Raw genomic sequence first — 57,311 nt, 5'->3', positions numbered from 1 at the left:
CCCCGCATGGTGGTGGTGTTGTTGACGGCGGCGACCTTGACGCCCGGCTGGTCGAGGCTGGCGAAATTCGTCACCGCCGAGCCCGGCCTGACGATGTAGGTGGCGTCCGCGACCTCATAAATCGGGCCGAACATCATCTTGGTTTCGCGCTCTGGATCCTTGGGCAGGAAGGTGACGTCCCAGGTGCCCTTCGATGCCGCATCGGTGATCTGTCCAGAATTCTGGTGCACGACATATTCAACGGGTACGCCGAGCTGCGTGGCCATTGCCTTGCCGAGATCGACCGGCACGCCGGCATAGCCGGTTTCGGCCTTGGTGCACCAGAACGCACCGCCCGCCGGACTGATCGCAATCGCGACGCGGAGCTTGCCGGTCGGCGCGATCTCGTCCTTCAGCGCGTCGGCACTGGCGGGTACGGCCATCATGGCAACCGCGACAACAAGGCCTGCGATAAGGGGCAATTGACTGGGCATCGGCTTCCTCCACGCCGAGGCTGTTGCCCGGCTGTTGCAGCAACAAACCGCATGATGGGGAAACAGGCAACCGCCAGTTTTCGGAAGCCGGCCGACACTACAAATTCATCTGACGCGGATCGTGATCTTCTCCGACACGACCGGCGGCTTAAACGGATAGTGCTTGGCGTCGCCGAGCACGAGCTGCAAGGTATGTTTGCCGGGGGGCAGCTCGATACGCGCCTCGGTCTGGCCGGCACCGAAATGCAGGTGGGACTTGTCCGATGGGATCGGCTCGTTCGGATTGAGCGGCTCGTTGACGTCGATCAGCAGATGGTGATGACCGGCGTTCGCATAGTCGTCGCCGGCATGGGTCACGCCCATGTTGCGCAGGCCGAAGCGGGCCCAGAATGCGCCCTTGATGGTCGCGCCATTCTGCGGCCAGACAAAATACAGGACCGCATCCTTCGGTGCAGGTTTATCCTGCGCGTGCGCAACGTTCGTAAGCGACGACAGGACCGCAGAAATCAGAAGTGTACGCGCAACTCTCATTGCCCCCCTCCCCGATCCAAATACTTTAAGGCGACAGCGCGACCCGGAAGCCATGGGTCGGATATCGAACGTTGGTGTCGTAGTTATCCCGATTGGCCGGTCGCACATAACGCGTGTCATTCTTCCAGGAGCCGGAGCGGAGCACATGGGATGTGCAGTCTCCGCCAAGCCAGGGAGAACCATCAGCCGGGGCACCCTGATAATTCTTGTGCCAGCAATCCTCGACCCACTGGTCGACCCCGCCGCCCATGTCATGCAGGCCGAACGGATTGGACTTGAAGTTACCGACCTTGGTCGGCTGCTCGGCGGCGGTGCTGTCGCCGCAATCCTTGCAACTGGCCATGCCCGGCTGCATCTGCTCGCCCCACCAATATCTGGTCTGCGTTCCGCCGCGGGCGGCAAACTCCCATTCGGCTTCGCTCGGAAGCCGATAGGCCTTCTTCGTGACGTCCGCGAGCCAGGTGACGTATTGCTTGGCATCGCTCCAGCTCACATTCGTGACCGGCGCCTCGTCCTTTCCGGTCGCCGTGAAGCCGCACACCTTGGCGGCGGCGCACGCGTTCCATTCGCGGACCGTGACCGGATATTTGGCGATGGCGAATGGCTTGACCGTCACCCTTCGGATCGGCCGCTCCGACGCGTCGTCATTGCTGCCCATCGAGAAGCTGCCGCCCTGAAGCGCGACCATCTCGGGCTCCCGCACGGACGGCGTGGGCGGCGTCGGGGGCGCGACCGCCGTCACGGCCGGGCTAGCGGAGGGCTGCGGCGGCTGCGGTTGCGCCGTGGGACTGGCAGCGGGAGCTGCCGCCTGTTTCGTGGCGGGCGCCGGCTCGGCCGCCTTCGGCGATGCCGCGGGCGACGGTGATGCCGCTGGCGCCGGGGTTCGCACCGCCAGCTTTTCGCTCCGCGGTATCAGCAAGGACCAGAGGATGCCGCCGGCGATGATCGCGAGCGTGATGCTGAGCAGAAAGATCAGGACGTTCTCGCGCCGCCGGCGCGTCCGCTGGAAGGCCGCGGCATCCGGCAGCACGCGATAGACCCGCACCGGGTCGGTGATGTTCTTGACTTTGCGGTCGCCGAGCGACTCGTAACCGCACACCAGCTTGTGCTTGATCTGCTCGTAGATGCCGCCGGAAATGAAGACCTGCCCCGGCTCGGCGATCCCTTCAAGGCGCGAGGCAACGTTGACGCCGTCGCCATAGATGTCGTCGGGCTCGATGATGACGTCGCCGAGATTGACGCCGATCCGGTACTCGATCCAGTAGTCCCTCGGTACCGCCGCGTTGCGGCCGACCAGGTTCTGCTGGATCACGATGCTGCACCTGACGGCTTCGACCGGACTGTCGAACATCGCAATGAAGCCGTCGCCGGTCGTCTTCACCAGCTTGCCGTGATGCTCGACGATGGTCGGCTCGATCAGGTCGCGCTCGATCCGCTTGACGCGGTTGTGCGTGCCCTCCTCATCGAGCTGCATCAGACGGCTGTAGCCGGCGATGTCGCCTGCGACGATCGCGGCAAGGCGCCGCGGCGTCGGATCACCCGGCGGCCGCTCGTGCCTGCCCGACTTGAAGTCGCGAATCTCACCCATGGATCGGTTGGGCTCCAAAAACCGCAAATACAGCGTTGAGGCGCAATTAGCCTCAGCCCCCGAAACCTAAAGGTCTACCCATAAAGAGCCTATCACACTCCTTACCCCGAACAAGTTTGCCAGATATTGTGCAACGCATGAAGTGATGCAGTTCACATAACGATCAACCTTGCGTGTCCGCGACGAAATATCCCCGGCCTCAGTTCGCCTGCGGCGCCGGCGTCCTGATCTCATTGGGCAGGATAATAGCCGCTGCGATCGCCAATAGACAGAGCGCGGCGAACGCGCGCAACATGGTGACGAACCCGCCCTGCTCATAAAGCCAGGCGACCAGTCCGACCGAGGCGCCGGCCGCGGTAAAGCCGACGAAATAGCGCACCGCATAGGCGCGCGACCGCCATTCCTCGCTGGTGTATTTGCCGACCATGGCATCGTTGACCGTGACCTGGCCGAACGCGCCCATCACGATGCCGATCGACACCAGGATCAGCGGCAGGTCCGACAGCGTCGCTGCCAGATAGAGGAACGGCGCCAGCATGAAGGACAGCGGCAGCGCCACCGTCTTGAGCGAATGGTGGTCGAGCAATTTGCCGATCGTGTACTGCGTCATCGCGCCGAACACATAGACGCAGGCTGCGATCACGCCGAGCAGCGCCGGGCTCCTGGTCAGGTCGGCGAGCCGTTCGGCGAACAGTTTCGGCAGCGCCACCGTCACCGCGTTGAAGGTGGTGGAGATCGCGATCACCACGATCAGGAGCGACAGGATCACGCGCCACATCTCCTTCTTCGCGACGCGCGCCTGGGCTGCGGCCTGCTTGCTGCCCTTGCGATCCTCATGCACCACGGTCAGCGCGAAGGCGATGCCGAGCAGCACGGTGACGATGCCGGGAATGATGAAGGCAAAGCGCCAACCGAGATACTGGCCGATCACGCCGGTGACCAGCGCCGAGGAGGCGACGCCGAGATTACCCCAGACCCCGTTCAGCCCCATCTCGCGGCCGAGCTTGTCGGCATAGGACACGATCATGGCAGTGCCGACCGGATGGTAGATCGAGGCGAACACGCCGATCGCCAGCAGCGCCGCACCAAGCTGCAGCGGGGTCTGCACGAAGCCGACCGAAATCATGGACAGCCCGATGCCGATGAAGAAGATCACCATCATATGGCGGCGGCTCCAGCGGTCGCCGAGCCAGCCTGTCAGCAGCGAGCCGGCGCCGAAGGCGATGAAGCCCGGGGTGGCGTATGGCAGCAATTCCGAATAGGCCATGCCGAGCGCCGGCCCCATCACGATGACGGCGGCGGCGAAGATCAGCATCGAATAATGGTCAATGAAATGGGCGGCGTTGACGTAGGTGATCACCCGGCTGGGGCTGTTCATGCGTTGATCCTGTTTCGATCCCTTTAGAAGTCCTCTTGAGATGTCCCCTTAGATGTCCCTTTGGGGAATCCTCTTGCTTCCGGAACTAGGTTATAGGGAGTTGTCCTGACGGGATGTCGCCAATGACTGTCGCCGAAACGCCAATTGCCGCGATCTTGCGGGGCCAACGCGCCACCGGCGACGGCGTGCATCTGGTCGCGCGTCACTACCGGCGCGGCGTGCGGCTCGACACCCACATCCACCGCGAGTCGCAACTGGTCTACGCCGCCGAAGGCACGATGCAGGTGACGACGCCGAAGGGCCGCTGGCTGGTGCCGCCGGACCGCGCGGTGTGGGTGCCGGCCTTGATGGAGCATTCGATCGACGTGCTCGCCGACATCCAGATGCGGACGCTGTATTTCGAATTGCCGTGGCTGAAGCGCAACGCGCGCGGCAACAGCCTCGGTGCCGAATTCGTCGTGCGGATATCGCCGCTCTTGCATCAGACCATCCTGGCGCTGTTCGACAGACGGGACGATCACGAGCGGACTGCGCTTCTGCTGCAACTGGTCATGCTGGAACTGGACCAGGCCGAGGATTCCGCGACCTTCATTCCGCTGCCGCAGGAACCGCGCTGCCGGCGCGCCGCCAGCATCGTCCTCGCCAATCCAACCGCCCAATATGAAATCGAGACGCTGGCACGCGAGGTCGGCACGTCGGCGCGAACCTTGTCGCGCCTGTTCTCGTCGGAGACGCAGCTCAGTTTCAAGAGCTGGTGCCAGCGCGCCCGCATCGCAGCCGCAATCGAACGGTTGTCGACAGAATCTAATGTGTCGATCAAGCAGATCGCCTCCGACCTCGGTTATGCCAGCGTTCCGGCGTTCTCCCATGCGTTCCGCCAGGTGACCGGCAAGACGCCGACGGAGTTTGCGGGCAAGGAATGAACGCGAGACTTCATTGGCAAGTCATGACAAAATGGTGTTCTTGAGTATAGTCGGCAGGAACCTAAATCCTATGTAAGGTTCGGTGTAATCGGATTCGATCCCTCCCATGGCCAATGCCTTTTTCTCCGACCTGCTGGCAACGATTTCCGAGCGCGGCCGCACGCTGCTCCGGCGAGGCAATTCGTTGGAAACGAAGCAGGACGCCTCCGAGCTTCTTGAATTGTGCGAGGCGCTGCTCTCGGGCCGTGGCGAAGCCTCCGGCACTGCGATGGCGCGCGAGGTGCTCGACCGCTATCACCATCTCGACGCCGCGGGGCGGCTGGCGTTTTTCCAGACGCTCTCCCGGGATTTCGGGCCTGACCGCGCCAAGCTGATGCAGGCGATCGAGGCCTGGCGCAAGGGTTCCGACGACGGTGAAGCCAGCGATTTGCATTTCGCCTCCGAGCCGCGCCGGCAGGAACTGATCCGCCGGCTCAACCGCGCGCCGGGCGGCACCAGCGAACTGGTGTCGATGCGCGCCGATCTGCTCAACTTGATGAAGGGCAACAAGGACCTGGAGTCGCTCGACCGCGACGTCACCCATCTGCTCTCTTCTTGGTTCAACAGGGGATTTCTCGTGCTGCGCAGGATAGACTGGTCGACACCGGCCAATATTCTGGAGAAGATCATTCGCTACGAGGCGGTGCATGAGATCCGCGACTGGAACGACTTGCGCCGCCGCATCGATCCCATCGATCGCCGTTGCTACGCGTTCTTCCATCCGGCGCTGAACGACGAACCGCTGATCTTCGTCGAGGTCGCGCTGACCGAGACGATCCCCGGCGCGATCGCACCTCTGCTCGCCGAGCAGCGCGAGCCGGTGCCGATCGAGCGCGCCCGCACCGCCGTGTTCTATTCGATCTCGAACACCCAGCGCGGGCTCGGCGGCATCTCCTTCGGCAGTTTCCTGATCAAGCAGGTGGTCGAGGAATTGCGCCGCGAATTGCTGAAGCTCGACACCTTCGTGACGCTGTCGCCGGTGCCGGGCTTCGTGCAATGGCTGAGGCAGGCGAGCGACGCCCCGCTCTCCGACGAGGATCGGCTGCTGCTCGAAGGGCTCGGCAAGCCCGACTGGTTCGACATTGCCGAACTGGCCGCGCAGCTCCGGACCGTGCTGGAGCCGCTCGCCGCCTATTATTTCCTGAAAGCGCGAACGCCGAAGGGACGGCTGATCGATTCGGTGGCGCGCTTCCACCTCGGCAACGGCGCGCGGCTGGAGCGCATCAATTGGCTCGGCGACCTCTCGCCGAAAGGCTTGCGCGAATCCGCCGGCATCATGGTCAATTATCTCTATCGCCTCGACGATATCGAGAAGAACCACGAAGCCTACGCCAACAACGGCGAGGTGATCGCTTCCAGCGCCGTGAAGAAGCTGCTCAAGGGCGAAGGCCGCCGGCTGCTCGAGATGCGGCTGTCGTGACGGGCGAAGCATTAGCGTGAGCGCCATCACTGTGTGGGGTGGGCAATCGGCACGCTCTCTCCACGTCATTGCGAGCGCAGCGAAGCAATCCATGTCTCCACAAGCGGCGCGATGGATTGCTTCGCTGCGCTCGCAATGACGGGCGGAGAATTCTGATTCAATTGTCAAACAGCTCTCTGCTGTCATCGTCCGGCTTGACCGGACGATCCAGTATTCCAGAGACAGCAGAGCTTGAGCCGAGAGGCCGCCGGATACTGGATGCCGCTTTCGCGGGCATGACGATGGAGTGCGAGGAAACAGCAGTTCGCATTCTCGCGGCGCATTGCGCCCGAGCTTTGCATCTCGTTCCACCCTCTCATTGAACAGAGGGCGCAGGGAAAGCCGGGTGCTGGTTGCACCCGTGGGTCCCGTGCAACAAAAAGCACGGGGGTAGGACCACAGGTTCAACCGAAGCATTCCGGCTTTCCCTGCGCGATGGTGTTACGGCTTACTTCGTGCTCTTCCCGGTGACCGGGCTTTCTTGCCACCGTCACCCGCGGCAGCTCTTGCTGCTCGCGAGCTTAGCGCCAGCGTCGGGGCGCCAGAACCACACGACTTCGCCGTCCACGGATAGCTGCGCTCGTCGTTCACAGCACCCGCGTCCACCGCATCTCACCGCAACGTTCGTGACGATCGCGAGCCGCCCCTCATTCGGGTGAGACGCGCGGAGTTAAATCACTGATTTGCCCGACGACGGAAGCGGAATGTTTTTTGCGCGAGGGCTGGACAGAGCAAATCACGTTGATCGGCTTAAGGAAAATCGCGCGAATGATACGACGCCGTCATGCCCGGGCTTGACCCGGGCATCCACGTCCTTCCACGCGCCCGCGACAACGTGGATGGCCGGGTCAAGCCCGGCCATGACGGAGGAAAGGATTGCGCGATGCGTCCCCCCGTCATTCCGGGGCGATGCGAAGCATCGAGCCCGGAATCCATTTCACTGCTTGCGCATGCGGCCCAATGGATTCCGGGTTCGTCCTTCGGACGCCCCGGAATGACGGCGGAGATTCAATGGCGCGAGCGTGGCTTACTCCGCGAGCGCCTTCATCTCCTTGTAGAGATCGCTCTTGCCCTCGAATCCGATGCCGGGAAGATCGGGCATGGTGATGTGGCCATTCTCGACGCGCACGCCGTCGGGGAAGCCGCCATAGGGCTGGAACAGATCGGGGTAGCTCTCATTACCGCCGAGGCCGAGGCCGGCGGCAATGTTCAGCGACATCTGGTGGCCGCCATGCGGGATGCAGCGGCTTGGCGACCAGCCGTGGGTCTTCAGCACTTGCAGCGTGCGCTGATATTCGCAGAGGCCGTAGGACAGCGCGCAGTCGAACTGCAGCCAATCACGGTCCGGCCGCATGCTGCCATAGCGGACGAGATTGCGCGCATCCTGATGGCTGAACAGGTTCTCGCCGGTCGCCATCGGCGCGGGATAGAATTCCGCGAGCGCGGCCTGCAGCGCGAAGTCGAGGGGATCGCCCGCTTCCTCGTACCAGAACAGCGGGTAGTCCCGCAGCATTTTTGCATACGCGATCGCGGTCTCCAGATCGAAACGGCCGTTGGCATCGACCGCGAGCTGCGCGTCCTTGCCGATCTCCTTCAGCACGGCCTCGATCCGCTCGCTGTCTTCGGTTAAAGGCGCGCCGCCGATCTTCATCTTCACGACATTGTAGCCGCGGTCGAGATAGCCACGCATCTCCGCACGCAGCGCGGAGAGATCCTTGCCGGGATAATAGTAGCCGCCGGCGGCATAGACGAAGACGCGCGGATTGGCCTTGAGGCCATCCCGCTCGGCGAGCAGGCGGAACAGCGGCTTGTTCGCGATCTTCGCAACCGCATCCCACACCGCCATGTCGATGGTGCCGACCGCCACCGAGCGCTCGCCGTGGCCGCCGGGCTTCTCGTTCGACATCATGGTCGACCAGACCTTGTCCGGATCGAGATTGTCGCCGCTCGCATCAAGCAGCGTCTTCGGATCGGCCTCGAGCAGCCGCGGCGCAAAGCGCTCGCGGATCAGGCCGCCCTGCCCGTAGCGGCCGTTCGAGTTGAAGCCATAACCAACCACGCGCTTGCCGTCGCGCACGACGTCGGTGACGACGGCAACCAGGCTCGTCGTCATCTTGCTGAAATCGATATAGGCGTTGCGGATCGGCGAGGCGATCGGCTTTGTCACTTCGCGAACGTCGATGATGCGGACGGACATGTGTGTTTGGCCTTTGGGTTTCTCGTCATGCCCGGGCTTGTCCCGGGCATCCACGTTTTTGCTCGCGGCGGAAAAGACGTGGATGGCCGGGACAAGCCCGGCCATGACGGAGTGAACTACTTGCGCTTCAGATGTTACGACTTCGGCTTATCGCGGAAATACGGCTCGACCGGGCCGTGGACCTTGATGGTCAGCGGATTTCCATAGCGGTCCTTGGCGTTGCCGGCGGTGACGCGCACCCAGCCTTCGCTGACGCAATACTCCTCGACATTGGTCTTTTCGACGCCCTTGAAGCGGATGCCGACGTCGCGCGCCAGGATATCCGCGTTGTAGTATGGGCTGTTCGGATCGACCGACAGGCGGTCCGGCAGCTCGTCGTGGGTGGTTTCGTTGTTCTCGCTCATAGCAGGGCCTCGATTGCAGTCTTCAGTCCTTCGGGCCGCGCGGTGGGCGCATGGCGCGCCACCACCCCGCCCGATCGGTCGACCAGGAATTTGGTGAAATTCCATTTGATCGACGGGCCGAGCAGGCCCGATTTCTCGTTCTTCAAGTAGTTGTACAACGGATGCGCATTCGCGCCATTCACCTCGATCTTGGCAAACATCGGGAACGTCACCGCGTAGTTGGTTTCGCAGAACTCCGCGATCTGTCTTTCATCGCCCGGTTCCTGCGCGCCGAACTGGTTACAGGGAAAGCCGAGCACGGAAAAGCCGCGCGGCGAGAGCCCCAGATAGAGCTCCTGCAGGCCCTTGTATTGCGGCGTGAAGCCGCACGCGCTGGCGGTGTTGACGATGAGCAGCACCTGCCCCTCGAACCGCTTCAGGGGCACTTCATCTCCGACCAGCGAGCGGGCCGTGAAATCGTAGACGCTTGGCATTGGCTTTACCTCGCCCCGCTTGCGGGCAGAGGTCGAAATTCAAGCAGCGCTTGAATTTCGGGTGAGGGGGAGCCTCCACGAGTACAACTGTCACCGTGATCGCGGAGAAAGCCCCTCACCCCGACCCTCTCCCCGTAAGAACGGGGAGAGGGAGAAGCGCCGTCGTCACTTCGACCTAAGATCGTCATGTTCGATTCTTCGCTCAGCCTGCAGGATCAATGACCGCGGACGGCGTGCCGCCGGCTTCGATTGCCTCGCCCGCGGCAAGGCAGAGATCTTCGCGATAGCGGCCAGAGACCAGTTGGACGCCGACGGGAATGCAGCCGACCAATCCTGTGCTCACAACCAGCCCCGGCAGGCCCATGAAGGGAATGGCGATCTGCGGCAGTTGCGCGTGCCAGACCCGGGCAAAGGAGGCATCGTCCTTGCAGTCGAGTTGATCGGGGAACGGCAATTCGCCGGAGACTGGCATCAGCAGCACCGCGTATTGCTCGAAGAACGCCAGCCATTCGCGCGTCAATGTCGCCCGGCGCGTCAGCGCCTTCGAAAGATCGAATGGATGCACCTTGGCGCGGTTGCCGCGCAGGCAGGCCAGCGCGCCGGGATCGCCCTCGCGCTCGGCAGCGGCGAGCTGCGCCTCATAGCCATCGCCGAGCCAGAGTTTTGTCTGAAGGTCGGCGGCTTCGCGCAGCGGCGGCGTTGCCGTGATCTCCTCGACGGTCCAGCCGGCACGCTCCAGCCGCTTGCCGGCGTCCGCCACCGCAGCCTTCACCTCGGCGACCGGATTGAGACCGTCGGGATCGAGGCACATCGCGACGCGCTTCGGCACGGAAGGTCCCTCCAGCGGCACCGGCATCCACCAGGGATCTCTGATATCACGGGCCGACATCGCCGCGAGCGCGATGCGCAGATCGCCAACGGTGCGCGCCAGCGGTCCCGAGACCGCGCTGATCTGCGGGCCGATCGGCCGCTCCGGCAGCGCCGCGTTAAAGGCGGGGATGCGACCCATGGTCGGCCGCAGGCCATGCACGCCGCAGGCATAGGCCGGATAGCGGATCGAGCCCGCGATATCGGTGCCATGCGCGATATGCCCGATGCCGGCCGCCACCGCCGACCCCGCGCCGCCGGACGAGCCGCCTGGCGTAAGGTTCGGATCGCGGGGGTTCTTGGTGTCGCCATGGATCAGGTTGGTGGTGAACCAGCGATAGGAGAAGGCCGGGCAGTTGGTGCGGCCGAGCAGGACGGCGCCCGCCTTGCGCAAATTCTCCACCACGGGATTGTCGGCCTTCGCGATCACGTCGCGCTGCAGCGTCAAGCCGTTGGTGGTGGCAAACCCTTCCTGGTCGACATTGACCTTGATCGTGACAGGGACGCCGCCGAGCGCGCCGACCTCCTCGCCGCGGCCGATCGCGGCATCGATGGCGTCCGCCTGCGCCAGCACGTCCGCAGGCCTGTGGTCGACCACGGCATTGAGCCTGGGATTGACCGCGTCCAGCCGCGCCAGGGCGGCAGTCGCCGCCTCCCTCGCCGAAACCTTTTTCGATTTGATCAGGCCGGCCAGATCCGCGGCCGACAGGCGCCAAAGTTCTTCCATTGCCGACTCCGTTGCGACGGGCGTGTTTTAGCGTCACCGTGCTGACGTGGCCAGCGCAAGGATGAGGGGGGTCTCCGCGAAAAACGGTGACGCCGTCATTCCGGGGCGCGCGGAGCGCGAGCCCGGAATCCATCGGGCCGCAGTTGCGAGCGGAGAAATGGATTCCGGGCTCGATGCTATCGCATCGCCCCGGAATGACGATCGCGGACGTAATCTCGGACCCCACTCACCCGAACAGCGCGTTTTAGCGGTAGTGGGCGATGTAGTAGGCCAGTTCGGCGATCTGTTCCTTCGTCACAGGCTGCATCACGTCGGCCATGGTGCCGTCATAGCCGTGGCGGGTGTTGTCCTTGTATTCGCTGAGCGTCTTATTGAGATAGTCCTCGCGCTGGTTGGCGATGCGCGGGACGTTATCATTGCCGGAGAAATCCGGCCTGTGGCAGTTGTTGCAGAGATATTGATGCGCGAGCGCCTGGCCGCGCGCCATGCGGGCGGAATCGCCGGCCTCGGCGGGCGATGCCGGCTTCGGCAGGGTGGCGATAAAGTCGGAAAAGGTGCGGAGGTCGTCGTCGGACAGATCCTTCGCCATCTCGTTCATGGTGTCGAACGCGCGCAGCTTCTCGCGGAACATGAAGAGCTGGATCAGCACGTAAGCCGCTTGCTGGGCGCCGAGCGAAGGCGTGTTCTCGGTCTCGGACGTGCCCCGCTCGCCGTGGCAGGCAAGACAGGGCGCGGCGCGCTCCTGAATGGTCTCAGCTCTGGCGGCGAAGGTGATGGATGCGAGGGCGAGCGCGGCGACTATTTTTTTGTACATCGATCTTTCCTGGCGCTCGTCATTGCGAGGAGCGACGCGACGAAGCAATCCACTTCGCCACTTGCGGAGGCATGGATTGCTTCCGCCTTCGCTCTTTGAGCTACGGCGGACAAGTCGCTTCGCTTGCAATGACGGAGAGTACGACCTACTGCCCCGCGACCTTCTGCTTGCCGTAGCTGATGCGGTAGACGGCGCCGTTCCAATCGTCGGAGACGAGCAGCGAACCGTCCTTCAACTGCATCACGTCGACGGGACGGCCGACATATTTGTTATCCTCGAGGAAGCCGGTGAGGAACGGCTCGACCGACTTCACCTTGCCGTCCTTGTCGAGCTTGACCACGACGACGTCGCCGCCCTCCTTCTTCGACTTGTTCCAGGAGCCGTGACGCGCGACGAAGATCGCGTTCTTGTAGGCTTTCGGGAACATGTTGCCGGTGTAGAAGCGCATGCCGAGCGAAGCGGTGTGCGGGCCCATCAGGCCGACCGGCGGGGTATAGTCGCTGCAGGATTTGCCCCAGCCGAGCTCCTGGTCGATGATGTTGCCCTGGTAGCAGAACGGCGCGCCGAAATCCTCGCCGGCCTTGGTCACGCGGTTGAGCTCATCCTCCGGCACCGTCTCGGACAGCCAGTCGCGGCCGTTGTCGGTGAAGTAGAGGTGCTTGGTCTCCGGATTCCAGTCGAAGCCGACCGTGTTGCGCACGCCGACCGCATAGACTTCCGCACCCGAGCCATCGAGATTGATGCGCCGGATCTGGCCATGCGCATCGTCGTGCAGCACGTTGTTGCCGGGCTGGCCGACCGGGACATAGAGCTTGTTGTCCGGGCCGATGGCGATGAACTTCCAGCCATGGGCCTCGTCCTTCGGCAGATTGTCATAGATCACCGTCGGCTTCGGCGGACTGTCGATGACATCGTCGATCTTCTCGATCTTGGAGATCTTCGAGAGCTCCGCGATGTAGAGCGTGCCGTCCTTGAAGGCGACGCCGTTCGGGCGATAGAGGCCGGAGGCGATCACCTTCACCTGGCGTTTGCCGTCCTTGTTGACGATGGCATAGACCTTGTCGACCAGGCGGCTGCCGACGAACACCGTGCCTTTGTCGCTCTGCGCCAGCGACCGCGCATTTGCCATGCCGGCGGCGTAGACCTCGACGTTGAAGCCGGCCGGCACCTTCAGCTTGGCAAGCGGCAATTTGTCGGGCGCGGCCGCCAGCGGCGGCGGCGCGACCGGGGCAAGCTTGGCGGCCGCCTCGTTCTCCGGACGCCCGATCAGGGGCGAGCCCGGGGGCAGCGGCTGCGCTGCAGCGGGTGCCGCGCCGGCGGCGGGCGGACTGGCGGGCTGCTGGGCATAGGCGGCAAGCGTGAATGCGCCGAAGAAAGCGCCGGCCAAGAAAAAGCCGCGAACAAGGCTGCGCGGCGTGGTCAGATTGTTCATCGCTGTGGTTCTCCCCAGATGCGAAAGCCTGTTGGTCCTCGCATGTGCAGCATCCTGCGCATGCCGGCGTGGCTTCCTGAGTGGCAGTTTCCGACATTCGTCCACGGATGCAATCCGGAACATGGTCGGAATCGAGGCGGGGGAGCGATCTAGCGCAGAACGACCGTGCAGACCTTCAATGTTTCGTGACCGAGCCCGTATCCGGCGGACCGATGATTGCCTCCGAGAATGGAAATTCGAGCACGATATCGCCCTCGTCGTCGGTCACCTCGATGACGGCATTCAACAGCGTGGCGTCGGCGCCTTCGGTCCGCAGCAGTTCCCGAATCATGGCGCGCGCCATCTCCCAGGCGCGATCGGGATCCCGCAGGATTTCGCCCTCGGGGTCGGAGATCAGCTCATCGCCGATACGGGTGTTGAAGAAATAGCGCGGCATCGGCGGCAGACACTCCGGTTGAGACCCCCTGCGATGGGACCTCCGTGAAACTCAGAATCGCCATTGATCGCAATGCGAACAACAACGAAACGTATGATTTGACTTGCGGCTCTCGCACAACTGCGTGAATTCCTAGAACATGATCCGGAAAAGTGGAAACCGGTCTTCCCTCGCGACAAACGCGAAGCGTTTGCGCGGAGATCATGATCAAACAAAGAGATGAGATCATGATCTGATTCCGTCTAATCTGGTCATGATCCAGTGCGATGCAGCATGACTGATGCAGCGCAGCACGTCAAAATTTAACTGGCGAACTTTTTCGCCCGCATTACTTTATCGCCCGGGACGAAATACGCCCGGATCATAAACAGGAGAACCTGATGGCCTGGAAAGCACCAAAGATCGTCGAAGTGTCCGTCGGCATGGAAATCAACATGTATATGTGCGCAACCCGCAAGTAAGCGGGCGCGACGACCTTAGCGTTAATACGTTGCTGGACTTGCGGGCGTCCGACCTTCCCAAAGGGAATGTGTGTTGACGCCCGGGTTCGCTTTGTTGTGTCCCTGGCTCGTTTGTTCCTACGTGTCAGGTTTTCGCAGGAGACGGATCATGCTTCGCGTCGTCGTCCTGGGCGCGGCGGCCGGCGGTGGTGTTCCGCAGTGGAACTGCGGCTGCCCGATTTGCACCACGGCAAGAAGCGAGGCGGCGGACCTGCAGGGCACCCAGGCTTCGATCGCGGTCAGCGCCGACGGCGCGCACTGGTTCCTGATCAACGCCTCGCCCGACCTGCGCCAGCAAGTGACCGCAACGCCGCAATTGCACCCAAAGCGCGGCGAGCTTCGCCATAGTCCGATCGCCGGCGTCATCCTCACCAATGGCGAGATCGACGCCATTGCGGGACTATTGTCGATGCGCGAAGGCTCGCCCTTTACCATCTACGCGCACCAGCGGGTGCTGGCGATCCTGAAGTCCAACAGCGTATTCGACGTGCTGAGCGAGAAGAACGTGAAGCGCCGGCCGATGGCCGTGGACCACGCATTCGAGCCAACCTTGCCCGACGGCTCGGCTTCCGGCCTCGAAGTGCTGCCGTTCGAGGTTCCCGGCAAGGGCGCGTGGTATCTCGAGGGCAAGGCACATCCGGCCGGCAATGACGGCGCAGGCGACACGTTGGGCCTGCGCATTGCGGAAAAGGCCAGCGGCAAATATTTCTACTTTCTCGCCGCCTGCGCGCGCGTGACCGATGATCTGAAATCTCGGCTTGCAGGAGCGCCGCTGGTGTTCTTCGATGGCACGGTGTGGCGCGACGACGAGCTGATCGCGGCGGGACTCGGCAACAAGACCGGTCAGGGGATGGGACATATTGCGATGTCAGGCAGTCACGGCGCGATCGAGAGCCTCGCGGGGCTTGCCATCGGCCGAAAACTGTTCCTGCATATCAACAACTCCAACCCGGCCCTGTTGAAGGACTCTCCCGAGCGGAAGATGGCCGAGCGGGCCGGCTGGCAGATCCCTGCCGATGGAACGGAGATAGAGCTTTGAATGCACCTTTACCCCAAGGACCTTCACTCCAAGCGATGACCGCCTATTCGATCGGCAAGGGCGTGTCGCTCGATAGCGCCGCGGAGCTGGAAGCCGTGCTGCGCCATATCGGCGCGACGCGCTATCACAACCTGCATCCATTCCACAAACTGTTGCACGGCGGCAAATTGAACAAGGGCCAGGTGCAGGCCTGGGCGCTGAACCGCTACTATTACCAGAGCACGATCCCGATCAAGGACGCGGTCGTGATCTCGCGCTTCCGCGACCGCATGACCCGCATCGAGTGGCGCCATCGCATCGAGGATCATGACGGTGATGTCGACAGCGAAGGCGGGATCGAGCGCTGGCTGAAGCTGACCGAAGGCCTCGGCCTCGACAGTGCCTATGTCGAATCGACCGAAGGCATCCTGCCGGCGACGCGCTTTGCGGTGGAAGCCTATGTGCATTTCTGCCGCGACCGCACGCCGCTGGAGGCGATCGCCTCCTCGCTGACGGAGTTGTTCGCGCCGAACCTGCACGAAGAGCGCATCTCGGGGATGCTGCAGCACTACAACTTCGTCAATCCTGATATCATGAGCTACTTCAAACGCCGCCTGCAGCAGGCGCCGCGCGATGCCGGCTTTGCACTCGACTATGTCAAGAAGCACGCCACGACACAGGCGGAGCGCGAGGCGGTCTGCAATGCGCTGATCTTCAAGACCAACGTGCTGTGGGTGCAGCTCGATGCGCTCTATCATGCCTATGTCGACGGCCACATCCCGCCCGGCGCTTTCGTGCCGACGGCGAGCTAGAGGAATTCTTCGATGGCGGGCCGCAACATCAACGTCAGCGAGACAAGCCGGCCGAAATTGCCGCGGCATGCCAAGCTGAAGTTCGACGAGACACGGCAGGTCTGGGTGATCCTGGCGCCGGAACGCGTGCTGGCGCCGGATGAGATCGCGGTCGAAGTGCTGCAGCTCTGCGACGGCGAGCGCAGCGTCGCCGACATGGTCGATCAGCTCGCGGCGAAATACGCCGCACCGCGCGAGGCGATCGCGACCGACGTGATCGCGATGCTGCAGGACCTCGCGGACAAGGGTTTTCTGAGCGAAGCACGGGAGAAGACGCCATGAGCGACATTCTCACCGACGGCAAGACAACGGCCGCGCCGAATGATGGGCTGGCGGTGCTGGAGCAGCACCGCTCGACGGCGACGAGCTATGGCATTCCGCTGGCGGTGCTCGCAGAGCTGACGCACCGCTGCCCGCTGCAATGCCCCTATTGCTCCAACCCGGTCGAGCTCGACCGTGCCGGCAGCGAGCTCACCACGGAGGAATGGAAGAAGGTGATGACCGAGCTCGTCGAGCTCGGCGTGCTGCAGATCCATTTCTCCGGCGGCGAGCCGACCGCGCGCAAGGATCTCGTCGAGCTGGTGCAGCATGCTAATGACGTCGGGCTCTACACTAACCTGATTACGTCGGCGGTGCTGCTGACGAAAGAAAAGCTGGCGGCGCTCGCCGATGCCGGCCTCTGCCACGTGCAGATCAGCTTCCAGGGCAACGAGCCTGTTGTCGCCGACCGCGTTGCGGGCCTGAAAAATTCGCACGAGAAGAAGATCCAGGCCGCCAAATGGACGCGCGAGCGCGACCTGCCGCTCACCGTCAATGCGGTGATGCACCGCCAGAACCTGCACCAGCTTTCCGATATCATCCAGATGGCGGTCGATCTCGACGCCGACCGGCTCGAGGTCGCCAACGTCCAGTATTACGGCTGGGCGCTGAAGAACCGCGCCGCCTTGATGCCGACGATCGCGCAGATCGAGGAGACCAGCCGCATCGTCGAGGAGGCGCAGGCCCGGCTGAAGGGCGTGCTCGCAATCGACTATGTGGTGCCGGACTATTATGCGCTGCGGCCGAAGAAGTGCATGGGCGGCTGGGGCCGGCAGTTCTTCAACATCTCGCCGGCCGGCAAGGTGCTGCCGTGCCATGCCGCCGAAAGCATCACCGGGCTCCAGTTCGAATCCGTGCGCTCGAACCATTCGATCGCCTGGATCTGGCAGAACTCGGAAGCCTTCAACCGCTATCGCGGCACCGGTTGGATGCCCGAGCCGTGCAAATCCTGCGAATTCCGCGAGATCGACTACGGCGGCTGCCGCTGCCAGGCCTTTGCGCTGACCGGCGATGCCGGCAACACCGATCCGGCCTGCACGCTGTCGCCGATGCACGAGAAGATCTTCAAGCTCGCGGAGACCGAGGCGGCCGGTGGCAACAACCGCTTCCTCTATCGCAATTTCGCCGGCGGCACGCTGGAGACGGAAGGCGACCATGGCGCCTGACGCCGAGGCGGGCAAAGCATCGCGCCGCACGGATCCCTTCGCGCCACTGACCTCCGAATTCTTAGGCGTCGGCGACGACCACGAGATCTATGTCGAGAGCGTCGGCCGCGAGGGCGGCGTGCCTGCGGTCTATCTGCATGGCGGCCCCGGCAGCGGCTGCCAGCCGGATCACCGTCGCCTGTTCGATCCCGAGCGTTTTCACGCGGTGCTGTTCGACCAGCGCGGTGCCGGACGCAGCCGCCCCAAAGGAAAGCGCGAGGCCAACACGCTGCCGCTTTTGATCGCGGACATGGAGGCGATCCGGCAGAAATTCGGTTTCGAGCGCTGGCTGGTGGTCGGCGGCTCCTGGGGCGCGACGCTCGCGCTGGCCTATGCGGAGGCGCATCCCGATCGCGTCACCGGCTTGGTGCTGCGCGCGACCTTCCTCGGCACGCGCACTGAGCTGGAAGGCGCCTTCCTCGACACGCTGCCGCGCTTCTATCCCGCGCTGTCGGCGGACTTCCTGAGCGTTCTGCCGGCCGAAGAACGCGAGCAACCACTCGAGGCCTATTGGCGCCGCATCCTCGATGCCGACGCGGCGGTGCACGGCCCGGCCGCGCGCGCCTGGCATGACACCGAGCACATCCTCTCCGTCCACGCGCCCAGCCGGACACGGCTCGATCTCGCCTCGCTGAACTCGTCGCGCGCCTTGCCCGCGACGCCGATCATGGAGGCGCATTACTTCGCCAATGACTGCTTCATGGCACCCGACCAGTTGATGAACGAAGCTGGCAAGCTTGCAGGAATTCCCGGCATCCTGGTGCAGGGCCGCTATGATCTGCTGTGTCCGCCGGCCACCTCGTTCGCGCTGGCCGCGCGCTGGCGAGAGGCCGAAGTCCGCATCGTCGAAGGCGCCGGGCACATCTTGTACGACCCCGGCGTCCGCGATGCCGTGATGAGGGCAATCTCCGACCTCGCCTCGCGCAAGTCGGATTGATATCGCCGAGGCCCGCGCTTCACACCGGTCAATGCTGAGGGCACCCGCCAGGCGGGCAGGCAGCTCCGCCGCGCCCCGCCGGAGCAGCGGGCCGCGCCGGTGGCGCCGCGCGCTGCACCTGATGCATCTGCGGCGGCGGTGATGCGACCCGCGGCGGTGGCGGCGCGGCTGCCCGCGGCGGTGGCGCCGCAACGCGCGGAGCAGGAGCTGGCGGCGGTGCGACCGCCGCACGCGCGGGCGGCGGTGTCCGCGCCGCTGCCGGCGGCGGTGACGGGCGATGCGCGGCAGCCGGCGGAGCGACGGAAGGCGTCGGCCTTGCCAATGCGGTTGCCGCAGGCGCGTGGCGCGACGGCGGCGCGCCAGCGGCCCTCGGAACATCCGCCAGCCGTGCGGCCGATGGGCGCTGCCCGGGCGCACTCCGATTGAGTTTCGTGTCAGTCGGCGCAGCGGCCGCGCTCGGCGAAGCTCCCGGCCTGGTCGCATTCGGCTGCGCGGCCGTGGCAGGTGCCGTCGCGGTCTGCGGCGAAGGCCGCCCCTTGGTCCCAGCCGGCGCATTGGCGCCAGCCGCGTTGGGAGCTGTGCCGGGCGGCGACGTCAGTCTCGACGCCTTGGTGCCCGCATCAGGTTGCGCGGCGGTCGCGGGCGGCGGCGCCTGCGGCAATGGCTGCCTTCCGGCGCCTGGCAATGCATTCGCGCCGGGAGTGTTGGGTGCCGCACCCGGCGTGGCTTGTGTCGGCGCACGCGGCGCAAACTTGGTGCCCAGCGCCGACTGACCGGCGCCCTGCGGCGATGGCTGGACCAGATTAGCCCGCTGCGCCGCGGCCGGCGGCAGCGATGGCGCTATCGCCGGTCGAGCTGCGCCACCACTGAACTTCGTTCCGAGCGCGCCGAGCTGCGCCGGAGTTGGGTTCGGATTGTTGATGACGTTGTTGATGATCGTCGTGTTGTGGATGTTGGCGAACACGATGTTGTTCGGCGGCGGCGCAACATAGATCGGCGGCCGGACAAAGACCGGGATCGGCACGAACAGCGGAACAGGCAGCACGAACACATCCACCGGAGGCGGCGGTGGCGCCAGCACCACGAAATCCGGCGGCGGTGGCGGCAGGAAGAACACCGGCGGCGGCGGTGGCGGCGCAAAGGCGTACACCGGATCATCGAAGTAGAGCACCGGCCGGTCGTCCACATACGTCAACTCGTCGGGCGGCGGCGGCCCAACGTCGTAGTCGATCGGCGCAAAGGACGGCGGCGGCTCCAGCGCCGCCGAAAGGATTGTAAGACGCCGCCGCGCATCGGCCGCATGAGGGCCGCGCGGATAGCGATGGAGATAGGACCAATAGGCATCCGGCGAATCGGTGCGATAGCTCCGACCCCAGGTGATCGCCTCGCGCCGCGCGGCAACGATCGCCCTCACCCGCTTGGCGAGCGGATCATTCGGAAACGCCTGCAGGAAGTCCTCGTAGCCCTGCAGCGTGTCGCGCTCGAGCGCCGCGGCATAAGCGTCCTTGGCCTCGAAGTCGCGGATCGGCTTGTCGCGGGCGCTGGCATCGACCTGGGTCGGCGGCGCGTCCTGCTGCCGTTCGAAGAACATGAAGGGCGTGTCGATCTTCTGCGCGTTCCACGGAATCTGCGCGCCCTTGGTCATCTCGCTGACGCGCAGGCGGACGCGGTCGAACAGTTCAGGCAGCCGCAGGCCGCCAGCGCGGATCATCTCCGCGAGCGCCTGCGCGTAGGCGCCGTAAGGCGGCTGTCCCTCGGGCGCGATCGTGCCGGGTGCGGCATTGAACGCCACCAGCATCTTCGCGTCGGGCTCGACCAGCGCGAGGCCGCCGGCGAGCGGCTGCCCCTCCTTGGCGAAGGAATTCGCACGCGCGCCATCGAGCACGATGATGTTGGCCTTCACCGGCAGCGCCGAGAGCTGGCGCATGTAGTCCGACAGCCGCAGGCCTTCGACCGGCACATCGATGTCGCGGGCGATCTTCGCATCGACCGGAATGAAATAATTCTCACCGGTAAGCTGCACGCCATAGCCGGCGAGATAGACAAAGGCGACCGTGTTCGGTCCCGCCTCCTGCACCTTCTGCACGAACTCACGGAACGACTTCCGCAGCGTCTCGCCGTCGAGGTCGCGCGCACCGACGACGTCAAAGCCCGCGGCCTGCAGCGTCTGCGCCACGAGGCCCGCATCGTTGGCCGCCGTCGGCAGCGCGCCGGACGCGTAGGCGCCATTGCCGATCACCAGCGCGAGCCGCTTCTCCTGCTCTTGCGCCTGTGCGGGCAGCGCGATCGATGACACCAGGCCGATGAACAATGCGAGCAGAATGCGCGTCATGATCGTATCCCCTATCGGATGCCAATCGATTGGATTCCTCGACGGGTGAACCACGGCTGAACAGGAATTACGCCAATTATGGCAATCCTTGGCCTGCCCTGTACGTTCCACTGGCTTTTCGTCGCGGCCCTTTCGGCGCGATCAGCGAATGGAACCGTGGCTAGGGTCGCCTGCACTGAAGCTGTCAGCGCTCAGCATGATTCCGCTGCTCAGGTTAGGATTCGGAGCCGGCGCATTTTCATGCGGACAAAGACCGCGTTGATCTAACTCAAGCGTTCTTCCGCGTGATCAGGATTGTCTCTCGTTTCAAGCTCGGAGTCCGACCTCAGCTCGTTCAAAACACGGGGACCAGGTCTTATGCGCGACCTTCGCAGTGCAATTGCATCCAGCCTGATGGCATTCGCCGCGTGGACGGTAACGACCAGTCCGTCACCGGCGGACACTGGCAGCGTGCATGTCCTCTTCTCCAAGGCCGGAATCATCGCCACCGTCGGCAATGGTACAGGCGTGCTGACATTCCACGGCAAAAAATATCCCTTCGATGTTTCGGGCGCGAGTTTTGGCGCGACGCTTGCGCTGTCAATTGATGAGTTCGTCGGGCAGGCCCAGAACCTGCACAATCCCGCCGATCTGGCAGGCACCTACACTGCGGTCGGAGCCGGAGGTGCTCTCGTGGCCGGAGCCGGCGCTGTGCGCTTGCAGAATGCGAATGGCGTCGTCCTGGTGCTTAGCGGACCGAGGTTAGGAGTGGAGCTCTCGGCCAGCCTGGCCCGCATCACCATTACGATGAAGTGACCGGGACCTACCGTCTGTGAAGCGTCTTCCGCTGGTCGTATTCAGTGCGCGGTAAACCCGCCATCCACCACGAGCGCATGCCCGATCACGAAGCTTGCGCCGGGGCTGCACAGCCAGAGTACGGCAGACGCGATCTCATCGGGGCGACCAAGCCGACCGATCGGTTGATCCCGCAGGATTTCCTTCATCGCTTCCGGTTCTTTGGAGAGCATCTCGGAAACCATGGGGGTGTCGATGGTGCCTGGGCACACCGCGTTGATGCGAATGCCGCGCGCTGCATATTCGAGCGCAGCACTCCTGGTCAGCCCAATCACTCCATGTTTGGTGGCGTGGTAAGCCGCACGCCCTGGCAGACCTATCAGGCCGCCAATGGACGAGCAATTGACGATGGCGCCGCGGCCCTGCTCTCGCATGTGGTTGAGCTCATGCTTCATACAGGTCCAGACGCCGCGTAAATTGATGGCATTGACCCGATCGAATTCTTCGCCCGAGACGTCGGCAGTCTCGATCGCAGGCGACTGCACGCCGGCATTGTTGAACGCGGCATCCACCCGCCCGAATTCCGATACGGTCCGTTCGACCGCTGCGGCGACGTCACCTTCATCTGCAACGTTGCATTGAATCCCGATCGCCTTATGGCCGGCCGCCGCCAACTCATCGGCGGCTCGGCGGACGGCATCTTCGCGGACATCGACGAGCGCGACGGCCGCGCCGGCCTCCGCGAAAGCTCTGGCGGTGGCCAAACCCATGCCGGATGCAGCGCCTGTGATCAGCGCCACTTGGTTCTTGAAAGACAGATACACTGAACTTCCTCCGTTAGTGCTTGTGTAGAGGACGGGCGGCCCGTTCAAGGCCGATTGAGATGCAGGCGCTTGGATCATTCATTCTGCAGCTTGTAGCGCAGCCAGATGATGCCGCCCTCGAGCACCTGATGGTTCTCGAGAGTCATCGATCGGACGGGCGCCGATCGTCCCTGCTCCTTCTCCAGCGAGTCGAACACGGCCGGCGCGCCCTTCGCGCCGTCTACCGTCGGAAACAGGATCAGGCTCACCTCGTCGACGAGCCCTCCTCGCAGGAAGGCACCGTTGGTGATGCCGCCGCCTTCCAGCAACAGACGTTTCACGCCGAGTTCGCGGTTCAGGACGTCCAACGTCAGCGGCAGATCGAGTTGTTGCTTTCCGCCGAAGACGTAGGAGATCCCCTCGCTGCGAAGTCCCCCCAAATGTGCATCCGAGACCTCCTCCGTCAGCACGACGACGATGGGATCATTGCCGATGTCCGAGCGGCCCCACACGATCTTCCCATGCGCGTCCAGCACGATGCCGTAGGCCTTTGCGTCGCGATGCGCGAGCCAGGGCTCGCGCGGGAAGACATCCTTTGTGGACGAGGGATACTTGCTGCCCTTGGCATATTCCTGACCGGTTGTGCGTCCGACCAGCCAGGCGTCGCCTCCGAGCTCTTCGTGCAATCGGTCGAACAGCCCTGGCGACACGCTGGCCTCAGGACTCCAACGGCTGAGAAGCGTGCGGCCATCGATGCTCGCTGCCATGTGGCAGATGACGTAGGGCTTCATTCGCTCTCTCCATCCAATCGCGGCTCGATCACTTGCGGTACTGCTCGTCGCTGACCTTCTCCATCCAGTCGACGTTCTTGCCCTCGAGCGATTCCTGGATGGCGATGTGGGTCATTGCAGTGGTCGGCGTCGCTCCGTGCCAGTGCCTCAGGCCTGGCGGGAACCACACGACGTCGCCCGGCCGCACCTCCTCGATCGGTCCGCCGTCGCGCTGCACCCATCCCAGTCCCGAGGTGATAATCAATGTCTGGCCGAGCGGATGCGTGTGCCAGGCGGTCCGGGCACCGGGCTCAAAGGTGACCTGTCCGGCGCCGACCCGCGCCGGATCGGGCGCCTGAAACAACGGATCGACGCGGACCGAACCGGTGAACCAGTCCGGCGAGCCCTTCGTGGAGGGCCGCGACCCATTTCGCTTGATCTCGATATCCATGTCTCCACTCCTTCGCTCGGTGGTCGACTTTTCCGCCGCAGCCGTGCCGATCACGGTCAGGGCGAAGCCCGCGCTGCTAGCGATCAATCGTCGACGCGAGTACGTCCGGATCATGTGCTAGCGGGGTCGCTTCTCAATCACTTCCTTGACCACGGGCGCCGCGGAGAACGCATTGGGCCAGCCGGCATAGAAGGCCAGATGACCGAGAACCTCTCCGGCCTCTTCCCGCGTCAATCCGTTATCCATCGCCCGGTTCAGGTGATAGGTGATTTGAGCGACCTGCCCGGTCGCGACGAGCGCGCTTACGGTGACGAGGCTGCGGTCCCGAGGAGCCAGGCCCGGTCTCAGCCAGAGATCGCGGAACAGCACGTCAGTCGTGTACTGCACAAGGCTCGGGCTGATCCCGCCGAACTGCTGCCCGACGCGCGTCGCCCGCTGCGCCTCCGCAGCCTCGTCGAGGGGCAGTTGCGGTCCGGACGCCGGCGGGAGCTGATCGGCTCCGATGTTGCGGCTCCTGAAGACCTCGCGCGCAGCCGGGATCGCGTTCATTGCATTCGCCCAGCCGGTGTAGAACGCCAGATGCGTGATGATTTCCGAGAGCTCCGAGGGCTTCACGCCATTGTCGATGGCGAGATCGAGATAGCATGGCAGCTCGACCGTCTGGGCGCGGGCGATCAGGGCTGCGACGGCCACGATGCTGCGATCCCGCGCCGAGAGGCCGGGCCTCTTCCAGAGATCGCCAAGCACAACGCCTTGCGCGTAATTTTCGAGGGCGGGCGCGACCGCCCGAAGATCTTGGGGCGTGGGCATCGTTCTTGCTCCATTGGTTGCGGACGTCTGGGCCGAAGCCTGCGCCATCAGACAGAGTGAGACGGCGGCGGCTGCGAGCACTCTCATGGAGAACTCTCCTCGGTAGCAGATGGCTGGGTCAGCGATCGCGGGCGAACGTAGCGCTTTGGGCATTCGAGGATTAGATGATAAAATCCGATCAGATTTATCGGAGTGGCCTATAAATGGACCGCGAGAACGCGAGCGATCTACTTGCCTTTCTGGCAGTGGCGCGGGAGCGAAGTTTCACCCGGGCGGCGGCAAAGCTCGGAATCTCGCAACCGACCCTCAGTGAGATCGTCCGCGGCCTGGAAGAGCGGTTGGGTGTCCGCTTGCTGAACCGCACGACCCGGAGCGTCACACCAACTCAGGCCGGCGAACGGCTGTTCCTGAAGATCGGGCCCAAGTTCGACGAGATGGATGTCGAGCTGGCGGCCTTGGGCGAACTGCGCGAGAAGCCGGCAGGCACGATCCGGATCACCGCCACGGAACATGCCGCGGACGCGATCCTGATGCCTGCCCTGGCGAACATCCTGCCGCACTACCCGGATATCAAGGTCGAGGTGCTGATCGACTACGGTCTCACCAACATCGTCGCGGCCCAGTACGACGCCGGGATTCGGCCGGGCGAATTGGTGGCAAAGGACATGATCGCCGTGCGTGTGGGTCCGGACCTGCGCATGGCGGTCGTGGGCGCGCCCTCCTACTTCTCCAACCGGAAGCGGCCGCGGACGCCGCAGGATCTGACCCATCACAACTGCATCAACCTTCGCCTGCCCACGCATGGTGGGAGCCTCTATGCCTGGGAATTCGAGAAGAACGGGCGTGAAGTGAATGTGCGCGTCGAGGGCCAGCTTGTCTTCAATGGCGCCGGCGCGCTCCTTAGCGCCGCCTTGAAAGGCTTCGGGCTCGCCTACCTGACCGAGCAGCATGTGCAGCCGTATTTGTCGAGCGGCCAGCTTGTGCGCGTCCTGTCGGACTGGTGCCCGCCGTTCTCCGGCTATCACCTCTATTATCCGAGCCGCAGGCAGCCATCGCCGGCGTTCTCGCTATTGGTCGATGCGCTTCGGTACCGCCGCAAATGATCGCTGCTGGAGTTTTGTCGAGGCGCGCCAAAGCCGCAGCGTTTCAGCCACGGCCTTGGACTGGATCACGTGCACGCTCAGCAGCACCTTCTGACATGTCCACCTTCACACCTTCAGCGTTCACGAGACGAGAGGATGTCGTTCAAGGAAGTCCTTGATGGCTGCGTTCACGGGTCCCGGGTTCGTCATGTTGACTGAGTGACCGCCCGCAATCAGGATCAGTTCCGCATTGGGGATTGCTGCCTTCATGGCTTGCGCCCTCGAAAGTGGAATGGCGGCATCAGCATCGCCATGGATGACCAGTGCGGGGACGCGGATCGAGGAGATCTTGTCGCTGATGTCGTCTCGGCGAGCGAGCGTGTCGAGACAGCTCAAGAGATTTGGCGCGGTCATGGCACGCCACTTTTCCCTCCATGCGGAGGCGCCAGGCCAGTTGGGACCGAAAATGATGTGCTCGACCGTGGTGGCGATTTCGTCCGGCAGCTTGCCCGCGATCCATGCACCGAGCAGCGCGCGATAGCTCGCGAGTGTTTTCGGATCATCTACGCCCGCCTGCGTTGCGATCAAGACCAAGGCACGGACGCGCTCAGGATGCATCAGGGCGCATCTCATACCGAGGAAGGAGCCCTGAGACACGCCGACGAGAATGGCGCTGTCGATGCCTAGAAACGCAAGGAGTGCGGAGAGATCGTTTGCGGAATCGTAGTAAGAAAAGGCAGGCAATGTTTCCGTGGCAGTCTTCCCATGCCCGCGCTCGTCCCACACGATGCAGCGGTACCTGTCCCGGAACGCCGTCACCTGCGGTGAGAACATGGTGCCGTCAAGCAACAGTCCGTGTGAGAAGACAATCGCCGGGCCAGGCCCGCCCGTATCCTCGTAATAGAGCCGCTGACCGTTAACGTCCGCGTAAGGCACTTCTGTCTCCTGCTTGCCATTCTCCGTCGTTGAAGCATGCGATATCGGTCTGGCAAAGGCGACGGAATTTGAGCTACGGCGGTAACAGAGCGGCTCGCCAGCGGTGCGTCGGACAATTCCTCACAATGAGTTCAGCCGAGCGCGCAACTGAATGTCGGTCTCGGACGCGAGTTCGAGCAGGCCGCGATAGGGATCGCCGTCTATCCCAAGAACGGCTGCGAAGGCGGGCTCGGTCTTGATCCCGAGCGACCTTTGCTGAAGGACGGCCTTGCGGAGGCGTCCGTCGTCGAGCGCCAGCAATCTTCTTTCGATCTCGAAATGCAACCAGCCGTCCTGCTGATCCACCGGCCGAGTGTCGCCGAACACCTCGAAGGGCCACCCGCTCCATTCGAAGCGAGCGACCACCGGTCGTCCCGAGGAGGTCCACTGATAAAGACGGAAGCCATCGCAGGATTGGTATTGTTTCCAGATCGCCTCGGCAAAGACCGCCGGGTCAAATGCGTGACAGACGATGTCGATATCGCTGCCCGGCACGGAAATCGCCAAGGGAAGAGTGCCGACGACATGGGGATCGAACGCACGGAGCATATCCAACACACCTGAGCTACTGATCGCGACTTCGTATTCCATCGTTGCTCGCCGAGGCACGAACCGCCGTCACGCCGGCTCTCAGCCTTTCAGCATTCGCAGTACCACATTTCATGCGATCCTCCATCATCGCTCCCAAGAGTTGCTGGACGTAGCGGCTCGTGAGATATTTGCGCACCTGTTGGCGAGCCGTCCCAGTCGTCAATCCGGAACTACTCGCCTTCGTCAAACGCTGAGGGAGAGTGTCATGAAGATCATCGTCATCGGCGGCACCGGGCTGATCGGATCGAAGCTGGTCGCAAAACTCAGCCAACAGGGACACGAGGCCGTGCCGGCCTCTCCGCGGTCGGGCGTGAACGCGGTGACGGGAGAAGGGCTCGCGGCCGCGCTCACCGGCGCGCAAGTCGTGGTGGACGTTTCCAATTCGCCATCCTGGGAACCTGCCGCAGTGCTCGACTTTTTCGAGCGTTCCACCCGCAATCTCGTTGCTGCGGAAACCGCAGCCGGCGTGACGCATCACGTCGCGCTATCGATTGTCGGGACCGACCGCTCGCCGGATATCGCCTATTTTCGTGCCAAGATCGCGCAGGAGACACTGATCAAATCGTCCGGCGTTCCCTACTCCATCGTCCGCGCGACCCAGTTCTTCGAATTCCTGAGCGCCATCGCCGAAACCGGAGCGATCGGGAACAGGATTGTCGTTCCGTCGGCCCTGTTCCAGCCGATCGCGGCCGACGAGTCGTTGACTGCCTGGCAGAGGTTGCGATTGGGCAGCCGCTGAACGCCACGATAGATATAGCAGGCCCGGAGAAGGCGCCCTTCAATGAATTCGTTGCGCGCCGCCTGAAGGCATCAGGCGACAGCCGGCTCGTTTTCGGCGATCCAACCGCGGAGTATTATGGCGCGCCGATCGACGATGCCTCGCTGACGCCCAGCGGTACAGCCAGGCTTGGACCAACCCGCCTGGAGGCTTGGCTCGCGAGACTTTAACGTCGGTCGAGGCTCGGCTGACCCAGACTCGGAGTTTCCGCACCGACCTCAGTTCGTGATCTTGTCGAACTGAATCAGGCTGAACGAGCCGGCGCTGGAGAGCCCTGCAAAGGTGAAGCCGGCCGCCTCGGCAAGGGTGCGGTACTGGGCTTCGGTGCGCTCCAGGCCGCCCGGCTCCCGCAGCATGTTGAGGTCGCTCATGGCGTGCTCGCGATCTTGAGCGGCCGTTGTGGGAAGCTCCGGCATGATCCGCTCGATGATGATCAGCTTGCCGCCCACTGGAAGCGCATCCCGGCACTTGCGCAGTATGATCTCGCTCCGATCGTCCCTCCAATTATGGAGGATGCTCTTCATCAGGATTGTATCGGCGCCGCGCGGGACCGCCGCGAAGAAATCGCCGGCAACGAACCGGCAGCGGTCGGCGATGCCAACCCGATTGAAATGCGCTCGCGCCTCCTTCTCGCAGCGTGCAAGATCGCACGCTATTCCCGTGAGATACGGATTATGCAGCAGCACGCCGGCGATCAGCTCGCCTGAGCCGCCGCCGAGATCCATGACGACGCGCGCGGTCGAGAAATCGTAGGCCTGAACGATCTTCGGAACGAGGCTCCGCGTCAGACTGACCATCGCGGCATTGAACCGGCTGACGACTTCCGGCGAATTGCCCATCACAGCATAGCGATCGTGTCCCTCTCCCCGCATCTCGGTCGCGGTCTTCCCGGAGCGAACGGAATCGACAAGGCCGGCCCAGGATCGCACGAGGACTTCGCCTTCGAAGAGAACCCAGTCCTTGAAAGAGGGATTGGCATTGCGATCAAGCTGTCGGCCGAGGTCGGTAATCGTAAACCTGTCCCCGCCTGCCCGGTTGCAGACCCCAATCGTTGTCAGCGCAACGAGCAGCCTGCGCAGCGCGCTTTCGTCGGCGGACACCAACCGGGCAAGCTCGGCCATCGATTTTGCATCGTCTCCGATCGCCTCCGCGAGGTCGAGCTTGGCGGCGGCATAGATCGCCGCCGTCACGCGGTGGGACTGCACGAGATCGAATATCGATTCTGATCCGTTCATGTGTTCCTCCAACAGGATGAGAGCCCAGGACTGCAGTCGGTCGGAGTCTTCAATTGGTCGGAGTGAATCCCGTTGCTTGCACGATCGCTTTCCAGCGTTCGGATTCGGATGCGATCAGCCGGGCGAAGTCGCCCATCGCGATCGCGTCGGGCTCTACTGCCAGCTTTACCATGCCGGACCTTACCTCGTCGATGCGGAGGGCAGCCTGGATGGAATCATTGAGGCGCTCGACAATATCCGCCGGCGTCTGCGCGGGAACGAAAAACCCGTACCATGTGAGGTCCTCAAGCGAGGGATAGCCGAGTTCTCGCACCGTCGGCACATCAGGAAGAAACGGGCTGTGGCGCGGTCCGGTGGTCGCCAGCGCACGAAGATCTCCGGATCGGACGAGGCCGAGCGAGCTGCCGACCGGCATAATGGCCGATGCGATCTCTCCTTTGACCAAATCCTGGATCGCGCCATTGCCTTGATAGGGCACATGAAGAAAATCGAAGCCCGCGGTGCGGCCCAGCATCGCGCCAAGGAAATGCAGCGTGGTGCCGGCACCCGCCGTGCCGTAGGTGGCCTGCTTTGGGTTGGCGCGGCACCAGGCGACGAAATCTGCAAGGGTCCTTACGTCACCCGGCACCTTCGGACCGACCGTCAGCAAGGTCGGAGTCGAGGCGACGGTCGACACCGCCGTGAAATCCCGCGGCTCATACCTGAGCGTCTTGTAGACGTGCGGAAAGAGCATCATGAATCCAAGCGGCGCGAACAGCAGGACGGTTCCGTCGGCGTCAGCCGTCTTCACCGCCTCGACCGCGACACGGCCGGCGGCGCCTGGTCGGGTCTCGACCACGATCGTCTCCGCATAATCCTTCATCTGGCCGGCAACGAGCCTTGCCAGGGCATCCTGCAACCCCGGCGTAAAGCCCGTCAGTATATGCACGGTTCTTGCCGATGGTTGTGCGATGGCATGCTGCACGAGACCCGCGGCGGAGAACGCGACACCGGCCGCCGACACGGTCAACAAGTCACGACGTGTGATCATCAACTGTCTCCCAACCTGATCTCATTCCGCGCCTACTCTACCTTTGGATGTAGCACGACGAGGATGGACAGGCTTGGTCTCCGGCTTACTTTTTCCTTATCGTCGGCTTACTCTTGCGCTCGGGCATAAACTTCCATGATTGGCCGCCGTGCGGGGAAGTCGCTTGCGTTATTTTTTTGAAGATTTTTCATTTGATACCGCACGGCGCGAGCTGCGTCGCGGCGCGGATATCATCGCAGTCGCGCCGAAAGTATTCGACTTGCTTGGCTATCTGATCGGCAACCGGGACCGCGTTGTCAGCAAAGACGATCTCATCAAAGCCATCTGGCAAGGCCGCATCGTTTCGGATGTGGCCCTGACCACGCGCCTGAATGCTGCGCGCAGGGCGATTGGCGACTCCGGGGACGAACAGCGCCTCATCAGAACGTTTCCGCGCAAGGGTGTCCGTTTCATCGGCACGGTGCACGAAACGGCTGTGCCAGCGGGCGCAACGGTGTCGGACGGCTCGCCGAAACCGGGCTTTGCCATTCCTGATAAACCTTCGCTGGTCGTCCTGCCGTTCACCAATCTCAGCTCCGATCCCGAGCAGGAATATTTCGTCGACGGCGTGACCGAGAGCCTGACCACGGACCTGTCGCGCATGGTCGGGATCTTCGTGATCGGCCGCAACACCGCTTTCACCTACAAGGGCAAGCATGTCGATCTGAAGCAGATCGGTCGAGAACTCGGCGTTCGCTATGTCCTCGAGGGTTCCGTGCAGCGTAATGGAAGCCGCATGCGTATCAACGTTCAGCTCATTGATGCCGAGACCGGCAATCACCTGTGGGCCGAACGGTTCGACAAGCCGATCGCCGATCTCTTCGACATGCAGGATGAAATCGGCGCGCGTCTTGCCAATCAGCTTGGAACGGAATTGGTCACGGCTGAGGCGCGGCGGGCGGCGCAGGCGCCGCTTCCGGATTCGATGGACCTGTATTTCCAGGGCATGGCGTGTGTGAACCGGGGATCGGACCCGGCCAACCTGTCGCATGCGCGCAAGTTTTTCGAACAGGCCTTATGCCTGGACAACGGCAACATCGAAGCGATGGTTGGCATGGCGTTTGTCGATGCCATGCGGGGAACGTCCATGCAGACCGGCGACCGGACCGCACGCCTTCTGGCGGCCGAGACGTCTTTGACCAAGGTCCTGGCGTACGTGCCCAACCACGCGATGGCGCATTGCCTTCTTGGCGTCGTCCAGATTTTTACCAAGCGTGCCGCTCAGGGCATCGCCGAATGTGAGCGGGCCTTGGCGCTGGATCGAAATCTGGCCACAGCTTACGCATGGATTGGGCTTGGCAAATGTTATCTCGGTCGCGCCGAAGAAACTGAAGCCTACGTCATGGAAGCATTTCGGCTTTCGCCACGTGACAACCGAGCGTTCAGTTGGATGAATACAGCGGGTGTCGCGCAGTCCTATCTTGCAGCCGATGAAGCGGCTGCCTACTGGTTTAGGCGATCCATCGAGACCAACCGGAATGTCGCCGCGTTCGTTCACTTCTACCTTGCCGCGGCCTTGGCACATCTCGAGCGGATCGAGGAAGCACAGGCTTCGGTACAGGCGGGGCTGGCCCTCGATCCCGATTTCACGCTCTCCCACTTCCTCGGCATCGCGCCAATGGACAACCCGACCTGCCTCGCGCAGCGCGCACGGATCGCCGAAGGTATGCGCAAAGCAGGGCTACCGAACGGCTGAATAGGCGGACAGTAATTCCGCAGTTGGAAACTTCTGGAGAACACCAATGCCCTTGGCCGGAAAAGGCATGCTGCTGACGTCGATGGATATCGATCCCGCTGATGAGGCCGATTTCAATCGCTGGTATGACCGCGAGCATCTCGAGGAGCGCGTCGCCATCGATGGCTTCCTGGAGGCGCGTCGCTACGTCGCACATGAGGGAAAACCGAAATATCTCAGCCTCTACTCGACTGAGACCTTCGAGGTGTTGGATAGTCCGGCCTACCGCACGGCACTCGCCAACCAGACCGAATGGTCCAAGGCCAACATCGCGCGCTTCAAGAACATGATCCGCGGCGTCGCGCGCATCACCATCAGCCGGGGCACCGGCCGCGGCGCTGCGCTCGGCATCGTCCGGCTTCGTCCGCCCGGCGAAGGCAAAGACAGACTGCGCGAAGCGCTGCGCGACCGGCTCGATCCCGCCAAGCTCGATGGGATCATCTCCATCCATTTGATCGAAAACGACCCTGCCCTTTCGAAACCGCTGACATCAGATACATCGAATGCCGCCCCGGGCGCCGGAGACTGGTTCGTGCTGATTGACGCCACCGATGTAAGGGCCGTCCCGACCGCCTTGGCGCTGGTGACTGACAACGCCGCCTGCAAGCCGCTGGTGATCTCCAGCGGCACTTACCGGCTGATGTGGGACCTCGCCAAGAGCGACCTGCCCCGCGCGTAATCCGCGGCGGCGGTGTCACGAATTGTTGCACCGCCGCATAAAGCCTTCATGGAGCTGAGCGGCAGGCGCGTGCTGCACCGCGCGAATGCCTGATGTCGCGCAGAATTGGCTTGTGTGCCTGATCTGGAATGGCTCTAATAAGAGCCGTCTATGATGCAATTGGAAAACCAGAAGAACGCCCGTCCGTTGGGCGTTCGCAGGCAAAGATAAGGCCGCGCATCTGACTTTGGGCTCCGACTTGGGTCCTGCGCGGATAAGGTAGGAATGAAACCGACTGATATCTCGGCGCCGGACTATTTTCACAAAGTAGTCGACTGCCAATGGGCCTGCCCCGCACACACTCCGGTTCCCGAATATATCCGTCTGATTGCCGAGGGGCGTTACAGCGACGCCTACATGATCAATTGGCAATCGAACGTGTTTCCCGGCATTCTGGGCCGCACGTGCGACCGTCCATGCGAGCCGGCGTGCCGTCGCGGCCGCGTCGAGGAAAATCCGGTCGCGATCTGCCGCTTGAAGCGCGTCGCGGCCGACTTCAAGGACGATATCAAGCACCGTTTGCCACGGCCCGGACCGAAGAACGGCAAGCGCATTGCGCTGATCGGCGGCGGCCCCGCGTCGCTCACGGTGGCGCGCGACCTTGCCCCGCTCGGCTATCACTGCACCATATTCGACCAGGATCCCAAGGCCGGCGGCATGATGCGGACGCAGATCCCGAAATTCCGCCTGCCGGATTCGGTGATCGACGAGGAAACCGACTACATCCTGGGCCTCGGCATCGAGTTCAAGGGCGCCCACCGCATCGACAGCCTGAAGCAACTGCTGTCCGAGAACTATGACGCGATCTTCGTCGGCTCCGGTGCGCCGCGCGGCCGCGAGCTCGACATTCCCGGCCGCAAGGAGGCAGCCGCCAACATCCACATCGGCATCGAGTGGCTGTCGTCAGTGTCGTTCGGCCATGTCGAGAAAATCGGCCGCCGCGTGATCGTGCTCGGCGGTGGCAACACGGCGATGGATTGCTGCCGCACCGCGCGCCGCCTCGGCGGGGCGGACGTGAAAGTGATCGTCCGCTCCGGCTTCGACGAGATGAAGGCCTCCCCCTGGGAGAAGGAAGACGCGCTCCATGAGGACATCCCGATCCTCAATTACATGGTGCCGGTCGCCTTCATCCACGACAACGGCAAGCTCACCGGCATCACCTTCCAGAAGGTGAAGGCCGAATACGACGCCAAGGGCCGGCGCAATCTGGTGCCGTCAGGCGAGCCCGACGAGACTGTGGCCTGCGACGACGTGCTGGTCGCGGTCGGCCAGGAAAACGCCTTCCCCTGGATCGAGGCCGATTGCGGCATCGAATTCGACAAATGGCACATGCCGAAGGTCGATCCGACGACCTTCGCCTCGACCAATCCAAAAGTGTTCTTCGGCGGCGATGCCGCATTCGGCCCGAAGAACATCATCTGGGCGGTGGCGCATGGCCATGATGCCGCACTGTCGATCCACAAGATGCTGTCCGGCGAGGACATCAACGAGCGCCCGCTGCCCGAGGTGCACGTCTCCTCGCAGAAGATGGGCATCCATGAATGGAGCTACGACAACGACATCTCCACCGACAAGCGCTTCAAGGTGCCGCATCGCGACAAGGTGATCGCGCTGAAGGACATCCGCGCCGAGGTCGAGCTCGGCTATGACCTCAAGCTCGCACTCGGCGAGGCCGAGCGCTGCCTGAACTGCGACGTGCAGACGGTGTTCACCGCGCCGCTCTGCATCGAATGCGACGCCTGCGTCGACATCTGCCCGATGGATTGCATCACCTTCACAGAGAACGGCGAGGAGGACGATCTGCGGCAGCGGCTGAAGGCGCCCTCGCCGCATCACGACCAGGCGCTCTATGTCGCCGACGGCCTGAAGACCGGCCGCATCATGGCGAAGGACGAAGACGTCTGCCTGCATTGCGGTCTGTGTGCCGAGCGCTGCCCGACCGGCGCCTGGGACATGCAGAAATACCTCATCGATATGGTTCACGCGGGATCAACATGTCAGTCCAAAGCCCGATCAGCAGCGTAAACGACTTCGTCGTCCGCTTCGCCAACGTCAACGGCTCGGGTTCGGCGAGCGCCAACGAATTGTTCGCGCGTGCGATCCTGCGCCACGGCGTGCCGGTGTCACCGCGCAACATCTTCCCCTCCAACATCCAGGGCCTGCCGACGTGGTATGAAGTGCGGGTGACAGAAGCCGGCCATCTCGGCGCCCGCGGCGGCGTCGACATGATGGTGGCGATGAACCCGCAGACCTGGGACAAGGATGTCGCCTCGATCGAGCCTGGCGGGTATCTGTTCTACGATTCCACCAAGCCGATGCCGTCGTCGAAATTCCGCGCCGACATCACCGTGATCGGGGTGCCGCTGACCGCGATCACCAACTCGACCTATACCGATCCGCGCCAGCGCCAACTGTTCAAGAACATCATCTATCTCGGCGCGCTGTCCGCGCTGCTCGAGATGGATCCGAAGCTGATCGAGCAACTGATCGGCGAGCAGTACAAGGGCAAAGAGAAGCTGCTCTCCTCCAACGTCCATGCGCTGCATCTCGGCCGCGACTGGGCGCTGCAAAACCTGAAATGCCCGATCGGGCTCAGGGTCAAGAAAGCCGACAAGGTCGGCGACCGCATCTTTCTGGAAGGCAACAGCGCCGCCGCGCTCGGCGCGGTCTATGGCGGCGCCACGGTCTGCGCGTGGTATCCGATCACGCCGTCATCTTCGCTCGCCGAGGCCTTCACCAACCACTGCAAGAAGCTGCGGCACGATCCGGAGACCGGTCAGGCGAAATATGCGATCGTGCAGGCCGAGGACGAGCTTGCTTCGATCGGCATCGTGATCGGCGCCTCATGGAACGGCGCGCGCGCCTTCACCACGACCTCCGGCCCCGGCATCTCCTTGATGACGGAGTTCATTGGCCTGTCCTACTTCGCCGAGATTCCGGCCGTGATCATGAATGTGCAGCGCGCCGGTCCTTCGACCGGCATGCCGACGCGCACCCAGCAATGCGACATCATCGCCTGCGCCTATGCTTCGCATGGCGACACCAAGCATGTGCTGCTGTTCCCGGAAGATCCGGCGGAGGCGTTCGAGTTTGCCGCGACCGCCTTCGATCTTGCCGAGCGGCTGCAGACCGTGATCTTCGTGATGCTCGATCTCGATATCGGCATGAACCACCGGCTGTGCCGGCCGCTGCGCTGGGACGACGCGCGGCAATATGACCGCGGCAAGGTGATGACCAGGGAGATGCTGGAAGAAGGCCGCGATTTCGGCCGCTATCTCGATGTCGACGGCGACGGCATTCCCTTCCGCACCTATCCCGGCACGCACCCGACCAAGGGCTCGTACTTCACCCGCGGCACCTCGCGCGACCGCTATGCGCGCTATTCGGAGGAAGGCCCTGTCTACGCCGACAACATGCAGCGCCTGGTGCGCAAGTTCGAGACCGCGCAGGATCTGGTGCCGCGGCCGCTGCAGGCCAATGCGGCCAAGCCGACCAAATATGGCGTGATCTATTTCGGCTCGACCGCGCCGGCGATGGACGAGGCGATCGAGATTCTGGACGCGCGCGGCCATCATCTGGATCGGCTCCGCATCCGCGCCTTCCCGTTCCACTCCAGCGTCGCCAGCTTCATCGCCGACCACGATTTCGTTTACATCGTCGAGCAGAACCGCGACGCGCAGCTCCGGCAATTGATCGTCAACGAGAACGGCATCGATCCCGTGCGGCTGGTGCCGATCCTGCATTATGACGGCACGCCGATCACCGCGCGCTTCATTGCGAACGCGATCGGCGACCACCAGGACCATCTCAAAGTGACCCCTCTGCGCAAGGCCGTGTCATGAACTCTCCTTTCATCTCTCCGGCGTCATGCCCGGGCTTGACCCCGGCATCCACGCCTTTCTTTCTCCTGACCAGTACGTGGATGGCCGGGTCAAGCCCGGCCATGTCGCGGCGGGGATCGCAGGTGTTATTATGACCTACATTGCAAAGCCGAAATTCCATCATCCCGGCCTGAAGAAGAACGAGCTCGGCTATACCCACCGCGACTACGAGGGCAAGATCTCGACGCTGTGCGCCGGCTGCGGCCATGACTCGATCACAGCCTCGATCATCGAGGCCTGCTACGAGCTCTCGATCGAGCCGCACCGGGTGGCGAAGATTTCCGGCATCGGCTGCTCGTCGAAGACACCGGACTATTTCCTCGGCAATTCGCACGGCTTCAACTCGGTGCACGGCCGCATGCCGTCGGTGCTGACAGGCGCCAACCTCGCCAACCGCGACCTGATCTATCTCGGCGTTTCCGGCGACGGCGATAGCGCCTCGATCGGCTTCGGCCAGTTCGCGCATTCGATCCGCCGCGGCGTCAACATGACCTATATCGTCGAGAACAACGGCGTCTACGGCCTGACTAAGGGCCAGTTCTCGGCAACCGCCGACCGGGGCTCGAAGTCCAAGAAGGGCGTGGTCAATACCGACAACGCAATCGACCTGGTCGCGATCGCGCTGCAGCTCGGGGCCACCTTCGTGGCGCGCAGCTTCTCCGGCGACAAGACCCAGCTCGTGCCGTTGATCGCGGCCGCGATCCAGCACAAGGGCGCGTCCTTCATTGACGTCATCAGCCCCTGCATCGCCTTCAACAACCACGCCGGCTCGACCAAGAGTTTCGATTATGTCCGCGAGCACAACGACGCCGTGAACCGGCTCGACGTGCTGGTCGGCCGCGAGCCGATCCATGTCGACTATGCGCCCGGCACCGTGCAGGTGGTCGAGCAGCACGACGGCTCGCGGATCGCGCTGCGCAAGCTCGATGCCGATTACGATCCGCATGACCGGGTGGGCGCGATGACCTTCCTGCAGAAGCACGCCGCCAAGGGCCAGATCGTCACCGGGCTGTTGTACGTCGATCCGGAAGCCGAGGATCTGCACGCCCATCTCAACACGGTGGACACCCCGCTCAATACGCTGGATACGAAGGCGCTCTGCCCCGGCTCCGCCGCGCTGGACAAGATCAACGCCAGCCTGCGTTAGCTGCGCCCCCTCTCCCGCTTGCGGGAGAGGGCGGGGGTGAGGGTGTCTCCACGAGTCATTACGTGGAGAGGGCCCTCACCCGGCGCTATGCGCCGACCTCTCCCGCAAGCGGGAGAGGTGAAAGGAGCCTGCGCGCCCTCACTTGTCGCCGAGCACGTCGCCGAACAGGACCCATGACTTGCCGTCGAAGCGCGCCATCTGGATTTGCCTGATCGGCGTGACATTGGTCGGCTCGGTCGTCACCTTGATGCCCGGCAGCAGCATCGGCAATTCGAGCCCGTTGAGATTGCTGGCCTGCTTAATAATGTTATCGCGGCTGAGATCGTCCTTGCAGTTCTTCAGCACCGCAGCCATCACGCCAGCAACCGTATAGCCCTGCACATTGAAGAGATCGCCGGGGCTGGCATTCGGCTGATACTTCTTCATCCAGGCCGAGAATTCCTGCTGCGCGGGATCGTCGGCCCAGCGCGGATCAGTCGGGTCCTTCAGATACAGGCCAGTAACAACACCGACGGCGTTCTCAAGACCAGCAGGTTCGAGCACGGCGGATACGGAATTGGAGACGGTCGGCAGGATGATCAGCGGTTTCCAGCCCATGCCGGCGGCCTTGCGCAGCGCTTGCGCCGCGAACTTCGGTGTCGCCTCGGCAAAGAACACGTCTGCGCCGGACTCGCGCATCGACACCATCTGTGAATCGATGGTCGGATCGCTGGTCAGATAGGTCGTCTCGGATACGATCTGGCCGACATGCTCGCCGAGCCCTTCCTTGAAACCCCTCAGATAATCCTTGCCGGCGTCCTCGTTCGGCGTGATCACGGCGATCTTGGCGTCCGGCTTGGTCCGCAGAATGTACTTGGCGTAGAGCCTGCCTTCGAGTTCGTAGGTCGGGTTGAAGCCGACGGTCCAGGGGAACTGTTTCGGGTCGTTCCACCGCGTCGCGCCCGACGAGACGAAGAGCTGCGGCACGCGCTTGATGTTCAGGTATTTCTGAACGGCGATGTTGGGCGCGGTGCCGACGGAACTGAACAGCGCAAGCACCTCATCCTGTTCGACGAGCTTGCGTGTCTGCTCCACCGTCTTCGACGGCGAATAGGCATCGTCCAGGCTGTCGAACTCGATCTTGCGGCCGTTGATGCCGCCCTGGTCGTTCAACATCTGAAAATACGCGGCTTCCGCGCGCGCGATGGTGCTGTAGGCCGATGCGGGCCCGCTGTAGGGCGCGGTGTTTCCAAGCTTGATGGTGGTTTCGGCACTGAGCGAAGCTGACATCGTCAGCATCGAGAGCGCGGCGGAGGCGAGAGCGCCCGCCAGACATTTGCGAGTTGTCACGGTCTATTTCCTTTTTGGTTTTTTCGACCGCGCGCACCATACCAATCGCGCCAGATGAGGCAATCGCGCAAGAATTCCGCGTGCCGGCAATTCGTGAGACACACGATCGCTGCGTAGCCCGGGTGGAGCGGAGCGTAACCCGGGGACGGCTGCATCTGTATTTACGAGAGGTCCCGGGTTACGCTGACGCTTCACCCGGGCTACGGCTTCGACCGCTACGCCACTGCGGGCAGGATGCGCGGGCTCACGACATATTCCTTCAGCACCTTGTCGTGAGTGTCGACCTCGGTGAGAACCACGTCGTAGCTCCAGAGGTCGGCGAGGTGCTGCAGCACGCGACGCGCATCGGTTTCGACCAGTTGCGATCCCTTGACGACGGTATGGCGCAGCATCAGCCGACGATCGCCTTCAAGGTCGACATCGACGACCTCGATGTTGGGATCGATGAAGCCGACATCGTATTGCCGCGCCAATTCGCGGCGCACCCGGCGATAGCCGCGCTCGTCATGGATGGCATCGACGCGGATGCCAGCGGTCTCCGCGGGATCGTCATGCAGGTGGAACAGGCGCAGGCGCCGTACCAGCCGCGGGCTCAGGAATTGGCCGATGAAGCTCTCATCGCGGTAGTTGGCCCAGACCTCGCGCAACACGCCCATGACATCGCCCCTGCCCGCGATGTCAGGAAACCATTCGCGGTCCTCGTCCTCCGGCTCGGTCACGATCCGCTCGATGTCCTGCATCATCGCAAAGCCGAGCGCATAGGGGTTGAAGCCGGAGAAGCGGGGATCGTCGAATTCCGGCTGGAACACGACGTTGGTGTGCGACTGCAGGAATTCGAGGAAATTGCCGTCGGAAATGCGGTCCTGCTCGTGCAGCCGGTTCATGATGCGGTAATGGGTGTAGGTGGCGGTGCCCTCGTTCATTACCTTGGTCTGGCTCTGCGGATAGAAATACTGCGCGATGTGGCGAACGATGCGCAGCACTTCGCGCTGCCAGGGTTGCAGCCGCGGCGCGGTCTTCTCCAGGAAGTACAGGATGTTTTCCTGCGGCAGCCCGAGCAGGATGCGGCGGCGCTCCGCGGTCAGCGCAGCCCTGGTCTTCGCGGGTCCCGTCGGGACCGTGCGCCAGAGATCGTTGAAGGCGCTCTCCTCATGCGCGCGGCGCTCGCCGGCGCGTTTCTCCTCGGTGCGCAGGTCGAGCTTCTTCTTGCCGGGATAGCGATCGATGCCGTGCGACATCAAGGCATGCGCGGCGTCGAGCGTATGCTCGACCGCCCGCCGGCCGTGGCGATCCTCGCAGTGCGAGATATAGCCCTTGGCGAATTCGAGATAGTCCAGGATGCCGTCGGCGTCGGTCCATTGCTTGAACAGGTAGTTGTTCTTGAAGAAATGGTTGTGGCCGAAGGCTGCGTGCGCGATCACCAACGTCTGCATGGTCGCGGTGTTTTCCTCCATCAGGTAGGAAATGCACGGCGAGGAGTTGATCACGATCTCGTACGCCAGTCCCATATATCCTTTGCGGTAGGACGCTTCCTGAAAGGCGAAGTGTTTGCCGAACGACCAGTGTTTGTAGAACAGGGGCATGCCGACCGACGAATAGGCGTCCAGCATCTGCTCGGCGGTGATGACCTCGATCTGGTTGGGATAGACGTCGAGACCGAGCTCCGATTTCGCGATCTCCTCGCAGGCATCGTGGACGCGCTGCAGCGTGCGGAAATCCCAGTCGGCGCCGTCGAACAGCCGCTCACCTGTCTTCGTCATGGCGTGGCCTTCTCCTGCTTGCCGCGACGCTTGAACAGGTCCTGGAACACCGGGAAGATCTCGCTGCGCTCGCTCACCTTGCGCATCGCGAGCGGCGCGCCCTCGTTGCGCAGGCGCTCGTAAAGGGTCCAGAGCGAGGAGTCCGGCATGTCGAAGGTGTAGTTTGCGGCCTCGCCGACCTCGAGATAGGCAAAGAACTGGGTGACCGGGAGGATCTGCTCGGTGAGCAGCCGTCCGGTCAGGAGGCTGTCCGAGGTCATGTTGTCGCCGTCCGAAGCTTGCGCGGCGTAGATGTTCCAGTCAGCCGGTCGAAAGCGGGTGCGTACGATATCGTGCATGGCCTGCAGCGCGCTCGAGACCAGCGTGCCGCCGGAAGCGGGGCCATGGAAGAACGTATCCTCGTCCACCTCTTCGGCGCGATCGGTGTGGCGGATGAACACGATCTCGACGTGGCGATAACGCCGCTTCAGGAACACGTAGAGCAGCATATAGAACCGCTTCGCCAGGTCCTTCATGTGCTCCGACATCGAGCCTGACACGTCCATCAGGCAGAACATCACGGCTTGCGCCACCGGCTTCGGCACAGTCTCGAAACGGCGGTAGCGGATATCGATGGGATCGATGAACGGGATCCGTTTGGCCTTGGCCTTCAGCGCCGCGATCTGCGCCAACAGTTCGGAGCGTCGCGGCTCCTCGGCCTCCGCCGCCTCCGCCTCGAGCTCGGCGATCTGTTCGGGCCGCGGCCGGCGCAGCGCGACGCGACGCGCCAGCGCGAGCTTGACGGTGCGGCTCACGGAGATGTTTGCGGGCGAGCCCGAGGTGGTGTAGCCGGCGCGATGCAGGCCTTCGCTCTCCGCCTCCGCCAGCTTGCGCTTGGCGAGGTCGGGCAATTCCAGGTCGTCGAGGAACAAATTGACGAACTCGTCGCGGCTCAGGACGAAGCGGAACGCGTCCTCGCTGTCGCCCTCGCCCGGCCCCGTTCCGCGGCCACCGCCCTGGTTCGGACGCGGCAGGATATCGCCTTCGACGAACTTCTTGTTGCCGGGCAGCACCATGTCGCGGGTGCCGCCCTCGCGGCGGAAGCGCGGCTCATCCATGCCGTCGAGCGGTATGGAGATCTCACCGCCTTCCAGCACATCCTTGATGTCCCGGTCCTGCGACGTCTTCTTGACTGCTCCCTGAACCAGGGCCTTTGCGCGCCTCAAGAACCGCTGTCGGTTCTCAAGGCTCTTGCCGCCCGGATTCAGGCGCCGATCGACAATGTGCATCGTCACTTCGCATCCCGCCTCAGCCAGCCTGCTTCACCCGCATATACCATTCGACGAGACGGCGGACCTGCCGCTCGGTGTAGCCACGCTCCACCATCCGCGCGACGAAGTCGTCGTGCTTCTTCTCGGTCTCGCCGTCCTTCTTCGAACCGAACGAGATCACCGGCAGCAGATCCTCGACTTGCGAGAAGATCCGCTTCTCGATCACGTCGCGAACCTTCTCGTAGGAGGTCCAGTTCGGGTTCTTGCCGCCATTATGCGCCCGCGACCGCAGCGAGAATTTGACGACCTCATTGCGGAAGTCCTTCGGGTTGGCGATGCCGGCGGGCTTCTCGATCTTGGTCAGCTCCTGGTTCAGAAGCTCGCGGTTGAGCAACTGGCCGGTGTCGGGATCCTTGAAGTCCTGATCCTCAATCCAGGCGTCGGCGTAATCGACGTAGCGATCGAACAGGTTCTGGCCGTAATCCGAATAGGATTCGAGATAGGCCTTCTGGATCTCGTTGCCGATGAACTCCGCGTAACGCGGGGCGAGATCGGCCTTGATGAATTCGAGATAGCGCTTCTCGACCTCCTCGGGCAGCTGCTCGCGGCGGATCGAATGCTCGAGCACATACATCAGGTGCACGGCATCGGCCCCGACCTCTGTCGTGTCGTGGTTGAAGGTGGCGGCGAGCACCTTGAACGCGAAGCGCGTCGAGACGCCGTCCATGCCTTCGTCAACACCGGCGGCATCGCGATATTCCAGGACGCTGCGCGCCTTTGGATCCGATTCCTTCAGGCTCTCGCCGTCATAGACCCGCATCTTGGCGAACAGCGTCGAGTTCTCGTGCTTGCGCAGGCGCGACATCACCGAGAAGCGCGCCAAGGTCTCCAGCGTCGCCGGCGCGCAAGGTGCGCTGGCAAGCTCGGAGCCCTGGATCAACTTCTCGTAGATCTTCTGCTCCTCGGTGACCCGCAGGCAGTAAGGCACCTTGATGACGCAGATGCGGTCGATGAAGGCCTCATTGTTCTTGTTGGCCTTGAAGCTCTGCCATTCCGCCTCGTTGGAGTGCGCGAGGATGATGCCGCCGAACGGGATCGCGCCGATATTCTCGGTGCCGATATAGTTGCCTTCCTGCGTCGCCGTGAGCAACGGGTGCAGCATCTTGATCGGCGCCTTGAACATCTCGACGAATTCGAGGATGCCCTGGTTGGCGCGATTGAGTCCGCCCGAATAGCTGTACGCGTCGGGATCGTTCTGCGCGTAGGTCTCGAGCTTGCGGATATCGACCTTGCCGACCAGCGAGGAGATGTCCTGGTTGTTCTCGTCGCCGGGTTCGGTCTTGGCGACCGCGATCTGTCGCAGCCGCGACGGCTGGATCTTGGCGACGCGGAATTGCGAGATATCACCGCCGAAGGCCTCGAGCCGCTTGTAGCACCACGGGCTCATCAGCCCGGTGAGGCGCCGCTGCGGAATGCCGTACTTCTCCTCCAGCATCGGCCCGAGCTGATCCGGATCGAACAGGCTGAGCGGGCTTTCGAACACCGGGCTCAGTTCGTCGCCGGCCTTCAGCACGTAGATCGGATGCACTTCCATCAACGCCTTGAGCCGCTCGGCGAGCGATGACTTGCCGCCGCCGACCGGCCCGAGCAGATAGAGGATCTGCTTGCGCTCTTCCAAGCCTTGCGCGGCGTGACGGAAGAAGCCGACGAGCCGCTCGATCGTGTCTTCCATGCCGTAGAAGCCAGCGAACGCCGGATAGGTGCGCATCGTGCGGTTCATAAAGATACGGCCAAGGCGAGGGTCCTTGGCCGTGTCGATCATCTGCGGCTCGCCGATCGCGGCCAATAGTCGTTCTGCTGCATTCGCATATCGCATCGGATCAGTTCGACACGACTCGAGATATTCCGCCATCGACATATCGCTCTGGCTTCGAGCCTCGAACGACCTAGCGAAAGCGTTGAACAGAGAATCGTTGTACATGATCCCTCTCCACGATATGTTGCGCCGCCTTACGAGAACGACCCGGTTTGCCGAAACGTTCCTCGAATCATGCTCGACATGCTGGTCCTATTGGACACTCGCCAGCCTCTCTTCCGCAATGCGCGGCGCAAGCAGCTGCTGCCTTATCAACAAGCAGCCAGCCTAATAGTTCATCAAAAACGCGATTTGTCATTTACTTTCTTGGCCATGTAACTGGTCCGCCACATCCGTGGTTCTACCGGAATGCATGCCGGAGGACCGACAAAGACCAGGCTTCCCTGCCATCCGCAAATGCCGTTCTGACTGCCTTTCGGCTGCCATCGCGCTGCTCCTTCACGCCTACGAACTGCCACAGGTTTGAACGCATCTGGCTTCTGCCGCGACTAAGTCCAACCCGCCAGCACATCGTGACGCAGCGTCGTCGCCGCGCCAGTCGAGGTGGCGCTTATCATTTCATATAGATCGCTTGCGTTCGCTGAACAGATCATGAAGCGTATTTTATTCTCCGTTCACCTTGTTGTAGCAGCCGCAATGCTCGCGGGAATTGGCCACAGTCGCGCCGAAGATGGCGTTGACAGCGCCAAGACCGCAGCTTTCGACAAGAGGATATTCGCAGGCCCCCTCGCCGAAAAGAGCTACGCCTGCTTCGTGCGCGGTTATGACGCCAATCATCTGGCGCAACATCCGAAGCAGAAAGCGAGCGCGATGAAATTATTGGTGACGGCGGAGAACGCGCGGGAGGAAAAAACCACCAGCCACTCCTTCCGCCTTGGAATTAAGTACCATCACCGCACCGGCAATTTCGACTCCAGCGGCTTTTGCGGCCATGTTGTCACACAGGACGCGAGCAACGAAATCCGTTTCGATTGCGGCGTCGATTGTGAAGGTGGCGGTATCAATGTGGCATTGTCGAAAGACGACAAGTCCACCATCATCCGTCTTGAGCGGATCAGGACTTGGAATCGCAACAAGCCGGACCAAGAGGCCGAAGACGCGCTCGTCGCCGGCGCGGACGACAAGATCTTTCGCGTCGATCGCGCAGGCGCGGAAGAATGTGCCGAGCTTGTGACCGACCGCCGGGAACTCGCCGCCATCAGGCACAAATGATACGCTCGCGAAGTGGATAATACGCTCGTCGGCCAGCCAACTCAATTGAGGGAGGGTGCCATGCATCGCCGCAGCATCTTAGCCGGCGCGCTTACGACTTTAGGCGCCCTAGCCGGCTCACGCGCCCGCGCCGCCACCGAGGCATCTCCTCCCGCCAACCTCAAGGTAGTCTATCACCTGAGCGACCTCGAAAAGGTCGACTTTGTGCTCGGCAACATCCAGAACCATTTCGACGGCGTCGGCGGACCCGAGAATGTGACCATTGCCCTCGTAGTCCACGGGCCGGCGCTGCGCGCGTTCCATACAGCCTCCGCCAATCCCGACCTGTCGCGGCGCGTTCAGCAGTTTTCCGGGGATGGCGTCGAGCTTGCCGCCTGCGGCAACACCAAGAAATCGCAGAATGTCAGCCTGAAGGAGCTCCTCCCCGGCTTCGTGGTCGCCGACGAGGGCGGCGTCGTCCGCCTCGCCGAGCTGCAGTCGCGGGGCTACCTGTATCTCAGGCCGTGAACAGTGCACTGCACCGTCATAAAATTGTTCAGAGTTCGCGGTTGCATCGGATCAAATCCGAGGGATCGAACCTGTCAGGGTGGAGTTGTCTCTTTTTGATGCGCATATTCATTTTTGGCAGCCCTTTCCGCCCCGTGTTGACAATCCGGTCTCGCCCCAGAAAGCTGCTGGGGAACCCGTCCACCGACCCGATCGAGCAGAAACAGGCATCATGAACCCCGTCAAAACACTCGAAAACCACGGCCAATCGGTTTGGCTGGACTTCCTGGCCCGCGGCTTCATCGCCAAAGGCGACCTCAAGCAGCTGATCGACGAGGACGGCGTCAAAGGCGTCACCTCCAACCCCTCGATCTTCGAGAAGGCGATCGGCAGCTCGGACGAATATGACGGGGCGATCGGCCATGCGCTGAAGAAGGGCGATCGCCCGGTCGCCGAACTGTTCGAGCATCTCGCCATCACGGACATCCAGCACGCCGCCGACGTGCTGCGTCCGGTCTATGACCAGCTGGACGGCAAGGACGGCTTCGTCAGCCTCGAAGTGTCGCCCTATCTGGCGATGGACACCAGGGGCACCATCGCCGAAGCGCAGCGGCTCTGGAAGGAGGTTCGGCGCAAGAACCTGATGGTGAAGGTGCCGGCGACGCCGGAAGGCCTACCCGCGATCGAGCACCTGATCGGCGAAGGCATCAGCATCAACATCACGCTCCTGTTCTCGCAAAAGGTCTATCTTGAGGTCGCCGAGGCCTATCTGAAAGGCCTGGAGAAGTACGTCGCCGGCGGCGGCGACCCCTCGCATATTGCGAGCGTGGCGAGCTTCTTCGTCAGCCGTATCGACACCGCCGTCGACAAGCAGCTCGACGACAAGATCGCGAAGGCCAACGATCCCACCGAGAAGGAGCGGCTGGCGTCGCTGAAGGGCAAGGTCGCGATCGCCAACGCCAAGCTGGCGTACCAGGATTACAAGCGGATCTTCGCCGGTCCGCGCTGGGACAAGCTGGCGGCTAAGGGGGCAAAGCCGCAGCGGCTGCTGTGGGCCTCGACCGGCACCAAGAACAAGGACTACAGCGACGTCCTTTATGTTGAGGAGCTGATCGGCCCCGACACGGTCAACACCGTGCCGCCGGCAACGCTCGATGCTTTCCGCGACCATGGCAAGGTGCGCGACAGCCTCGAGGAGAACATCGAGGACGCGCGGCGCGTGCTCGATGAACTGGAAAAATCCGGGATCTCGCTGGACGCGATCACCGCCGAACTGGTCAAGGACGGCGTCAGGCTGTTCGCCGATGCCGCCGACAAGCTTTATGGCGCGGTCGCCTTCAAGCGCGCCACCTCGCTCGGCACCGGCATCGACGGCCAGAAGCTCAAGGTCGTTGGCGAGCTTGCCAAGGCCATCGAAGAGAATACCGAGGAATGGCGTGCCTCGGCCAAGGTCCGCCGGCTCTGGCATAAGGACAAATCGGTCTGGACCGGCGAGGATGAGGACAAATGGCTGGGCTGGCTGACCAGCCCGGCGAAGGCCGACATCGCCGACTACGAGGATTTCGCCGAGCGCGTGAAGGGCCAGAAATTCACCGACGCGGTCGTGCTCGGCATGGGCGGCTCCAGCCTGGGGCCGGAGGTGCTGGCGGAGACCTTCGCCAAGAAGGCAGGCTTCCCCAAGCTGCACGTGCTCGATTCCACCGACCCGGCGCAGGTGCGGGCGATGGAAGCGGCGGTCGATATCTCGAAGACGCTGTTCATCGTATCCAGCAAATCCGGCGGCACCACCGAGCCGAACGTGATGAAGGACTATTTCTTCGACCGCGTCTCCAAGACGATCGGCGCCGCCAAGGCCGGCCACCGCTTCATCGCAGTGACCGATCCCGGCTCGTCGCTGGAGAAGACCGCAAAGCGGCAGGGCTTTGCCCGCATCTTCTACGGCGAGCCCACGATCGGCGGCCGCTACTCGGTGCTCTCCCCCTTCGGCCTGGTGCCGGCCGCCGCCGCCGGCATCAATATCCGCAGCCTGATCAAGCATACGCTGTCGATGGTGCGCTCCTGCGGCGCCGATGTGCCGCCGCACGAGAACCCGGGCGTGCAGCTCGGGCTCGCGATGGGGCTCGCCGGCCTCGAAGGCCGCGACAAGGTGACGATCACCTCGTCCAGGAAGATCGCCGATTTCGGCGCCTGGGCCGAGCAGTTGATCGCCGAATCCACCGGCAAGGACGGCAAGGGCCTGATCCCAATTGACGGCGAGACGCTGGCCGAGCCGGCTGCCTACGGCGACGACCGCTTCTTCATCGACCTCCGCACCGAGGGCGAGAACGACGCCGAGCATGACGCCCGGCTGGACGCGCTGGAGCAAGCCGGCCATCCCGTGGTCCGGATCGTCCTGCCGTCGATCGACCATATCGGCCAGGAGTTCTTCCGCTTCGAGATCGCGGCTGCGGTGGCAGGCTCGGTGCTCGGCATCAACCCGTTCAACCAGCCAGATGTCGAGGCGGCCAAGATCAAGACCCGCGAACTGACCGCAGCGTTCGAGAAGTCCGGATCGCTGCCGGCCGAACAGCCGGTGGTCTCGACCGCCGAGGCCGACCTCTACACCGACGAGCACAACGCCGCCGCGCTGCGCAAGGCCGGCGCCGACGGCACTCTCGGCTCATGGCTCAAGGCGCACCTGTCGCGCTCGCAGCGCGGCGACTATGTCGCCCTGCTCGCCTATATCGAACGCGACAAAGCGTTCATCGACGCGCTGCAAAAAATGCGGCTTGCCGTGCGCGACGGCAAGCATCTCGCCACCTGCGCCGAGTTCGGGCCGCGCTTCCTGCACTCGACCGGCCAAGCCTACAAGGGCGGCCCCGACAGCGGCGTGTTCCTGCAGATCACCGCCGATGATGCTGCGGACCTGCCGGTGCCAGGCCAGAAGGCGAGCTTCGGCGTCATCAAGGCAGCGCAGGCGCGCGGCGATTTCGACGTCTTGACCGAACGCGGCCGGCGCGCGCTGCGCGTCCATCTCAAGGGTGGACTCGGCCCGGCGCTAGCCACGCTGGACGCCGCACTTAACGAAGCCCTCAACTAGAGCATGGTCCCGAAAAACCGGACACCGGTTCTCGGATCACGCGCAACAGTCAAGGACATGAGAACATGCAGCTCGGCATGATCGGCTTGGGGCGGATGGGTGGCAACATCGTCCGCCGGCTGATGGCCCACGGCCATACCGCCGTGGTCTACGACAAGGATCCGAAGGCGGTCGCCGCGCTTACCGCCGACGATGCCTTAGGCTCCGCCTCGCTGGAGGAATTCGTGCTCAAGCTGGAGCAGCCACGCACCGCCTGGGTGATGCTCCCGGCCGGCAAGATCACCGAGGCGACGATCGAGGCGCTGTCCAAGCTGATGCAGCCGGGCGACACCATCATCGACGGCGGCAACACGTTCTGGCAGGACGACGTCCGCCGCGGCAAGGCGCTGAAGGAACGCGGCCTGAATTATGTCGACGTCGGCACCTCTGGCGGCATCTGGGGCATCGAGCGCGGCTACTGCATGATGATTGGCGGCGAGAAATCCGTCGTCGACCGGCTCGACCCGATCTTCAGCGCGCTCGCGCCCGGCCTCGGCGACATTCCGCGCACCCCGCACCGCGAGGGCCGCGATCCCCGTATCGAGCAGGGCTATATCCATGCCGGCCCGGTCGGCGCCGGGCATTTCGTCAAGATGATCCATAACGGCATCGAATACGGTCTGATGCAGGCCTATGCCGAGGGCTTTGACATCCTGAAGAACGCTGGCAGCGAGGCGCTCCCGCCAGATCACCGCTTCGATCTCGAGATCGCAGATATCGCCGAGGTCTGGCGCCGCGGCAGCGTGATCCCGTCCTGGCTGCTCGACCTCACCGCGATCGCGCTCGCCGAGAACGCCACCCTCGATAATTATTCCGGCTTCGTCGAGGATTCCGGCGAAGGCCGCTGGACCGTCAATGCCGCGATCGACGAGGCGGTGCCTGCGGAAGTGCTGACGGCGGCGCTGTTTGCCCGCTTCCGCTCGCGCAAGGACCACACCTTCGCCGAGAAGATCCTCTCCGCGATGCGCGCCGGTTTCGGCGGCCACCGGGAGCCGCCGCAAAGCGCCAAGAAGAGCTAGGGAAGGCCCAATGATGACGAACGGTCACGCGCAAAAGAAACCCGACCCTTGCTCCTTCATCATCTTCGGCGTCACGGGCGACCTCGCGCACCGACTGGTGATCCCTGCCCTCTATAATCTCGCCGCGACCAATCTGTTGCCCGACAGATTCTGCATCGTCGGCGTCGCCCGCGGCGGCATGTCGAACGAGGAATTGAACGCGAGCCTGATGAAGGGATTGCGGCAGTTCGCGACCCGTCCGGTCGATGAGACCGTCGCCAAACGCCTGTTCGAATGCGTGACCGCGGTCGAAGCCGACCCGAAGGATCCCGCCTCCTTCGACAGGATGGCGAGCGAACTCAAGGAACGGGAAGCGGCGCGCGGCACCGGCGGCAACCGGCTGTTCTATTTGGCCACTCCGCCGGGCGCCTTCCTGCCGATCACCAAGCAATTAGCCCGCACTGGCATGCTGGCCGAAAACGGCTATTGGCGGCGGATCGTGATCGAGAAGCCGTTCGGTACGGACCTTGACTCGGCAAGGCACTTGAATGCCGAGTTGCTGAAGCTGGTCGACGAGCACCAGATCTACCGGATTGATCATTACCTCGGCAAGGAAACCGTCCAGAACATCCTGGTGCTGCGCTTTGCCAACGGCATGTTCGAGCCGATCTGGAATCGGAATCATATCGACCACATCCAGATCACCGTCGACGAGAAGCTCGGCGTCGGCCATCGCGGCAGCTTCTATGACTCGACCGGCGCGCTGCGCGACATGGTGCCGAACCATCTGTTCCAGCTGATGTCGCTGGTGGCAATGGAGCCGCCGATCCGCTTTGATGCGCATTCGGTGCGCACCGAGAAGGCGAATGTGCTGGCCGCGATCCAGATCCAGAGCGAAGAGGAAGCGCTGCACAATTCGGTGCGGGGGCAGTATCGCGGCGGCAAGATCGGCGACACCGTGATCGAGGACTATTGCAAGACCACGGACGTCAAGCCCGGCAGCGCCACCGAGACCTATGCCGCGCTCAAGCTGATCATCGACAATTGGCGCTGGGCCGGCGTGCCGTTCTATCTGCGCACCGGCAAGGCCTTGGCCGCCAAGCGCACCGAGATCGCCATCAAGTTCAAGCAGGCGCCGTTCGCGATGTTCCGCGACACGCCGATCGACCAGCTCTCGCAGAACTACCTCGTGATCTCGACCGAGCCGACCGAGGGCATCGAGCTGCAGTTCAACACCAAGGTTCCCGGCCCGACCATCGACATCGACGGCGTCGAGATGAAGTTCCGCTACAAGGACTACTTCAAGGCCGAGCCGTCCACCGGCTATGAGACGCTGATCTATGACTGCATGATAGGCGACAACATCCTGTTCCAGCGCGCCGACAGCGTCGAGGCCGGCTGGCAGGCCGTGCAACCCTTCCTCGATGCCTGGAAGAAGGCTGGCGGCGCCGGCCTGCAACCCTACAAAGCCGGCTGCGACGGTCCTGAGGCCGCCAACGCGCTTCTGACCCGCGACGGCCGTAGCTGGCGAAAGCTCGGCTGACCATGACCGCCGTCGGCCGCCGCCAGATCATCACCGTCGCCGATCCCGCAGCGCTGGCGAACGCCGCAGCCGAACGCGTGCTGGCGCGGATGGCCACGAACAGCGGCCGGATCGCGATCTGCCTGACCGGCGGATCGAGCCCGAAAGCGCTCTACCGGTTGCTTGCGACCGAGCCGTACCGCGCCAGGATCCCGTGGGACCGCGTGCACTGGTTCATCGGCGACGAGCGCTTCGTGCCGCCTGACGATCCCAGGAACAACATGGCGATGGCGCGCGCGACATTCCTGGATCGCTACGCGCCCGCCCCCCACATCCATCCGATCCCGACCTATGCCGCCAGCCCCGATGAAGCGGCGGAGCGCTATGCGCGCGAGCTGCAATCGTTCTACGGCGCGGAAGATCTGGACGCCGCCCGTCCGCTGTTCGATCTGGTGCTGATGGGTGTCGGGCCGGATGGACACGCCGCCTCGCTGTTTCCGAACTACCCCGCGATCGAGGTGATCGACCGTTGGGCGGTCGGCGTGCCCAAGGCCAATGTCGAACCGTTCGTGCCGCGCGTCAGCCTGACCCTGCCGACGCTGGCTTGCTGCCGCGAAATGCTGTTCGAGGCCGCAGGCAAGGAGAAGCGCGCAATCCTGACCCGCGTCTTCGCCGGCGAGAACCTGCCGGCGAACCGCGCGCAATCGATCGGCGAGACGGTCTGGTTGATCGACGAGGCGGCGCGGCCGGAGAATTTTAGTGGCTGATCCGGCAACCCTCTGCGCCCTCGTCGTGATGGGCGTCTCCGGCTCAGGCAAGAGCACGATCGGCGAGACGCTCGCGGGGCGGCTCGGCTGGCGTTTCGAGGACGGTGATCGCTTTCACCCCGCAAGCAATGTCGCGAAAATGAGCGCAGGCCAGCCGCTCACCGATGACGATCGCCGCCCCTGGCTGCAGGCAATCGCCGATGAGATCGACCGTGTCTGCAAGGCTGGCGAGCGCCTGGTGGTCGCCTGCTCGGCGCTGAAGCGCGCCTACCGCGACATCCTGCTGCATGGACGCAGTGACGTCGGCATCGTCTTCCTCGACGGCACCGAGGCGCTAATCGCGAGCCGGCTCGCCCATCGCAAGGGCCATTTCATGCCGCCGGGCCTCCTCGCCAGCCAGTTCCAGACCCTGGAGCCGCCGGGCTTGAGCGAACATCCGATCACCGTCTCGATCGACGCGACGATCGAGACCATCGTCGACGCCATCATCCGCCAAATGAAGTAGCCCCATGACCCGCATCGCCCTGCTCGTTTCCGACGTCGACGGTACGCTGCTGACCAAGGACAAGGTTTTGACGGCCGCCGCCCGCGCAGCCGCGCAAAAACTGCATGCGGCCGGCATCGGCTTCACCATCGTCTCCAGCCGCCCCTCGATCGGCATGGGATTTTTGATCGAGCCGCTGGCGATCACGCTGCCGGTCGGCGCCTTCAACGGCAGCTCGATCATCGATCCAGAGCTCAAGCCGATCGAGCAGCACCTGATCCCGCCGGCGACCGCGCGGCGGGCCATCGATCTGCTCCGCGAATTCGGCGTCGACATCTGGCTGTTCACCAACGACCGCTGGCTGACGGCCAATCTCGACGGCGAATATGTCGCGCACGAGCGGCACACCATCAGGCACGAGGCGACCATCGTTACGGATTTCACGCCCTATCTCGACCAGGCCTGCAAGATCGTCGGCGCCTCTTCCGACGCCCCGCTGCTCGCGCGCTGCGAAAGCGCGATGCAAGAGGCCGTCGGCACCGAGGCGACCGCCGTCCGCTCGCAAACCTATTATCTCGACGTCACCCCGCCCGGCCACGACAAGGGCACCTTTGTCGAGGCGATGGCAAAACGATTGGGCATTCCGACCGAGGCGGTGGCAACCATCGGCGACATGCGCAACGACTTGCCGATGTTTGCAAGGAGCGGCGTTCAGTTTGCCATGGGCAACGCCACCGATGAGGTCAAGAGCCACGCCAAGTTCGTCACCGACAGCAACGAGCATGACGGCTTCGCCAAGGCGATCGAGATGGTGCTGAACTATAACGAGACCGCGTGACGGCGAATGCACCGCCGTCCCGTCAGCTCTCCTTGCTCCCCGCGCCCTCGACAAAATCCACCGGCGTTTCTTTCTTGACGCTCGTGCCAAGCAGCGTTGCGTCCCAGTTGGTCAGACGGACGCAGCCATGGGATTCCGATTTGCTGATCTTCGATGGTTCAGGCGAACCATGGATTCCGTAACCCTCCCCTGAAAGCCCGATCCAGTATAGCCCGACCGGATTGTTCGGGCCGGGCTTGATGACGAACGGCCGCTTGGCGTGCACGCCCTTGAACTTGTAGGCCGGGTTGTAGCGGTAGAAGGGATTGGCGTCGGACGAGATCACCTTGAGCGTGCCGCTCGGCGTCGGCTTGTCCTCGCTGCCGACGGTTGCCGGAAAGAAGGCGACCAACGCGCCGCCGCCGTCGAAGGCCTTGACGGTCTGCCGCGACTTGTCGACTTCGATCCGCGCCACGTTCAGCTTCAGCTGGGGATCGCGACCGTTGACGACAAGAATGGTCTCGCCGGCGCGGTCGAACTTCTTGCCGGGGTTGAGCTGGGCCAGCAGCCCCTCGCTCATGTGGAATTTCTCCGCAAGCGCCTCGCGCGCGCTCTTGTAGCCGAGCGCCGGCAGCGATTTCATCGCCTCCAACTTGGCGGGAATCCTCCTGATAAACGGTCCTTTCACATCCTTTTCGGAGATCGTGTAGCTCGTGATGATGTCGCCTTGGGCAGTCTCGTTCAGCTTTGCCCAGATCTCCGGCGTGAGCGTCTTCTGAAAGGACAGGCCCTTGGCTTCCGCGAACGCCTGTAGCGCCTTGCGCGTATTCTCGGCAAACTTGCCGTCGATCTCTCCGGGCGAGAACAACGCGCGCTCGAGCAGCACCTGGGCCTTAATGATTGTCGCGTCGGCCTTTTCCTCGGACGCGGGGCGAGCCCGGTACCCGGCCTTGTTGATCGCCGCGGCATCAAGGCCGGCAGCGAATGCCGGCCCCGAGATCAGACATGCAAGCAGCGCTACGGCGAACAGGCGAGCCATTGCCGATCCTCCAACCAGATATCTGCAGACAATGATCGTTGCTCCCGCGGGTTCCTTCGCGCGGGTCCAGGCGGTAGTCTATTTCGACCGCTGCACGGCCGGCTTCTCGGCCGCCCGCTTGGCGTCGCTGAGATTGTGCGCGGTGTTGATCAGCGCGATATGAGTCAGCGCCTGCGGGAAATTGCCGGTCTGGCGGCCGGCGATGGCGTCGTACTCTTCGGCGAGCAGGCCGAGGTCATTGGCAAGCGCGATCACGCGATCGAACAGCGTTTGCGCCTTCCCGACCTCGCCCGCGAGCACATAGGCATCGGCAAGCCAAAGCGTGCAGGCGAGGAAGGCGCCTTCGATCGGCTGCTTCTCTTCGGAGACTTCGCGCGGATCGTGCCGCATCACGAAGCCATTGCGCATCAGATATTGCTCGGTCGCGGCCAGCGTACCGCGGATCCGTGAATCGGTCGGCGGCAGGAATCCCACCGCCGGCAGCAGCAGGATGCTGGCATCAAGCAGCTTGGAGCCATAGGATTCGACGAACGAGTTGAGCTTGCGATCAAACCCCTTGGCGCAAACATCGCGGTGGATGGTCTCGCGCAGCACCAGCCATTTGTTGAGCGGCGCCTTGAGGCCAAATTTCTGCGCGCTCTTGATGCCGCGGTCGAAAGCGACCCAGGTCATCACCTTCGAAAAGACATAGTGCTTGCCCGCGCCACGACGCTCCCAGATTCCGTGGTCCGGCCGGTCCCATTCTTCCGCAAGGTGTTCGAGCACAGCGCATTCCAGCGACCAGCTCGCATCGTCGAGCTGCAACTTCGCGACGCGCGCCTGGTGGAAGGCGTCGATCAATTCGCCGTAGACGTCGAGCTGCAGTTGCGCATGCGCGGCGTTGCCGATGCGCACCGGCTGCGCGCCCTCATAGCCGGGCAGCCAGACCGCTTCCCACTCCAGAAGCCGCCGCTGGCCCATGATGCCGTACATGATCTGCATGTTGGCCGGCGCCCCCGCGGCCGCGCGCAACAACCAATTGTGCCAGGCCAGCGCTTCCTCGGTGTAGCCCGAGTTCATCAGCGCCAGCAGCGTGAAGGTCGCATCCCGCAGCCAGCAGTAGCGGTAGTCCCAGTTACGCTGGCCGCCGAGTTTTTCCGGCAGCGAGGTCGTGGGCGCCGCGACGATGCCGCCGGTCGGCGCGAAGGTCAGCGCCTTCAGCGTGATCAGCGAGCGCAGCACGAGGTTGCGACCAAACCCCTCATAGGTGCAGCGGCTCGACCATTCGGTCCAGAACGCTTCGGTGTCCTGCAAGGCTTGGGCGGGATCGATCGGCCCGGGAACCGGCAGATGCGAGGGTCCATAGGTCATCACGAAAGGCAAGCTCTCGCCTTCGCCGACCGTGAATTCGGCCACCGTGGTCATGTTATGGCCGCGGGTCTCGACCGGCGAGCGGAGCACGATCATGTCCTGCCCGGCGATCGCCAGCAGCGCCGACCCGTCCTCGCTCTTCTTGACCCAGGGAATATCAGCACCCAAGCCGAATCGGATGATCAACTCCATCCGCAGCTTGACGCTACCCTTCACGCCGCGCACTAGCCGCACGATGTCGGAAGCATTGCCGCGCGGCGGCATGAAATCGATCAGCTCGACGACGCCGCTTTCGGTCTCGAACCGCGTCTCCAGGATCAGCGTGTTGTCGCGGTAACGGCGGGAGGTCTTGATGATGGTCCCAGCTGGCGCGATCAACCAGCGGCCATGCCTGTTGTTGCCGAGCAGCGCCGCGAAACAGGCATCGCAATCGAAGGCGGGCCAGCACAGCCAGTCGATCGATCCGTCGCGGCCGACAAGCGCCGCCGTCTCACAATCGCCGATCAGTCCGTAATCCTCGATCCTGCAAGACACGGTGGCGACTGCTCCTCTTTAAGCTGGTGCGGACGACCGCTCGCGAGTGGCGTTCCTCAGTGCTTCGACATCGATGGCGGAGGCGATGTGTTCGATCGACACCGGCAGCCGCCGCCGCCAGTTCGGATGTTCGTCGACGGTGCCGGGGATGTTCGGCTGATCGACCAGGCCGAGCAGGTCCTCCAGCGAGATCGTCAGCAGGCGGGACCTGGTCCGGGAGAGGAAAGTAGCGACCGAATAAAGATCATGGCGGTCGATGTCATTCTGGCGCAGCACCTCGTCCAGCATGCTCAGCGCATGCCAGCGCGCCTGGTCGCTTTCGCCCGGATCGATGCCGAGCGAACGCTTCAGCTTCAAATCGCTGAACGAGCGCCAGCCGGCATAGGTCGCAAGATCATGGGTGTTGAAGGTGACGAGCGCATTGGCGGCGTAACGGTCGATGCCGCGAAAGGCCCCGCGGTCGTCGCGCTCGAACATCATCACGAGATAGGACCAGATGCCCCAGTCGTTCATCTGCTCACGAAAACCGTCCGGCACGGTGCCGAGATCCTCGCCGATCACGACGCAACGATGCGCCACGCTCTCCTGCGCGGTTGCGGCCAGCATCGCCTCGAACGGCATCTGCACATAGGCGCCATTCTCCGGACCGAAGCCGTGCGGCACCAGGTAAAGCCGCTTCAAGCCGAGCACATGATCCAGCCTGATCGCGCCGGCGTGGCGCATCGAGGCACGCAGCATTTCCCGATACGGCTCGAAGAAACGCATTTCGAGGCCGGCGGCGTTGAAGCCGGCAAGACCCCAATCCTGCCCGGCAGTGTTGAGCGGGTCCGGCGGCGCGCCGACGCCGAGCAGGCGCGAGATCGCGCCCTGCTCGTTCCAGGCATCGAAGCCGTCGGACTGCACGCCGACGGCGACATCGAGATAAAGCCCAACCTTCATGCCGAGCTGGTGCGCCAGCGCCTTGCATGCCGCAAGCTGCCGGTCAGCGTTCCATTGCACGAACTCGACGAATTCGATCTCGCCGAAATCGGCGCCCTTGCGCAGACGG

The 57,311-nt window shown here is 63.3% G+C and carries 50 protein-coding genes and 1 pseudogene (2 of these 51 cut by a window edge); 24 read left to right on the top strand and 27 right to left on the bottom strand.

Going from position 1 to position 57,311, the window contains the following annotated elements:
- From AC5ZG1_RS20315 to AC5ZG1_RS20300, 4 genes are all read right to left on the bottom strand, one after another.
- A protein-coding gene (locus AC5ZG1_RS20315) for an ABC transporter substrate-binding protein (protein ID WP_496133873.1) crosses the window boundary here: on the bottom strand, positions 1-473 show its 5' portion. The gene continues 325 nt to the left of window position 1, outside the view; only the first 473 of its 798 coding nucleotides appear in the window; it begins with the start codon at positions 471-473; its stop codon lies beyond the left edge, outside the window.
- Positions 474-578: 105 nt separating this feature from the next.
- A complete protein-coding gene (locus AC5ZG1_RS20310) occupies positions 579-1,004 on the bottom strand; it encodes a DUF4399 domain-containing protein (RefSeq protein WP_130228171.1) in 426 nt (141 codons plus the stop codon).
- A 25-nt stretch (positions 1,005-1,029) separates the two neighbouring features.
- Positions 1,030-2,592, bottom strand: a complete 1,563-nt coding sequence (locus AC5ZG1_RS20305) for an SUMF1/EgtB/PvdO family nonheme iron enzyme (protein WP_496133872.1) — start codon at positions 2,590-2,592, stop codon at positions 1,030-1,032.
- 199 nt (positions 2,593-2,791) lie between these two features.
- Positions 2,792-3,970: an MFS transporter gene (locus tag AC5ZG1_RS20300; protein ID WP_496133871.1), complete on the bottom strand. Its 1,179-nt coding sequence runs from the start codon at positions 3,968-3,970 to the stop codon at positions 2,792-2,794.
- A 122-nt stretch (positions 3,971-4,092) separates the two neighbouring features.
- On the opposite strand from AC5ZG1_RS20300, the gene AC5ZG1_RS20295 reads away from it, so the two are divergent.
- Together AC5ZG1_RS20295 and AC5ZG1_RS20290 are read left to right on the top strand one after the other, a co-directional pair.
- Positions 4,093-4,893: an AraC family transcriptional regulator gene (locus AC5ZG1_RS20295; protein WP_456644752.1), complete on the top strand. Its 801-nt coding sequence runs from the start codon at positions 4,093-4,095 to the stop codon at positions 4,891-4,893.
- A gap of 106 nt (positions 4,894-4,999) precedes the next feature.
- A complete protein-coding gene (locus AC5ZG1_RS20290) occupies positions 5,000-6,352 on the top strand; it encodes a malonyl-CoA decarboxylase (RefSeq protein WP_496133870.1) in 1,353 nt (450 codons plus the stop codon).
- Between the two features lie 1,066 nt (positions 6,353-7,418).
- On the opposite strand, the gene AC5ZG1_RS20285 is transcribed toward AC5ZG1_RS20290, so the two are convergent.
- The 7 genes from AC5ZG1_RS20285 to AC5ZG1_RS20255 all read right to left on the bottom strand — a co-directional run bounded on the left by AC5ZG1_RS20285 (position 7,419) and on the right by AC5ZG1_RS20255 (position 13,741).
- Positions 7,419-8,588 carry a mandelate racemase/muconate lactonizing enzyme family protein gene (locus AC5ZG1_RS20285; RefSeq protein ID WP_496133869.1) on the bottom strand — a complete coding sequence of 390 codons (1,170 nt, stop codon included), beginning with the start codon at positions 8,586-8,588 and terminating at the stop codon, positions 7,419-7,421.
- Positions 8,589-8,722: 134 nt separating this feature from the next.
- On the bottom strand, positions 8,723-8,992 hold the full coding sequence (locus AC5ZG1_RS20280) for a DUF3297 family protein (RefSeq protein ID WP_028166086.1): 270 nt from the start codon (positions 8,990-8,992) through the stop codon (positions 8,723-8,725).
- On the bottom strand, positions 8,989-9,465 hold the full coding sequence (locus AC5ZG1_RS20275) for a glutathione peroxidase (RefSeq protein WP_456644751.1): 477 nt from the start codon (positions 9,463-9,465) through the stop codon (positions 8,989-8,991). The genes AC5ZG1_RS20280 and AC5ZG1_RS20275 overlap by 4 nt, the downstream gene beginning before the upstream one ends.
- 202 nt (positions 9,466-9,667) lie before the next feature.
- Positions 9,668-11,059 carry an amidase family protein gene (locus tag AC5ZG1_RS20270; protein ID WP_456642027.1) on the bottom strand — a complete coding sequence of 464 codons (1,392 nt, stop codon included), beginning with the start codon at positions 11,057-11,059 and terminating at the stop codon, positions 9,668-9,670.
- A 244-nt stretch (positions 11,060-11,303) separates the two neighbouring features.
- A complete protein-coding gene (locus AC5ZG1_RS20265; RefSeq protein WP_456642028.1) occupies positions 11,304-11,873 on the bottom strand; it encodes a c-type cytochrome in 570 nt (189 codons plus the stop codon).
- Between the two features lie 145 nt (positions 11,874-12,018).
- Positions 12,019-13,305 carry a PQQ-dependent sugar dehydrogenase gene (locus tag AC5ZG1_RS20260; RefSeq protein WP_456642029.1) on the bottom strand — a complete coding sequence of 429 codons (1,287 nt, stop codon included), beginning with the start codon at positions 13,303-13,305 and terminating at the stop codon, positions 12,019-12,021.
- Positions 13,306-13,480: 175 nt separating this feature from the next.
- Positions 13,481-13,741, bottom strand: a complete 261-nt coding sequence (locus AC5ZG1_RS20255; RefSeq protein ID WP_028166081.1) for a DUF6894 family protein — start codon at positions 13,739-13,741, stop codon at positions 13,481-13,483.
- 380 nt (positions 13,742-14,121) lie between these two features.
- Here AC5ZG1_RS20255 and pqqA point away from each other — a divergent pair, with 380 nt between their 5' ends.
- From pqqA to pip, 6 genes are all read left to right on the top strand, one after another.
- Positions 14,122-14,202, top strand: a complete 81-nt coding sequence (gene pqqA / locus AC5ZG1_RS20250) for a pyrroloquinoline quinone precursor peptide PqqA (RefSeq protein WP_035635412.1) — start codon at positions 14,122-14,124, stop codon at positions 14,200-14,202.
- Between the two features lie 148 nt (positions 14,203-14,350).
- Complete coding sequence (pqqB, locus tag AC5ZG1_RS20245) at positions 14,351-15,280, top strand: pyrroloquinoline quinone biosynthesis protein PqqB (protein ID WP_496133868.1); 930 nt, start codon at positions 14,351-14,353, stop codon at positions 15,278-15,280.
- A 35-nt stretch (positions 15,281-15,315) separates the two neighbouring features.
- Entirely contained in the window at positions 15,316-16,071 is a 756-nt protein-coding gene (gene pqqC / locus AC5ZG1_RS20240) for a pyrroloquinoline-quinone synthase PqqC (RefSeq protein WP_028166079.1), read from the top strand.
- A gap of 12 nt (positions 16,072-16,083) precedes the next feature.
- Positions 16,084-16,392, top strand: a complete 309-nt coding sequence (gene pqqD, locus AC5ZG1_RS20235; RefSeq protein ID WP_130231453.1) for a pyrroloquinoline quinone biosynthesis peptide chaperone PqqD — start codon at positions 16,084-16,086, stop codon at positions 16,390-16,392.
- Positions 16,389-17,594, top strand: a complete 1,206-nt coding sequence (pqqE, locus tag AC5ZG1_RS20230) for a pyrroloquinoline quinone biosynthesis protein PqqE (protein ID WP_496133867.1) — start codon at positions 16,389-16,391, stop codon at positions 17,592-17,594. The genes pqqD and pqqE overlap by 4 nt, the downstream gene beginning before the upstream one ends.
- Positions 17,584-18,570 (top strand): prolyl aminopeptidase, encoded by a 987-nt coding sequence (gene pip, locus AC5ZG1_RS20225; protein ID WP_496133866.1) that lies wholly within the window; start codon positions 17,584-17,586, stop codon positions 18,568-18,570. Before pqqE ends, pip begins: the two co-directional genes overlap by 11 nt.
- Before the next feature lie 28 nt (positions 18,571-18,598).
- On the opposite strand, the gene AC5ZG1_RS20220 is transcribed toward pip, so the two are convergent.
- Positions 18,599-20,902: a caspase family protein gene (locus tag AC5ZG1_RS20220; protein ID WP_496133865.1), complete on the bottom strand. Its 2,304-nt coding sequence runs from the start codon at positions 20,900-20,902 to the stop codon at positions 18,599-18,601.
- A 357-nt stretch (positions 20,903-21,259) separates the two neighbouring features.
- Between AC5ZG1_RS20220 and AC5ZG1_RS20215 the strand changes: the two genes are divergently transcribed.
- On the top strand, positions 21,260-21,697 hold the full coding sequence (locus AC5ZG1_RS20215) for a hypothetical protein (protein WP_456642035.1): 438 nt from the start codon (positions 21,260-21,262) through the stop codon (positions 21,695-21,697).
- 41 nt (positions 21,698-21,738) lie between these two features.
- On the opposite strand, the gene AC5ZG1_RS20210 is transcribed toward AC5ZG1_RS20215, so the two are convergent.
- The 4 genes from AC5ZG1_RS20210 to AC5ZG1_RS20195 form a co-directional block, all read right to left on the bottom strand.
- The gene (locus AC5ZG1_RS20210; RefSeq protein WP_496133864.1) at positions 21,739-22,500 is read right to left on the bottom strand and encodes an SDR family NAD(P)-dependent oxidoreductase; all 762 of its coding nucleotides are present in this window, start codon (positions 22,498-22,500) and stop codon (positions 21,739-21,741) included.
- 74 nt (positions 22,501-22,574) lie between these two features.
- Positions 22,575-23,270, bottom strand: a complete 696-nt coding sequence (locus AC5ZG1_RS20205; RefSeq protein ID WP_496133863.1) for a RibD family protein — start codon at positions 23,268-23,270, stop codon at positions 22,575-22,577.
- Positions 23,271-23,298: 28 nt separating this feature from the next.
- Positions 23,299-23,694, bottom strand: coding sequence for a (R)-mandelonitrile lyase (locus AC5ZG1_RS20200; RefSeq protein ID WP_496133907.1), 396 nt, complete (start codon positions 23,692-23,694; stop codon positions 23,299-23,301).
- A 123-nt stretch (positions 23,695-23,817) separates the two neighbouring features.
- Positions 23,818-24,597, bottom strand: coding sequence for a carboxymuconolactone decarboxylase family protein (locus tag AC5ZG1_RS20195; RefSeq protein ID WP_496133862.1), 780 nt, complete (start codon positions 24,595-24,597; stop codon positions 23,818-23,820).
- A gap of 116 nt (positions 24,598-24,713) precedes the next feature.
- Between AC5ZG1_RS20195 and AC5ZG1_RS20190 the strand changes: the two genes are divergently transcribed.
- Complete coding sequence (locus tag AC5ZG1_RS20190) at positions 24,714-25,613, top strand: LysR family transcriptional regulator (protein WP_496133861.1); 900 nt, start codon at positions 24,714-24,716, stop codon at positions 25,611-25,613.
- A 120-nt stretch (positions 25,614-25,733) separates the two neighbouring features.
- Here the strand turns inward: AC5ZG1_RS20190 and AC5ZG1_RS20185 are convergent, their stop codons facing one another.
- Together AC5ZG1_RS20185 and AC5ZG1_RS20180 are read right to left on the bottom strand one after the other, a co-directional pair.
- Positions 25,734-26,528: an alpha/beta fold hydrolase gene (locus tag AC5ZG1_RS20185; RefSeq protein ID WP_496133860.1), complete on the bottom strand. Its 795-nt coding sequence runs from the start codon at positions 26,526-26,528 to the stop codon at positions 25,734-25,736.
- Positions 26,529-26,648: 120 nt separating this feature from the next.
- Positions 26,649-27,158: a DUF4269 domain-containing protein gene (locus tag AC5ZG1_RS20180; RefSeq protein ID WP_456642041.1), complete on the bottom strand. Its 510-nt coding sequence runs from the start codon at positions 27,156-27,158 to the stop codon at positions 26,649-26,651.
- 205 nt (positions 27,159-27,363) lie between these two features.
- Between AC5ZG1_RS20180 and AC5ZG1_RS20175 the strand changes: the two are divergent.
- Positions 27,364-28,106: pseudogene (locus AC5ZG1_RS20175) on the top strand (SDR family oxidoreductase).
- 48 nt (positions 28,107-28,154) lie between these two features.
- Here the strand turns inward: AC5ZG1_RS20175 and AC5ZG1_RS20170 are convergent.
- Both AC5ZG1_RS20170 and AC5ZG1_RS20165 read right to left on the bottom strand, forming a co-directional pair.
- Complete coding sequence (locus tag AC5ZG1_RS20170) at positions 28,155-29,171, bottom strand: methyltransferase (RefSeq protein WP_496133859.1); 1,017 nt, start codon at positions 29,169-29,171, stop codon at positions 28,155-28,157.
- Positions 29,172-29,220: 49 nt separating this feature from the next.
- On the bottom strand, positions 29,221-30,201 hold the full coding sequence (locus AC5ZG1_RS20165; protein WP_130224433.1) for a Bug family tripartite tricarboxylate transporter substrate binding protein: 981 nt from the start codon (positions 30,199-30,201) through the stop codon (positions 29,221-29,223).
- A 163-nt stretch (positions 30,202-30,364) separates the two neighbouring features.
- Here AC5ZG1_RS20165 and AC5ZG1_RS20160 point away from each other — a divergent pair, with 163 nt between their 5' ends.
- From AC5ZG1_RS20160 to AC5ZG1_RS20140, 5 genes are all read left to right on the top strand, one after another.
- Complete coding sequence (locus AC5ZG1_RS20160; protein WP_496133858.1) at positions 30,365-31,936, top strand: winged helix-turn-helix domain-containing tetratricopeptide repeat protein; 1,572 nt, start codon at positions 30,365-30,367, stop codon at positions 31,934-31,936.
- A gap of 46 nt (positions 31,937-31,982) precedes the next feature.
- The gene (locus tag AC5ZG1_RS20155) at positions 31,983-32,654 is read left to right on the top strand and encodes a hypothetical protein (RefSeq protein ID WP_456642046.1); all 672 of its coding nucleotides are present in this window, start codon (positions 31,983-31,985) and stop codon (positions 32,652-32,654) included.
- A 264-nt stretch (positions 32,655-32,918) separates the two neighbouring features.
- Complete coding sequence (locus AC5ZG1_RS20150; protein ID WP_496133857.1) at positions 32,919-34,718, top strand: FAD-dependent oxidoreductase; 1,800 nt, start codon at positions 32,919-32,921, stop codon at positions 34,716-34,718.
- Positions 34,688-36,535, top strand: coding sequence for a 2-oxoacid:acceptor oxidoreductase subunit alpha (locus AC5ZG1_RS20145; protein ID WP_456642048.1), 1,848 nt, complete (start codon positions 34,688-34,690; stop codon positions 36,533-36,535). Before AC5ZG1_RS20150 ends, AC5ZG1_RS20145 begins: the two co-directional genes overlap by 31 nt.
- A 130-nt stretch (positions 36,536-36,665) precedes the next feature.
- Positions 36,666-37,721, top strand: a complete 1,056-nt coding sequence (locus AC5ZG1_RS20140; protein ID WP_496133856.1) for a 2-oxoacid:ferredoxin oxidoreductase subunit beta — start codon at positions 36,666-36,668, stop codon at positions 37,719-37,721.
- Between the two features lie 138 nt (positions 37,722-37,859).
- Here the strand turns inward: AC5ZG1_RS20140 and AC5ZG1_RS20135 are convergent, their stop codons facing one another.
- From AC5ZG1_RS20135 to AC5ZG1_RS20120, 4 genes are all read right to left on the bottom strand, one after another.
- Entirely contained in the window at positions 37,860-39,050 is a 1,191-nt protein-coding gene (locus tag AC5ZG1_RS20135) for an ABC transporter substrate-binding protein (protein ID WP_130224445.1), read from the bottom strand.
- Positions 39,051-39,265: 215 nt separating this feature from the next.
- The gene (locus AC5ZG1_RS20130) at positions 39,266-40,810 is read right to left on the bottom strand and encodes a SpoVR family protein (protein WP_028166582.1); all 1,545 of its coding nucleotides are present in this window, start codon (positions 40,808-40,810) and stop codon (positions 39,266-39,268) included.
- Positions 40,807-42,078: a YeaH/YhbH family protein gene (locus AC5ZG1_RS20125; protein WP_456642192.1), complete on the bottom strand. Its 1,272-nt coding sequence runs from the start codon at positions 42,076-42,078 to the stop codon at positions 40,807-40,809. Before AC5ZG1_RS20125 ends, AC5ZG1_RS20130 begins: the two co-directional genes overlap by 4 nt.
- A 19-nt stretch (positions 42,079-42,097) precedes the next feature.
- Positions 42,098-44,041, bottom strand: coding sequence for a PrkA family serine protein kinase (locus AC5ZG1_RS20120; protein WP_028166580.1), 1,944 nt, complete (start codon positions 44,039-44,041; stop codon positions 42,098-42,100).
- 486 nt (positions 44,042-44,527) lie between these two features.
- Between AC5ZG1_RS20120 and AC5ZG1_RS20115 the strand changes: the two genes are divergently transcribed.
- The 8 genes from AC5ZG1_RS20115 to AC5ZG1_RS20080 all read left to right on the top strand — a co-directional run bounded on the left by AC5ZG1_RS20115 (position 44,528) and on the right by AC5ZG1_RS20080 (position 53,361).
- Positions 44,528-45,148 carry a hypothetical protein gene (locus AC5ZG1_RS20115; RefSeq protein WP_496133855.1) on the top strand — a complete coding sequence of 207 codons (621 nt, stop codon included), beginning with the start codon at positions 44,528-44,530 and terminating at the stop codon, positions 45,146-45,148.
- Between the two features lie 60 nt (positions 45,149-45,208).
- Positions 45,209-45,655 carry a DsrE family protein gene (locus AC5ZG1_RS20110; RefSeq protein WP_496133854.1) on the top strand — a complete coding sequence of 149 codons (447 nt, stop codon included), beginning with the start codon at positions 45,209-45,211 and terminating at the stop codon, positions 45,653-45,655.
- A 211-nt stretch (positions 45,656-45,866) separates the two neighbouring features.
- Positions 45,867-48,713, top strand: coding sequence for a bifunctional transaldolase/phosoglucose isomerase (locus AC5ZG1_RS20105; protein WP_496133853.1), 2,847 nt, complete (start codon positions 45,867-45,869; stop codon positions 48,711-48,713).
- A 65-nt stretch (positions 48,714-48,778) separates the two neighbouring features.
- Positions 48,779-49,771, top strand: coding sequence for a phosphogluconate dehydrogenase (NAD(+)-dependent, decarboxylating) (gnd, locus tag AC5ZG1_RS20100; RefSeq protein ID WP_496133852.1), 993 nt, complete (start codon positions 48,779-48,781; stop codon positions 49,769-49,771).
- Between the two features lie 10 nt (positions 49,772-49,781).
- Positions 49,782-51,293: a glucose-6-phosphate dehydrogenase gene (gene zwf / locus AC5ZG1_RS20095; RefSeq protein WP_496133851.1), complete on the top strand. Its 1,512-nt coding sequence runs from the start codon at positions 49,782-49,784 to the stop codon at positions 51,291-51,293.
- Positions 51,294-51,295: 2 nt separating this feature from the next.
- A complete protein-coding gene (pgl, locus tag AC5ZG1_RS20090) occupies positions 51,296-52,039 on the top strand; it encodes a 6-phosphogluconolactonase (RefSeq protein WP_496133850.1) in 744 nt (247 codons plus the stop codon).
- A 28-nt stretch (positions 52,040-52,067) separates the two neighbouring features.
- Positions 52,068-52,544 carry a gluconokinase gene (locus AC5ZG1_RS20085; protein WP_474419321.1) on the top strand — a complete coding sequence of 159 codons (477 nt, stop codon included), beginning with the start codon at positions 52,068-52,070 and terminating at the stop codon, positions 52,542-52,544.
- A 4-nt stretch (positions 52,545-52,548) separates the two neighbouring features.
- Positions 52,549-53,361, top strand: coding sequence for an HAD family hydrolase (locus tag AC5ZG1_RS20080; RefSeq protein WP_474419318.1), 813 nt, complete (start codon positions 52,549-52,551; stop codon positions 53,359-53,361).
- Positions 53,362-53,383: 22 nt separating this feature from the next.
- Here AC5ZG1_RS20080 and AC5ZG1_RS20075 read toward each other — a convergent pair whose 3' ends face one another.
- The 3 genes from AC5ZG1_RS20075 to malQ all read right to left on the bottom strand — a co-directional run.
- Positions 53,384-54,379, bottom strand: a complete 996-nt coding sequence (locus AC5ZG1_RS20075; protein WP_496133849.1) for a L,D-transpeptidase — start codon at positions 54,377-54,379, stop codon at positions 53,384-53,386.
- A 78-nt stretch (positions 54,380-54,457) separates the two neighbouring features.
- A complete protein-coding gene (locus tag AC5ZG1_RS20070) occupies positions 54,458-56,263 on the bottom strand; it encodes a glycoside hydrolase family 15 protein (RefSeq protein WP_496133848.1) in 1,806 nt (601 codons plus the stop codon).
- Positions 56,264-56,281: 18 nt separating this feature from the next.
- Positions 56,282-57,311 carry the 3' portion of a 4-alpha-glucanotransferase gene (gene malQ, locus AC5ZG1_RS20065; RefSeq protein ID WP_496133847.1) on the bottom strand. Its footprint extends 923 nt past the window's final position, so only the last 1,030 of its 1,953 coding nucleotides appear in the window; the start codon falls outside the window, past its right edge — the gene reads right to left on this strand; its stop codon occupies positions 56,282-56,284.

It is taken from the genome of Bradyrhizobium sp. Leo78 (assembly GCF_059512425.1).
This window is presented reverse-complemented; position numbering and strand designations above follow the sequence as displayed.

Bases quoted from the DNA above. Each gene is read 5' to 3' on its own strand.
- AC5ZG1_RS20130 (WP_028166582.1), bottom strand. From the start codon at position 40,810: ATGACGAAGACAGGTGAGCGGCTGTTCGACGGCGCCGACTGGGATTTC.
- AC5ZG1_RS20205 (WP_496133863.1), bottom strand. From the start codon at position 23,270: ATGAAGCCCTACGTCATCTGCCACATGGCAGCGAGCATCGATGGCCGC.
- AC5ZG1_RS20275 (WP_456644751.1), bottom strand. From the start codon at position 9,465: ATGCCAAGCGTCTACGATTTCACGGCCCGCTCGCTGGTCGGAGATGAA.
- AC5ZG1_RS20150 (WP_496133857.1), top strand. From the start codon at position 32,919: ATGAAACCGACTGATATCTCGGCGCCGGACTATTTTCACAAAGTAGTC.
- pqqA (WP_035635412.1), top strand. From the start codon at position 14,122: ATGGCCTGGAAAGCACCAAAGATCGTCGAAGTGTCCGTCGGCATGGAA.
- AC5ZG1_RS20180 (WP_456642041.1), bottom strand. From the start codon at position 27,158: ATGGAATACGAAGTCGCGATCAGTAGCTCAGGTGTGTTGGATATGCTC.
- AC5ZG1_RS20105 (WP_496133853.1), top strand. From the start codon at position 45,867: ATGAACCCCGTCAAAACACTCGAAAACCACGGCCAATCGGTTTGGCTG.
- AC5ZG1_RS20300 (WP_496133871.1), bottom strand. From the start codon at position 3,970: ATGAACAGCCCCAGCCGGGTGATCACCTACGTCAACGCCGCCCATTTC.
- AC5ZG1_RS20085 (WP_474419321.1), top strand. From the start codon at position 52,068: ATGGGCGTCTCCGGCTCAGGCAAGAGCACGATCGGCGAGACGCTCGCG.
- pqqC (WP_028166079.1), top strand. From the start codon at position 15,316: ATGACCGCCTATTCGATCGGCAAGGGCGTGTCGCTCGATAGCGCCGCG.
- AC5ZG1_RS20265 (WP_456642028.1), bottom strand. From the start codon at position 11,873: ATGTACAAAAAAATAGTCGCCGCGCTCGCCCTCGCATCCATCACCTTC.
- pqqE (WP_496133867.1), top strand. From the start codon at position 16,389: ATGAGCGACATTCTCACCGACGGCAAGACAACGGCCGCGCCGAATGAT.
- AC5ZG1_RS20255 (WP_028166081.1), bottom strand. From the start codon at position 13,741: ATGCCGCGCTATTTCTTCAACACCCGTATCGGCGATGAGCTGATCTCC.
- AC5ZG1_RS20190 (WP_496133861.1), top strand. From the start codon at position 24,714: ATGGACCGCGAGAACGCGAGCGATCTACTTGCCTTTCTGGCAGTGGCG.
- AC5ZG1_RS20195 (WP_496133862.1), bottom strand. From the start codon at position 24,597: ATGAGAGTGCTCGCAGCCGCCGCCGTCTCACTCTGTCTGATGGCGCAG.
- AC5ZG1_RS20115 (WP_496133855.1), top strand. From the start codon at position 44,528: ATGAAGCGTATTTTATTCTCCGTTCACCTTGTTGTAGCAGCCGCAATG.
- pgl (WP_496133850.1), top strand. From the start codon at position 51,296: ATGACCGCCGTCGGCCGCCGCCAGATCATCACCGTCGCCGATCCCGCA.
- AC5ZG1_RS20270 (WP_456642027.1), bottom strand. From the start codon at position 11,059: ATGGAAGAACTTTGGCGCCTGTCGGCCGCGGATCTGGCCGGCCTGATC.
- zwf (WP_496133851.1), top strand. From the start codon at position 49,782: ATGATGACGAACGGTCACGCGCAAAAGAAACCCGACCCTTGCTCCTTC.
- AC5ZG1_RS20080 (WP_474419318.1), top strand. From the start codon at position 52,549: ATGACCCGCATCGCCCTGCTCGTTTCCGACGTCGACGGTACGCTGCTG.
- AC5ZG1_RS20285 (WP_496133869.1), bottom strand. From the start codon at position 8,588: ATGTCCGTCCGCATCATCGACGTTCGCGAAGTGACAAAGCCGATCGCC.
- AC5ZG1_RS20170 (WP_496133859.1), bottom strand. From the start codon at position 29,171: ATGAACGGATCAGAATCGATATTCGATCTCGTGCAGTCCCACCGCGTG.
- pqqD (WP_130231453.1), top strand. From the start codon at position 16,084: ATGGCGGGCCGCAACATCAACGTCAGCGAGACAAGCCGGCCGAAATTG.
- AC5ZG1_RS20295 (WP_456644752.1), top strand. From the start codon at position 4,093: ATGACTGTCGCCGAAACGCCAATTGCCGCGATCTTGCGGGGCCAACGC.
- AC5ZG1_RS20145 (WP_456642048.1), top strand. From the start codon at position 34,688: ATGTCAGTCCAAAGCCCGATCAGCAGCGTAAACGACTTCGTCGTCCGC.
- pqqB (WP_496133868.1), top strand. From the start codon at position 14,351: ATGCTTCGCGTCGTCGTCCTGGGCGCGGCGGCCGGCGGTGGTGTTCCG.
- AC5ZG1_RS20280 (WP_028166086.1), bottom strand. From the start codon at position 8,992: ATGAGCGAGAACAACGAAACCACCCACGACGAGCTGCCGGACCGCCTG.
- AC5ZG1_RS20165 (WP_130224433.1), bottom strand. From the start codon at position 30,201: ATGATCACACGTCGTGACTTGTTGACCGTGTCGGCGGCCGGTGTCGCG.
- pip (WP_496133866.1), top strand. From the start codon at position 17,584: ATGGCGCCTGACGCCGAGGCGGGCAAAGCATCGCGCCGCACGGATCCC.
- gnd (WP_496133852.1), top strand. From the start codon at position 48,779: ATGCAGCTCGGCATGATCGGCTTGGGGCGGATGGGTGGCAACATCGTC.
- AC5ZG1_RS20110 (WP_496133854.1), top strand. From the start codon at position 45,209: ATGCATCGCCGCAGCATCTTAGCCGGCGCGCTTACGACTTTAGGCGCC.
- AC5ZG1_RS20075 (WP_496133849.1), bottom strand. From the start codon at position 54,379: ATGGCTCGCCTGTTCGCCGTAGCGCTGCTTGCATGTCTGATCTCGGGG.
- AC5ZG1_RS20140 (WP_496133856.1), top strand. From the start codon at position 36,666: ATGACCTACATTGCAAAGCCGAAATTCCATCATCCCGGCCTGAAGAAG.
- AC5ZG1_RS20215 (WP_456642035.1), top strand. From the start codon at position 21,260: ATGCGCGACCTTCGCAGTGCAATTGCATCCAGCCTGATGGCATTCGCC.
- AC5ZG1_RS20125 (WP_456642192.1), bottom strand. From the start codon at position 42,078: ATGCACATTGTCGATCGGCGCCTGAATCCGGGCGGCAAGAGCCTTGAG.
- AC5ZG1_RS20305 (WP_496133872.1), bottom strand. From the start codon at position 2,592: ATGGGTGAGATTCGCGACTTCAAGTCGGGCAGGCACGAGCGGCCGCCG.
- AC5ZG1_RS20155 (WP_456642046.1), top strand. From the start codon at position 31,983: ATGCCCTTGGCCGGAAAAGGCATGCTGCTGACGTCGATGGATATCGAT.
- AC5ZG1_RS20220 (WP_496133865.1), bottom strand. From the start codon at position 20,902: ATGACGCGCATTCTGCTCGCATTGTTCATCGGCCTGGTGTCATCGATC.
- AC5ZG1_RS20290 (WP_496133870.1), top strand. From the start codon at position 5,000: ATGGCCAATGCCTTTTTCTCCGACCTGCTGGCAACGATTTCCGAGCGC.
- AC5ZG1_RS20120 (WP_028166580.1), bottom strand. From the start codon at position 44,041: ATGTACAACGATTCTCTGTTCAACGCTTTCGCTAGGTCGTTCGAGGCT.
- AC5ZG1_RS20260 (WP_456642029.1), bottom strand. From the start codon at position 13,305: ATGAACAATCTGACCACGCCGCGCAGCCTTGTTCGCGGCTTTTTCTTG.
- AC5ZG1_RS20310 (WP_130228171.1), bottom strand. From the start codon at position 1,004: ATGAGAGTTGCGCGTACACTTCTGATTTCTGCGGTCCTGTCGTCGCTT.